This is a genomic window from Acidithiobacillus sp. HP-11 (assembly GCF_015100075.1).
Taxonomy (GTDB): domain Bacteria; phylum Pseudomonadota; class Gammaproteobacteria; order Acidithiobacillales; family Acidithiobacillaceae; genus Acidithiobacillus; species Acidithiobacillus thiooxidans.
The window spans coordinates 1-57,671 of sequence record NZ_JACKYY010000009.1; the positions used below are offsets into that span (position 1 = coordinate 1).

Here is a 57,671-nt window from a genome sequence, read left to right on the forward strand (position 1 = left end):
CGTGGGCTCGGAGATGTGTATAAGAGACAGGGTTATACCCTGGCGGAAATCAGCCGCTTCGGGCTGCACCATCTGCAAGGCCCGCGTACCGACCCCCGGACCCTGACTGAAATTGACGAGGCCCTCTGTGGTCAGGGGTTTTTTAACGGCCGCCTGCTCAATTACCGCCGCGATGGCCAGACCTTCTGGAACCATTTAAGCATTATCCCTATTTACCAGCGTACCGGCGCCATCAGCCATTATGTGGGCATTCAGCGCGATGTGACCGCCGAATGGCTGGCCCGCGAACAGCTGGAGTACGAAGCCTGCCATGACCGCCTGACGGGTTTGGGTAACCGGCGCGCGCTCATGGACCAGGTGGCCGTTACCTTACCCCGCGTCCAGCGCGGCCACGACGCCCTGGCCATCTGCATGATCGACCTGGATCATTTCAAACCCATCAATGATCTTTACGGCCACGAGGCGGGGGACCATGTGTTGCGCGTAGTGGGCCGCCGCCTGCATGCCGCCCTGCGCCGCAGCGACTATGTGGCGCGTCTGGGTGGGGATGAATTTGTGCTGCTGATTGAAGGCTTCAACAACTTCGAGGAACTGGAAATGATTCTGGTCAAAATCGAGGTCGTCATCAATGAACCGATTCACCTCAAATCCGGCGTGGTGGTGGGGGTGCGTCTGAGTATGGGCGTGTGCCTGTCCAACAGTGTTTACGCCGACGATTTCGAGACTCTGCTGCGCTATGCCGACCAGGCCCTGTATCGCGCCAAGGCCAACAAACGCCAGCGCACCCGTTACTGGGAGCTGTGCGTGATGGAAGAGAATGCCGACGAAACCACCCGTAAACCTTCCAGTGCGGACCCCGTATCGGTAAACAGGAGCGATGCAGATGAAAGTTGAGAAACGTGATGCGCAGGATACCCAGCTGCAGACCCGAATTGTCATTGTCGATGACCAGTCCACCGGTCGCAAGATTCTCGAAAAAATCATGCAGGAACTCTCCCCGCATCTGCGGGTGGACAGTTTTGCCAGCCCCCTGGAGGCGCTGGCCACCCTTGAGAACCAGCCACCCGATTTGATTCTGGTGGATTATAAAATGCCCGATATGGATGGTCTGGAGTTTACCCGTCAGGTCCGGCGCCTGCCGGGCTGCAGTGACGTGCCGCTAGTGATTGTTACCGTCATCCAGGATATCCAAATTCGTTATCAGGCCCTGGAAGCCGGGGCCACGGATTTTTTAACCCGACCGCTGGATGCGGTGGAGTGTCAGGCCCGCTGCCGTAATCTGCTGCATTTGCGGTCCCAGCAAAAACTGCTCAGGGATCGGTCGCAATGGCTGGAAAACCAGGTGGCGGCGGCCACCGCAGAAGTCCACCAGCGCGAACAGGAAACCCTCATGCTCCTGGCCCGTGCCGGCGAATACCGGGATAACGAAACCGGATGTCATGTTACCCGCATGGCCCGCTACGCCCGCTGCATTGCCGAGGCGTTGCAGCTACCAGTGAGTGAGTGTGAGGCGATTGAGTTGGCCGCGCCGCTCCATGACATCGGCAAAATCGGCATTCCCGACGCGATTTTGTTGAAACCGGGCAAGCTGTCTGCGGCCGAATTCGACATCATGAAAACCCATGCGCAAATTGGTCAGGACATTCTGGCCGCCAGCCGTTCGCCTTATACCCAACTGGGCGCCGTCATTGCCGGGGGCCATCATGAAAAGTTTGATGGCAGCGGTTATCCCCGGCAATTGCAGGGTGAGGAGATTCCCCTGGTAGCGCGCATTGTCGCCATTGCCGATGTATTTGATGCCCTGGCTTCTGAGCGCCCCTACAAACGGGCGTGGACTACCGAAGAAATACAGACGTATTTCCGGGAGCAGTCGGGTCAACATTTTGATCCCCAATGCGTGCAGGCCTTTTTTCAGCAATATGCGGAAATTCAAAAAATTCAGAGGCTTTTATGCGCCGCCCATCCTTAGGATTAAACCCCGGCAATGAACTGGAGCAGGCCAGCGTTCGCTTGCTGATGGGCCTAGCTTTATATGCTTATGTGTACACCTATCCCTACACCAGCTGGTTCAATCAACAGGATAGCCTGCAGAGTCTGAATCAGACCGCTTTGGTATTTTTTTCGGCGATCTTGCTGTTGCTGGCCAGCATCTGGGTCTGGCCGCAAAAATCACCTTTGCGTCGCGTGATCGGAATGTGCATGGATGTCGGTATGGCCACCTATCTGATCCAGGCCAGTGCGGGTATTGCCGGATTACCACTGCTGGGTATTTATCCCTGGGTTATCATTGGTAACGGCTTTCGCTTTGGGACCCGCTATGCGGTGGCCGCCACTTTCATCAGTATGATTGGTATTTTTTCGGTTTTAGACCCCCGCAATCTGTGGATCGGCGACAGTCACGCCCTGGTGGCGACCCTGATTATTTTCGGGGTCCTGTTTTTATACATGAGCAAACTCATTTCGCGTCTGAATGGCGCTATTGAAGAAGCACGCAAGGCCAGTCTCATCAAATCCCAGTTTCTGGCCAAAATGAGTCATGAATTACGCACGCCGCTGAATGGCGTCATGGGCATGAGTGAACTCCTTCGGGAAACGTCCCTATCGGCCGAACAAACCGAAATCACGGGGCTGATTCAAAACTCTTCCCGGACCCTGCTGGAACTCATCGAAAATATTCTGGATATTTCCAAAATAGAAGCCGGAAAGCTGCAGTTACATCCCATAGATTTCAGCCTGCGCAGCTTGCTGGACCAGTCCTGTTCGTCCCTGTTGGTACTGGCCCAGAAAAAAGGCCTGTATCTGGTCTGGGATTCCCCGGAGTCCACCCCGGATCTATTGCGCGGAGACACCCGACGCATACGGCAGGTTCTGTATAACCTGATCGGCAATGCCATCAAATTTACGGAACAGGGTGGCATAGAAATCAAGGTGCGCAGTCTGCCCATGACGCATCGTGAAATTCGCCTGCGTTTTGAAGTGATCGACACGGGTTGTGGACTGAGCGAATTGGCCCAGGAACACCTCTTTGAAGCCTTTACCCAGGTACATAACGCCACACAAAACAATGCGGAAGGAACGGGGCTGGGGACCACCATTGCCAAGGAACTGGTGGAAAAAATGGGGGGGCAGATAGGGGTCGAAAGTGTCCCCGACAAAGGCAGCCGGTTCTGGTTTGAATTGCCCTTACAACCGGCTGAAAAACCTGAAACGCTTCAGGAAACCGTGGTGAATCGGGCGAAACAGACGCCGGTTTTGATTCTGGCCAATCCAGCGCTGGGACAAGCCCTTGGGAATGCCTTGAAAACCTGGAATATTCCCAGTACACAAACAGACAGCTCCCATCGTGCCCTGGAATTGCTGCGTAGTGCCGGAAACCGGGGCAAAAGCTTCGGGCAGGTCTTTGTGGATCAACAAATGATGGATATGGCCGTCGATCATTTCGCGCGCCTCGCCCGTGACGAGCAACTGATAGGTCATACACCTTGGGTGCTGGTCAGCGATGCCTCCTTGCGTTTTGACCGCTATTTTCAGGATATGGGCTTCAGTGCGGTCTTAACGACGCCCATCGACAAAAAAATGCTGTTCAACCTGGTGCATACCGTGCAGAACCCCCGGGAAAACATGGGCAACAATATTGTTTCTCTGCATGATCATTATCAGCAAAGCCAGGGTAAAAAAGGCCTGTCCATACTGGTTGCCGAAGACAATATCATTAACCAGAAAGTGGTGCAGGGAATTTTGCGGCAGGCGGGACACCATGTGCGCGTTTCCAGCGATAGCGAAGAAACCCTGGATATTCTGGCGGAAAGCAGCTTTCCTCTGGACTTGTTGATTCTCGACCGCAACATGCCCGGCAAGGGCGGACTGGATGTCCTGAAAGCCTATCAGATGATGGAAACCGCGCATCCGGTTCCGGTCATCATGCTCACCGCCGATGCCACGCCCGAATCCATGCAGGCTTGTCTGGAAGCCGGGGCCAGTGCTTACCTCACCAAGCCGGTGGATGCCCGTATGCTTTTGGACCAGATTGCCCGATTGTGCCAACCCCGGGCGGCTTCCGCAAAAGCGCCGGCGGGGACCACGGCTTCAGCGGCCGCTACGCGTTCCGGGGCCTTGATTGATGAGTCCGCATTGCAGGGGATTGTGGATTTGGGTGGGCCGGAATTTCTGGCGGAGATCCTGCGCGATTTTGCCCAGGATGGTGAACAGTTACTGCGGGTCATACAGACAGCCCTGCAGCAGGAAGACTACCCCGGCTATCAGGATGCCATTCATGCCCTGAAAGGCAGCAGCGTGCAAATGGGCGCCCACGCCCTGCTGGAAAACTGCTTACAGGCGGAGGCATTGAAACCCCATGCAATGAGCGGTGCTGAAATCCTGAATATTTCCGCAGCACTCCAGCAAAATTTCCATAAAACCTGCCGGGCACTCACCGCCTATCTCGACGGCCAGCGCCAGACACGATGACCCTGCACTCGCCTGATTCAGACTGTTTCGGCATGCCGGGCCGACTGTCTGGCGATCAGCCTGTCCATCATCCGCAAATCCTTCACTGTGCAAGGACCATTCACAGCACGAACATTAGGTGTAAGGATGGCATGTCAATCAATACGTTGGTTTTGACGTTCATCTATTCAGCTACATAAAAGCTCTGGGCGGGTGGGAGGCCGACTATCTGCTAACGGGTAAGCTACCGCGTCGGTCTATTGAATGGATAATCAAGCAAAATCATATCACCAACAATCGCTACCGCTACTACTCGTTTCGACGCCCAGATTGTTATCTGAAAGTGTCCCACAAGAACTACTGGCTTGTGAACCTATTGGAGTCGCGGAAATGGTGAATCCTGCAGCCGGAGTAGTAGTAGGCGTTAAGGTGAAAGTATAATAGTCCGTATTCGGCACGCTGGCATAACCCAAGTTTGTCCAAGTGGTATAAGCATTATTAGTCGAATAATACTTTTGTTCCGCTGCGGCGACCGTCAAAATGGTCGATTTGGCATCTTCCATGCGGGTGGTTTGCAAATAACTGGTATATATGGGAATCCCGACTGCCGCCAGAATACCGATAATGGCAATAACTACCATCAGTTCAATTAGGGTAAAGCCCCAATCAGGTTGAAACACCATTCGGGGTGGAACTCTATTCCAGGTGAGCCACCATTTTGGCTGATAATCCCGTTTATTGCAGCGCTGGTTAGAAATGACCACCGCAGGATCGATATATGTGTTGGATCGTGATTCCATAGGCTTCAGTCCTTTATCGTAGCTCTATCCAGTTGATCTGGCTGCCCATGCCACCGACGGGAAATACCTCGGTAGCCACCGGAGTACCACTTACAGTTTGCTGTACCATAACAGACTGTCCATTGGCGCTGACCACTGTGGGCGAACCCGTCGCATTTAATTGCAGTCCTGAAACAGGAATACCCCCTAAGGTAATCGCCGCGCTATTGGTGCCTGAGCTGCGGAAAAATCCGTTGGCAATTGCGCCACCTGTCAAAGGGTTAAACGCATAAGTGAAGCCAGTTTGCAGGTCATTCGTACAGGTTTGCGCATTATTGTACGGTGGTATGGTCGTATCAAAAACTGCGGCACCTTCCACAAGGGAAGGGTTATAAGTGACTTGCTGATAAAGCGTGGTGCCGCTGCTGGTAACAGATGGCAAATCGAGCATGGAACCGTATTGTGCGTTGTTGCCGGTACAGGAGCCACTGCCCGCCCAGCAAACACTGTTTGAGGAGACATTGACCGCCTGGTTGTCGTTACTGGCTATTCCTGTATTGGTGATAATGTTGGTCTGTAAATCTCCAGGGGTTAATGGAAGGGCTGTACCACTCGGCCATGCATTATACTGTGTGGCTCCAGACAACCCATTCCAGGTGGACATGCCGCCATCCCAGATATCATAAATAGCCTGTGGCGTGGTGGCGTAAGTAGCTGGCGAAGTATTGGTCAGTGGAATAGTATTCCCCGTCCCGAACTGCAACATCACTTGTGGAGAACCATTTGGTGCGATGTTCGTGTCTACCAGAATTCTGGTGGTAATGGGTTGACCGGTTGCTGTGGTGAACAGTGGCGTCGGTACGTTTTTGCCAAAAGTGGAAACCCCCCAGCTCGCTGACGAGCTGCCGGTCACGTTGAAACGCCAGACATTGCCGTCCGTATCCCCTGCGTATAGGTAATCCACGAAATGATCCCCATTGAGATCGGCGGAAGAGACATAGTCAATACCGTCAGGAGTTGTTGAATTCCCCGTTCCTGTTCCCAGGAAAATGGTTTTATAAATAGAAAACCCACTGGCAGAAGGTTTTACCAAAAAGATAAAAATCCCCGCTTCGCCATCATCGCTATTCGTTCCATTGCCGCTGATGATGGCGAAATCACCATTGTTCATAAGACGGATAATAGGTTTGCCAGAGAGATCACCCATCGTAGCAGCATAGCTATTTGTCCCTGTGTTGACGTTCACTCCATCCCATCCAGGAGGCGTGGGCGTTGTTGCGTTAGACGGCACTAGGCCTTGGTTGGCGAAGGTGTAGTCTGCCAGCACGTCGGCAGGTTCTGCATTAGAAAGACTGGGATTCGTCACGTTGAGCATATACAGACCGCGCCCCCCTGTACCCATCCCTCCTACTAAAAGGGTCTGCCAATTCCCGCCATAAAAAACATCTCCCGAAGCCGGGGTTGCATTCACATAAAAGTTATGGCCGTAATCGGGATACGCATAATCGTTGGCCGTGTTGAGTTCGCTGTTAAAGCTCTGCAAAACCGCATAGGGCACGTAAGCAAGTACTTCCTGGCCGGTATTATTCGTAGAGACAAAGCCGCTGCTGCTGTAGGAACCTGCTGCAAACCCGTGCAGCATACCGTCATTGGCACCCACATAAACGACGTTAAGGCGGTCTGATTCGGTATTTGCGAAAGCGGGATACGTGTTTATCGTTCCTATTGCTGTATTTAACGTTGATGCGGCGCTGGGATTGATGGCATTACTAAAGGTTGCCGGCAGACCTTCATCTGGCCCGCCGATCCAGGTAGGACTGGAGTTGATAATGTCGCCTAGTATCTCTGTACGAATACGAAACTGTGGACTTGAATCAGCGGGATTATAGCTTGTAGCCTCATAATTTGTATTGGTATCACCTTTCAAATAGCGAAGCAGGTGTTGTCCGTTACCTGAAGTTGCGTAAGCGCCATTGAGCCAGCCTCGTTCATAAGAATTCAGGGCACTCCAGTTGAAAGAAATTCCGCTGCTGCCATTCCAGGTTAATGCAGGTAAGGTTTCATCGTATTTATAATATTGTGCTAGTGTGCTTGACGTAGGTTGTGTGTAACCTGTAGGGTCTTGTGTGGTACCAACATTGTACGTCGATGCGCAAACGCCACCAGTCAATACACAAGCGGCATCCCAATTCACTTCGGGATTGACCGTCACTACACCTGAGCTGGAGTTCACATTAATTTGTTGTGCTGTCAACCGTCCCCACCAGTTATCTGGGCTATAGTAAGCGAGAAATACCTGTGAACTGGTCTGTAGTTCTCCAGTTTCTTGTACGTTGACGCTAGCCGATGAGCTGGACTGATTGGCCGGTGCAGCCTGAAAACAAGTGATCTCATGAAAATCGTTATCACCACCGGTCGATGCTCCAAAACCAAAAAGAAATGAAGAAGGCATGGGTCCATTTGAACTGCTTATTGACTGGTTATTAAGTACTTGTTGATATGCCCCATTATTGTAACTATAAGAAAATGAAAGAAGCCCTGCAGGAGTTATGGTTATTTTATAACTGATGGGAGTGGCTGTACTTGCACTCGTGGCATTGGTATTAGCGATGGGTTGATTAGAAGGTAAAGTAACTTCACTGTTAGGGATATATTTGTAGTCTGGTAGGTATTTATTGGTATTGTTTTGGCAAACTAGTTCAGATGAATAGTTATAGCATCGTCCAAAATAATTTTGTGTGCACACATATTGATAGCTACAACCAGTTTGTATATTTCCACCACTTTGACAGGTTCCCATTACATCATAATTGGATACAGAAGTTCCTCCTAATGCATTAGCTATTGATGCCTCGTTTACGTTTCCATAACCGCGCATGGCAATGCTGTTAGGTATAAAACCAGGCCCAGAGTTCGTGTTGTCATTCGGATTAACGAAATTTCCAAATTCATCAATACCTAGACCTAAATATCCATTGGCGATGCCGTTAGGCTGTGATTCATTGCTTGAATTTTGAGAGCAGCTATAACCTAGGCTTCCTCCAATCGCACCAATGCTAAAATTTTTATTTTGAACTGCACTGGCATCATCACCATTCAGTAGATAAAAACCGATACCATCTGCTCCGGTTCCACCAAAAGTAAAGGTATTAAATGTGACAGTAACACCCGCATTACTGGGGAAAGGGTTTGGATCAATAATGGCGCCCTCTTGTTTATTTATATTTGGTGTTAATATAAGAGCACCTGAACCAGTTGGAGCCGTTATTGCACTCTGATAGGTGTTGGGTTGATTGGAACCAGTTAAGTTTCCGATCGTTGTACTGCATGAAGGAATAGTTCCAGATCCACTTCCTGCAGTTAAGCAGGCATCACCGAGAGCCAGCCAAGGTAAATTAGCAGATTGCCCTGTAAAATTATCAGTAACAGTAATTGCTTGCGCCGTCGGTGCCAAATACCATAACGAACCGGCTAAAGCTAATGTGATGAGCAGTTTCTGCTGCTTATTGCAACCTTTGATGTTGTTCATATTCACGGTCCCATGACATCGGTGGATGGGCTATTATAAACTCGGTAATACGCTTGCACGATAGCAACAGCGTTGGCGTTGCCTCCATAACCGGCAGCGGTAATTTTGTAGAGGCTGCCAGTTACGGTCCCGCCACTGTCTGATACCAGTCCGACATACTGAATGTAAAAGCGGGGTAGTTGGTAGACCGTATTGGACCCACCACTGGTGCTTACGGTCATCCCCGGTGGCTGAAAAATCGTGCCAATAGCGGCACCGTTAGTGGTTGGTACGGTCAGGTCATTGGGATCAAGGGTTCCCAGCGTTGGACTGTTAATGTTGCAGACCACGGGAGTGGTAGGAGTCGTACCTGGAGTGCATGCAATTCCTGCAGATGGATTTTGTGTCACCCAACCTTCTGCGTAGTTCAGGGCGCTGTTGGCGGCTTGCAGAGCGCGGGTTTTTTCAGAAAGATTGCCGGCAATGAGTTCCTGAATGGCATTGCTACCCAGCAAGGAGAGGGCAATAATGGCCAACAAAAGCATGACCACTAAGCTGACGACCAGAATATAACCCGACTCTTTCTGTCCGCAGGCAGGTGTCAGGAGCAATCCGTCGTTAGGCGTTACGGTCTCGGATAACCTGCCAATTATTTGATCTTGCTGGATTTCAGTTGACACCGCCTGCTCCCATAAAATCTACCAGAAATGTAAAGGGAATGGTTTGCGGTTGACCGTTGTTCTCGGTAGCGACATAGAGTGGATTGTTGAAGTTAAGTGTAATTTGCGCCGTCAACACATTAGACCAGTTGCTCACCTGACTCGCTGTTTCATAGGCCGTTACCGAATCCGATCCATTTGTATCTACCCCATACAGTACAGACATGCTTTGAACCTGTATGCCGCCGTTACTCCCATTGCCAACCAGAATTTGCGGGGTACCACCATTTACTGCACAATCTAGGCTCTGTGTGTTGGGGTCCACAAAATAGCTGTTATTGTAGTAAATGGGTGTCGTACTATTGTTGTTCGTTTGGCCGAGACAATTCATGGTGGTTGGTTCGTTAGTGTTGGCGTTCTCGGCGGACTGAAAACGAATGTTCAAAACATCGCCCATTCCGGATGAATTTGATGAAGATACGCCATCAATATATTGCCCTGGAGCGAATGTTCCGTAAGGCGACGCATATGTGGAAGCAACCAGTGCGGTATTGGCCTGTAACGTAGACAAGGGCGTTGGCCCGACTGTGCTCAGGGTAGGACTAACCACAAAATATCCCCCTGAATGCGCGACCTGCTGAATATTGTTGACGGCTCGCCGTTCTGCTTCCTGTAGGGCAGACATGCCGCGTTGAGAAATGGCACCGTAAAGTGTTCCATGCAGAACAGTAAACAATGCAATGGCGAGCAACATGCCCAACACCAGTGAAATGAGCACTTCGACAATGCCTAATCCGGCTTCATCCGCTGACATCAACGAATAGCCTGGCGGACAGGAGAATGGAGCTTTTGCCGAGCGCGGAAATATATGCACTTTGAGCTTGCCTAATCGGATCATGGCTGCACCACCAGTACGTAGCTTTGTGTCGAGACTGTGGCAGCGGTACTTGCCTGATGGTCATTCGCCATCTGGTTGACCTGCCACTGTATACCGATGCTGCAGGTAGTCGCAGCGGGGCTGGTTCCGGTCTGCGCTTGGGTGCTGCAATCCACCGTGCCCGTGCCGTTGGGCAGGGATTGGGCAATGGTATAGCCCCAGTTGCTCAAGTCCTCGGTGGCGATAGCAGAGGCCGTGCAGGCGGTCGTGCCATCACAATCTGGAGAACTGCTTGTGGGCGCAGTCTGGCTACTGCTGGCTCCCGCACCATTGACCCAATACGCCTGATTGGCCTGAATGGCTGTGGCCATGCTGGTCGCCTCCAGTGCCGCCAGACTCTGCAAGCGCGAGCTGGTATCATTATTCATGGACAGGGCCATGATACCGGCAACGCCCAACATGCCCACGGCAATGATGACCAGTGAAATCATCACCTCAATCAGGCTAAATCCCTGATCGCCGTATCTGCCTGTGGTCAGCATGCCGATGATGCGGTGTCCTGTTTTCATCAACTGCACCCACTTTGACCGTTGGCGAGAATATTCATGTGGCCCGTACCATTAATCGCCAGACAAAGACGATCATCGGCATTGTTGTCGGGCGTGTTGAAGACGAACATGCCGGACAGGGTGTTGGCGGTGGTGCTAGTGGCCGGTAAGCCGTTGCGGTTAAAGCATAACGACGTAGGTGCATTTGAACTGGGAGAAAACTCCACCGTATTTTGGGAGGAGAAAGCACCTTGGACTTTAAAGGGCGCGCCACTGGTGTCTGAGCAACTACTGTTGGTTGGGGCCATGACCACCCAGCCAGTATTCCATTGATTCGTACCGCTACAACTGGGGTTTGCGCTGGTTGGATCACCCGACGGACAAATGACCACATTACTACCCGTCGTCGCAGCCTCGCTGCGCGCCAGAGCAATATCGCCTTTTAAGGTATGCACTTCCGCCAACAAGGTATTGGATCGCGTGAAATTCTGATATTCCGGTATGCCAATTGCGAGAACAATGGCGACCATGGCAATGACGACCATGAGCTCAATCAATGTCAGTCCGACTTGGAGTTGACCCTCACCCCCCATGCGTCACCACCGCGCCCATCTTGAAGATCGGCATGTACATGGCGACCACCAGGGTGCCGACAATCACACCCAACACCACCATGATCATAGGCTCCATGAGGGTGGAGAGGCGATTGACGGATTCTTCTACGTCGTTTTCGTAAAAATCCGCCACCTTGCCGGACATGACTTCGATGGCGCCGGTTTCTTCGCCAATGGACAGCATTTGCGTGGCCATGATGGGAAAGACTCCATCGGTTTTGAGGCGAGTGCTGATGCGACCACCGGCGGCGACGTCATCGCGGGACCGTAATACGCTGTTTTCAATAATTACATTGCCGGAAACTTTCGAGAGGGTTTCCAGCGCTTCCAGAATGGGCACGCCCGCCGCCTGCATGGTGGACAGGGTGCGCATAAAGCGGGCGACGGCCCCTTTCAACAAAATGTCACCCAGTACTGGAATTTTCAGGGAAATCCGGTCAATGACGGTTTTGAAGGGCAGGCTGCGCTTGTAGGCAAAAATGAATAACCACACGGCGGCAATGGGCAGGAGTACGACTATATACCAGTGACTTTTCATCCAGTTGGAAATGTTGATGACAATCTGGGTGAGCAGGGGCAGGGTGGCTCCAAAGCTGCTGAACAGTTGCGAAAACACCGGAATGACGAAAATCATCAAAATCACCACCACCACCAGCATCACGGTAATGATGGCTGCTGGATAAAACATGGCGGACTTGACCTTTTTGTTGAGGGCCAGGGTTTTTTCGCGGTATTCGGCCAGACGCAGCAGGATGGTGTCGAGAATACCGCCTTGTTCACCGGCGGCAATCAAGGACACAAACAGTCGATCAAAATACTTGGGGAAATGCGCCATGGACTGAGAAAGTGATTCACCTTCCTTGAGATGCTTAAGGATACCCTTAAGGAGTTTTTTCATGGCTGCACCCTGGGTGGCGCTAATCAGCAGTTCAAAAGCCTGTACCAGCGGAACTCCGGCGTTGATCATGGTGGAAAGCTGACGGACCATGACGACCAGTTGAGCTTCCTTGACGCCTTTTTCACCAAACAACGGTTGGGGTACTTTGCGCACTGTAACCGGCACCAGTCCCTGTCTGCGGAGAGCTACCCGCACCACATTGGCACTGGCGGCATTCATTTCGCCTTTTTTCTTGTCTTTGGCACCGGGCAGGGTGGCTTCCCAGACAAAGTCGTAGGTTTTCGCCTCTTTCACCGCCACCTTTTTTCCTAGTGCTGTTGCCATCTGTTCACCTTGTCCATCCCCGTCTTCCTTCCCAATTAGCACATACCCATTATTTTGCAAGGAGTGGGATACCATGAATTTCATGGTTCCTTGAAAATACGAAAGGGCTGTAGTTCAATTTTGTCCGACTGGGTTTTGCTTGGTAGCTCAGCATACAGGTGGGGAAAGAGCGTAAGGCCGTATTGGATGGGATGGACAGATAGCCACAGCACGTGCTGAGTAGTATATGAACTACCCAAGCACACGCACTACGGTAAACAATAAGTGTAATTTATGGATGACCTGGATGACCACCCTATTTTAGTTGTTGCAGGCGAAGCCCATTGGCGGCCTTTTCGTTACGCTGGGCCGATATCTGGATCCAAATCAAGAGGATCGCCCCATTCATGCCGGACTTCTCCCCTTCTTTTGTCTGGAATGCTGATTCCTTTAAAAACTTCCTGAAAAGGCTTCAGGTCTGCCGGTAAGGATGGCATGCTATCCAGTGATTCCATAATCTTGCCCGCTTCTCGCGCGGTCATTGTGGCAACGACCATTTTATCTTCAATATTAACCTGCATGAGATTCTCCTTGATAAAATGACTTCGGTTGACGGAATTCATTATCCATGGAAAGCACTGCTTCTGCAGAAAGATAGGCAAAATCAAGCGTGGAGCGATTAAAATCCCCTGCTTTTTTAAGCAGGGCATCAGACACTTTGTCAGCCTCGGCTTTGCTCATCCTCAGTCGAAAAGTGCCATCAGACTGTTTTTCAAGATCCATCAAAACCTCCTTATATATTTTGAGCAAAAAATTAAAATACCACATGTGTAGACCATAAAAAATGAGTAATGTTCCGTTTTTAATGCAGCGTTTCCACACTTTCTGTCAGAATGCCAATATTCAGTTCCCGACAGGTCAGTTGTATGCCATGGACAATGGCCTGACGACGTTAGTGGCGATCAATATCAATAATCAGCCCTCTGTCGAGTTTGATATAATCGGGCAGGTAGTTCGCCAGCAAATTGAATCCCGCATAACCCGCACCAAAATCATCATCGGAAATTTTGCTTCATGTGGACATTTCAGCGATAGATATTTTTTTTGATCGGTAAAATAATATTATGGAAGTATCAGTTGTTCTCCTCTATTCAGAAACAACAAATCCATATAGGATCATAGAAATGAAAAAATAATCAATGACACCAGAAACGATAACCATTCTTCGCAGGAGAAATTGTATGAAACCTTGGTTGATTGTAACTGGTGCTTCGGGTTCACTTGCTGAAACTTTTATTCGTTTAGCATTAAAGAGTGACTGGCGGATACTGGCAGTCACTCGTCAAAAAGATTTACCTGCTATTTTTGAGTCATCAGAAATAACGATTATTCAGGCCGATGTATCGACTATGACGGGTACAGGTTCGGTGATTAATTTTTTCAAGGAGCGTGATGAAGTTCCTGAAGGACTAGCACATCTGGCTGGTTCTTTTCTGTTAGCCGGGTTATTACAAACATCTGAGGAACAATACCGGGCTTGTCTTGCAGCCAATCTCGACTCTGCCTTTTTTATGTTAAAGGCATTTGTGACACTTCGGAAAAAACGTGATAACGGTGGGAGCGCAGTTTTCGTATCATCAGTGGTATCAGAGAGTGGAGTCGCTTTTCATGAAGCGGTTGCTGCTGCCAAAGGTGGCCTTGAATCGCTCGTCAGGGCTTCTGCCGCCACACATGCCCGCGACGGAATTCGCATTAACGCAGTTCGCTCAGGCCTAATGGATACAAAAGCTGCGGCGCATTTATTGCGCAATGAACAAAGCCGTAAAATGGCTCAAAAACAGTATCCTCTTGGTGAGCTGATCCAGCCAGATCAAGTTGCAAAGGCTATTCTATTTTTGCTTGAAGAAGCACAAATTACGGGGCAGATTTTATCTGTTGATGGTGGGTTTAATGCCATACGCCCATTGGTTACCATTTGAAATGTTCCTATTTTGAAATCAATCCCATGATGACGTCAGTCACCGCTGTTGGCGGTGACGACCGACTTGCGTTTTGATGGCTCTGCTTTTCTGTATGTGTTTAGCCTTCGGTTGGCACCAAAAAAAGACACCGAGCAACTTTTTTTCTAAGTGTCTGTTTTTACTTGGTGGGTTATGAGGGGATCGAACCAACGACCTGCTGACCAGCGCCTCTCCCCACGTATAGTGGATCCCTTTAGTCAAGACAAAAGAGTGAATGTTTAAGCTACTCTGGCTTCTTCCATTGCAGCGGAATGGATCTACCCCAAATTATCCCTGAGTAATGGTGATGATCTTGTATTTTTCACGGCACCCTATAAGATATATCATAATTAGATATATCTAAAAGGCGGTTCCCATGAAACTATCCAATGACCAAGAGGGAAAATGTTCCGGGCCTTGCCACAGATCAGGGCAAGGCCGACGGAGATCTCGTATGCTTGATCCGGGCATGCTGCGTTACGTCGTCCTGCAGCATATTGCCCAGCATTCACGTCACGGATACGAATTGATCAAGCTGTTAGAGCAACAATCCGGGGGGATCTACAGTCCGAGTCCCGGGATGATTTATCCGATGCTCGCAATGCTCGAAGATCTTGGCCATGTTTCTGTAATTCTTGAGGGAAACAAGAAACTTTACGTCATCACTGAACAAGGGCAAGCGTTTCTTGAACAGAATCGCGCGATGGTTGTGGCCATCGAAGAACGGATCGCGACCCGATGCAGTGAAGACGCGCAACAGATACGCGAACATCTCCATTTATTGCGCGATGCAGTTATTCAACGAATACAAGCCTCTCCTTTGGTCCCGGAGCAGTTCCAAAGGATCAAGAAGATTCTTGAAGAGGCACTTACAGAGATTCAGACCCTCTGAATTAGGTCTGAAATGATGTTTAAAGGGGTAACATAATGAATATAAATAAAAAGTCTTGTTCACAGTTCGGCGATCAGCGTTCTGGTGAAAGCCGGATGAGGTCAAGCGGTTGTGGAAATGGCAGTCGTGGAAATGGTGGCCGTGGAAATAGCCGCCGAATGGATCAACACGGGTTTAATGCGAGCACAAACACATCTACTGAGTCTGAATTCATGGAAAATGAACATGCGGAGCAGCGCGCAGCGCACCTTGCGCAAATTCGTGCCGACATCGCTGCGTCACCGCGTGGCCTATTGACGAGCGAAGAACGCTCCGACTTGCTGTTGATGCGAGAGGAGGAAAAAATTGCGCGAGACGTTTATATTCGCTTATACGAGCGCTGGGGTATCCGTCCTTTCCAAAATATTACCGGTTCGGAACAAGTGCACATGGACGCGATGCTGGCTTTGCTTGAGCATTATGGGGAATCTGATCCGGCTCGGGGGTTGGCAGTTGGACAATTCTATCGTGCCGATTTGCAAGCATTGTATGATGATCTGATTAATCAGGGACTACGGAGCGAGGCAGACGCCGTTCGCGTTGGGTTATTGATTGAAGAACTCGATATAGCCGACCTACAAAAAGTGGCCCGACGCACCAATAAACCGGAAATCCTTGCGGTCTATGCAGAATTAGAGCGGGGCTCACGCAATCACTTACGGGCCTTTTATCGGTGGAAACAAAAGCTTGCTATCGACTATGTTCCGCAGCATCTGTCTTCTGCTGAATTCGAACGTACAGGTCTGTCTGCACACGAAATGTGCCATTGAAAAACAGGAGCAGTTGGTCGGTGATGGTCATCGCAGGGTGAACATCACCGATACGATGAGTCCATAAGACTTGGCAGGTGCCGGCATCAACATAATGTAATCCATAACTTATTGTTTATTGCATTTATGATTGGCATTACATTACTCATGTCACTTGAACTCTGTCATCTTCGTTAATTCATCGCACGGCCAAACGCAAAAGTTTGACCAGAATGACTGCGCGAAATTCACACTACCGCGCCAAAAGTACGGGTATTCGGGCGCGTTGACATATCCAGTCGGCAACACTCCCAATGAGGAAATGGTTCAAACCACGACGGCCATGGCTACCCACCACGAGAAGATCAGCCTCCCAGGCGGCACTCTCGCCAAGGACTAACTCACCGATGTGATTTCCGCCTTCATCGGTCTGTAGCCGTTTGGTATGGGTTACTACGCCGACCTTTTGAGCCCGTTTTTCTATTAGGTTGAGTATGTTTTGACCTGAACTGACTAGAAACTCGATGGATTCTGGTGTGGCGAAATACATTGCATAGAGGTCTACCACATGAACAATCAACAACTCGGCCTTTTGCTCCTGCGCTAGCCCAATAGCGATTGTTGTTGCTTTTTCAGAAGCATCACTACCGTCTGTTGCCAGCAAGATTTTTTTAAACATCGGTTCACCCTCCTTATCTGTCGATTTTAACGCATTAATTTTGTGTAGTTGACGATCATGCTTTGTTTTTCATGAGTAACACAATCAATATGACCGCTATGAAACTCCAGAAAAGGAACGTGAATGCATCCAGTATCCCCCGCATTGCTGCATGTTGCGCCAGAGTTTGTCCCAGTACCTGCCAAGCCAGCGTTCCCTGATGTAATCCGGCATCACGCAAATAGCGGGGCAGTGCCGCGCTGAATGGATTGATATGTCCACCCATCTGATTCCAGGCCTCCTGGGCTTCTTCCGTCATAATGGTGGAAATGATAGCAATACCCACAGAGCCTCCCAGATTACGCATCAGATTGAATATCCCCGATCCTTCGGGTGTCTGTTCTTTGCTCAGGGTTGCAAAAGCCAGTGTGAATAGAGGAATGGATACCAGGCCCAGGCCGAGACCACGGATAACCCCAGGCCAGATTATCCAGAAAGGGCTCACCTGCAGGTTGTAGGAGAGACTCAACCAGGTGCCCGTGGCCCCCAGACCGACGCCCGCCAGAATCATCCAGCGCGGGTTGGCCCCATGATTAAGCAGTCTGCCTGCCATCCACATGGAAACCCAGGAGCCTATCCCTTGCGGGGCCATGACCAACCCTGCGGTTTGCGCTTCATAGCCCATATAATCTTGCAGGTAGATGGGCAATATCACCATGGTTCCATAAAGCGCCAAACCGAATAAACCGATTCCTGCACTGCCCAGAGTCAGGGAGCGATCTTTAAGGAGACGCAAATTCACCAGTGGATGGGAAACATTGAGCGAGCGCAGTACAAACAACAAAATCCCCATGCCCGCCAGTAACATCAAAATGATGATGAAACGAGAACTGAGCCAGCCATCCTGATCTCCGAGGCTGAGCATCATCTGCAAGGCCCCCAGACCGATAGCCATCCACATGAAACCCAGCCAATCAATCGGCCGGGGATGCTCGCTTTTGCCGAAACTGGGAATGTATAGCAACAGCATGGTGAACGCGATGAGGCCAATGGGAATATTGACGTAAAAACACCAGCGCCAGGAAAGGTCCTGGGTGAGATAGCCACCGAGCACGGGGCCAACAATCGGACCGAGCATGGTCCCCATGCCCAAAGTTGCCATGGCTACTCCTCGTTTTTCCCGAGGATAGGCTTCTACCAAAATCGCCTGTCCGACCGGTACGAGCGATGCCCCCAGAGCCCCTTGCATGAAGCGCCAAAAGACAATTTCCGTGAGACTGTGGGATTGTCCGCTCATGATCGAGCAGACCAGGAAGCCGGCCACGCTCCACAGTATGAGCTGCCGTTGTCCGAAACGTTCGACCAGCAATCCGGTCAGCGGGGTCACGATAACCATGGCCAACATGTAGGTAGTGAGTGCCCAGGTAATCTGATTGCTGTTGGCGTGAAGCGATCCCTCCATATGCGGCAATGCCACGTTGACAATCGTGATGTCCAGGACATTCATGATAATGCAAGCCATTACGGCGATGGTAATGGCAAGAAGATGTGGGCTCCCCGTTTCGTTGGAGTAACGGCTTTCCGACTTTGGTGTATCCATGCCATTCATAGCTTATTTACGCATCTCGGCAATGCCCCTGCGGTCTCAGCCATAATATGTCGATTAAGCAGTCGTTGCGCTAAGCGTGACGCATTGGATTGTAGAGGCTGGCCAAAAAGTCCTGAATGACTGTCCTTACTTCAGGCCCGGAATCGGGATCATTCAACAGTTGGTGTGCATGCAGGCTGCCGGGCCAGCTACGCGTAGAAATAGGAAAAGGGGGGTGACTCGCGATTTCTCGGGCAGGGGCCGCATAAGCCTCATTTTCACTGAAAAGCAACAGGCCATGAGCCGCCTTGTTGGCCAGAAGTGGCAAATATTCCTCCCCTCCCGCAGGGGATAGCCATATGACGGCATCCACGGGTTTCTCCGTTTCTGCAAGCGCGGCGATAACGGCGATCCCGCCCATGGAAGCGCCCAAAAGAACGATTGGATTGGCGCGTTCTCTGCGTGCATAGGTTATGCTGGCCAAGATATCCTGATCATAACTGGCATTATCTCCCCGTTCCGACAGACCATATCCTCTGAAATTCGGGGCCAGCACGGTCCATCCCCACTGTTGCATATCCACAGCCAAGGGTTTCCAGGCATTTTTATCGTAGGCTTTACCATGGGCCATCACACACCAGGGATTCTGCGCAGGATAAATATCTGCCTCCAGTTTTACGCTATCGGTCGTGCAGAAAGAAATGGTTTGTGAAGAAAGAGAGGATGGCATGGGATAATCTCCTTATAGAGAGTTAAATATCGATCTACAACCCATTAAGCTGGCACAATTTGCCTTCGATAGCGATACCAACCCAACGGGATAAGAATCATGAGAATTAAAGCACCTATCATGGCGGGAGCATAAATGTTCTCTGCCATATGTCCCGGAGGGATCAGGCCGATAAACAGACAGGCGAGTGAAGTCATAAAGCCAATTCCGGCAACCAGCCAGAGCCCCCAGTTGCGGCCACCCGGAACGCGATAGGGTCGCGGCACATCTGGATGCGTGTAACGCAATCGGATAGCAGCCGTAAAAAGTAACAGATACATGAAGCAATAGAGTACAACGGCCAGAGAGGTCAGCAGCAGAAATGCTGTATTGACCAGGATGAGCAGGTATCTCGACATTTTAAGTGTGTGGCCCGACATGACGTGGTCGCATGGCCGCACCAATTTCGACCAGGGTATCTCTCGACAACAATTGTAGGGCTACGGGAAAGATTTCATTGTTTTCGAGGATAATGTGGGCGCGATTCATAGTGATGAAAGCGGTTGGATAAAGATGAACTTCTTTTCCGGCCACTATCGCTTCCAGATCTTGAGAAAGTTTTGACCATGCTTTTTCTAGATCACGATGCTGTAGGCTCAGATTATGTAAGGGAGCGCGTAGGTTTTCTGGAAAATTGTGGTGAGCAGTGAGTAGAGGGAAAAGATTTTGTTCTTCATCGTCATGATGAAGGCGTTCAGCCTGACAGAAATATTTGAGGACACGCCCAGCAGCCTGCCTGGCTTCCTCATCTGGTCCGTGACTGACCAGATGTGCAGGCAACTGTTCCAGTGTTTCGCATTGGCTCAAAATTTTGTTATGACAGGCCAGCAGTAGACCAATAGGATCATCAAAGTCAGGAGCAGTAACAAAAAGTGACATGATAAAGGTACTCCTTTGCGTCGGGAAAGAAGGAAAACGTCTGTGTTTCTCCCTGCGTCACGATTCTTAATCGTGCTAGCGGCAGGGGGGTGGTGATTACGTAGGTTTTGGGAACATTGCAACCAGGCCTTACATTTTGACTTCGGCCCAACCTTCATTATGACGTTTCATCAGCTCTGCCATGCCTCCAGCCACTACACTCACTCCGGGAGCCAACTGACGCGCCGTAATATGCAGTCGACGCATGGATGTTTGACAAGCTACGAAGCGGACTCCACGCATCTGTAAAATGTTAATTTCCATGGCATCTGGAGCATTCTTCAAGAGCATTTGCAGGCCAGGCCCCCAGGCCAACACTTCCAACCGGGCAGGTGGAATGCCGACCTTGTGGACGATGTGAGCGACTGCACCAAGAGTCATCGACCATGCCGATGGTTTTGCTGAGTCGACTTCAAAGAGCATTCGGTAAGGTCCATGGCCCCAAGCAGGCGCATCGGCAGCCCACGCCACCCCATAACTGAGCAATAGTGAATAACAAAGCAGAATGGTTATAAGCCATTTCGTAGGCTTTTCTTTTGCGGCTTTGATTGTCGTTGCAGATCTGCTTCTACGTGTGAACGCTTGATTCAATACCTCAAAAGTACAAACTCTGTGCAGGCTGTTTAGTAAGTAATTATTCCATATCATCTTAAGGCTCCATTGTTAATGGGCAGTTTCGGTAAAAGATTAATCAAATACATCAATAGTAAGCGTTGTTTTGGCTCTTCTTAGGAGAAAAGCCATTGTCACATCAGAATACATACTGCAACATCAAACGATCATCAATAAAGGTTCCCTGATAGTTCGCATAGGGATTGCTATGATCGATAGCCAGACGGTTACGCAGAGATAATCCCTTCCAGAATCCTCCCGGGGTATAGGTCACATCCAGATAGTTGGCGTCTACGTTCGGCAGGTAGGGATGCGTACAATACATGCTGTAGGAATACTTGATCCGCAATTGCCGTAGGGGATGGATCAAAAAGCCAAACTTCCAGGCATGTCCCGCCGCAGAAGATGAGACCAGCCCATAATCCATGATGCTGGTGTACAGTGGATCGGCACTGTACTGCTGGGTATAGGGGGAAACAAATCCGCCGTTATACAAAGTCCGGCCACCCATGGAAAACGGGCTGCGACCGGGGATCTCGTCATAGGCCGCAAAAACCTGGCCCAAAGGCGTTTGCAGACCTACCATGCCACCAAATACGGTCGCGTTGACGGGACCCGCGTATTGCGCTCCGTCCGCCCATTCCCGCGCATACTGAAAGTCGGCGAAGGGCTTCAAGCCATAGGGCAAGCCGGACACTCCATAATGGACAGTACCGTAAAACAGATTCGCCAAATCGTAAAACTTGTAGAACCAGGCGCTGGATTTCAAGCCCTGCCAATGCGCTTTCACCCCGAAAGCCAGTGTGCCATCCATATGATCCGGCATATCGGGATAAATGGGATTTTGATTCAGCAGGGTCTCTTGATAATAATTCCCCTGTATCCGGTTTTTAAAGCGAAACTCGCGAATCCCGATCAGTTGCAGGTTGTGAATGGGGTTGGCCTGCACGGTGACCGCCTGGAAGGTGCTTGGAATCATGAAAGCATCCGACGGATTCATCCAGGGGGTATGTAGCAATAGGTCTCCGGCTTTCACTTTCAACCAGCGATCCTGATACTGCAAATAGGCTTGTCCCAGCACATTCAGACTGTCTTTTTCCCCCATCAAGAGCGCATCCAGATGGGTATAACCGGGAGCATTCAGATCATTGGCACCCAGACTATTGGCCGTATAAAAAGCCACACCGGCGCTCAAGCCATAGAGCGGCGCCGTTTGCACTTTCAACATGCCGCCCAGTGAATAGGCATACTTATTGGGTAATGGGCTGCCGCCATAAAGCTGATTGAAGTAGTAGGAACGGATATTCCCGGTGACCTTGCCGGCTTCCAGAAACTGTTGAATCGTCTGGTAATGCTCCGCATGGGGCATAGTATCGGCCTGGGCCACTGGAGGTCCCATGAGCAAAGCGCCTACAGCAGCAGCGATCATTGGATATTTCATGATTGATATCTCCTTTTATTACGACAAAGTTCTGAATGATTTTTTCAGATCCTTCTAATCCCTCATTTCACTGAGGTCGTTTTCCGTCAGAAGCGGCGTACTTTGGATAGCACAGGCTTCCGGCAATCCTGTTTCGGCGGAAAGGCAGGGCGCACGAAACAGGCGCCCACTCCACATGCCCTTAAAGCTGCGTTGGGTCACAATGACCCAGAAAAAGGCCAAAGCAATGGTGAACAGCGCTCCCAAGGGTAAAAACACGCTCCAGTTGGTCTCCCTGGCGAGCAGGTAGGTGGCTGCGTTAAAGACGCCCAGGGGAAAGGTAAAACCCCACCAGCCCATATTGAAAGGCAGACCTTCGCCCAGATAACGCAGGGTAAAAAATACCGCCATCAGCATCCACCACAGCCCGAATCCCCAGAGAATCAGGGCGACAAAGAGGCCTGCCATGAAACCAAAATCACCCATTCCCGCAAGGGTCGTTCCCGCAAAGACTTTCTGATCGGCCAAACCCAGAGTAATCATCGCCATGGCACCGGTTCCCAAGGGTCCCAAAGGCAGCCAGGCGGACACCGCCATGTCCTGATGGGGGAGCTTGTGCAGGGTCAGGCGTAAAAGCAGGATAGCTAGAATCCCCATGGCCAGCAGCACCGAAACGGCCCAGAGCAGATAACTCACATAAATGACGGTGCTTCCCAACGCGGGGGACAAATGCTGCGCCAATAACCCGCCACTGGCCGCTGCGACTTCCGGGGGAACAATGGGCAACAGCCAGGCAGCCGTCATTTTTTCAACGCTGTGTTCCTGGGCGGTAAACATGAAGTACGGCACCAGGAGCACCGAAAACAGCGCCAAAGCCACATCCACCCACCACATGACATTGGTGATTTGCAGGGACAACGCCGTGACCGGCCAGATAATCAGCATGCCATTGACGATGGTGGCGAAACCCATGGGGATGGCACCAATGAAAAGGGACTGCACCGGATGATGAAAGAGGCGGCGAAAGCTGGCGGGATAAAACGCCGCCCGCCCAAGAAACAGCAGGGCAAACAGTGCGAAAAATAATACGTTAATGGTCCATAAACCCTGTGCAAAGATTTTCTGACCCCAGTCGCCATAAGGAAACTCGGCGATCATGAGCGCCAAAATGCCCGTACCCATATTGGCGGCGAACCAGTTGGGTGTGAAATGACGGATGATTTCCCTGGGATCATTTCCTGGAACTTCAGCAAGGATTTTCATGACGATTTTTCCGATGCAATGAATTTGTAGCTAGCTTGCACCTGGACAGGATATTCATCTAATGCTAATTTTTCATAGTTATAATAATCACAGGTAATTTCTAAAATACTGGAGCCCTTTTATGCTGCATCAGCGTATTGATCCTGTTTTGTTGCTGGTCTGGGCCCAGGCGGCGCGCCATGGCAATCTCCATGCGGCGGCAGAAAGTCTGTTCATGACCCAGCCCGCAGTCTCTCACCGTCTCAAAAACCTCCAGGAAATTGTCGGAGAACCGCTCTATCAGCGAAATCGCCACGGTATCACCCCTACGGCCATGGGGATGGCGCTGTTACGCATTGCCGAACAAATCGAAAATGCCCTGGAAGACGCCCGCCATCTCTGTCAGGACACCGAAAAAATGCTGCGTGGCTCGCTATCCATTCTCGCCAGCCACAGCAATGCGGAAACCCTGCTACCTCAAGCCATTGCCCGGTTCCAGCAACAATATCCAGGGGTGTCTCTGCGCCTCATAGCCACCAACAGCCGCGCCGCCAGGGCCATGCGCGATCAGGCTGATCTGGTTTTTGTAGAAGATGATCTGGCCTCGCCTGCACAGAGCGAGTGGGTTCAGGAAACCCTCCGGGAAACCACTATTGTCCTGCTGGCACCGGAAAACCCGCACTGGCTGCAGATGGCGCAAAAACCATTACCTTTGCAGGAATTGGGGTCCACCGCACTGGTATGGAGAGAAGAAGGGTCAGGCATTCGCGAGCATGCTCTGCAAGCCCTCAAAGATGCCGGAATTTATCCGGAAATCCGTTATGAGTTGAGTGGTCTCGCGGCTATTCGTGATGCTGTACGTTGCGGTTTGGGGGTAAGTTTTGTTTCAGCACTGAATGACAGTGGTGGGCAGCGTCCGGGGCTGATCACCCTGAATACGGAACCGCAAATTCGTCATCGCCTCTCGGTGCTATATCGCAAGGAAGCCAGCCACAGCAGCAGAGCTTTTCTGGAGTTGCTGCGCCAGCCTTCTGTTTAACTAGCGACTTATTTGACTTTTCCACAGTGGGCACTGAGGTAAGTGCCCTGCATTTGCATATCAGTCACTGTTTCGTAATGAGCCTCGCTATGCACAATAGCAGTAATGACCCAGTGCGAATTCAGATGACGGGCGCTGGTCTGAAACCAACCTACCTGGGTCATGGAGGCCCCCGGTGCCTGACAGTGAAAAGTCCATTGGGTTTTGCCATCGGGCAAAACTTTATGACTGCCGGTACAGCGATCACTTCCCGCAGGCAGAAAAACGGATTCCGGTTTTTGATGGGCTTTCACACAAATTTGCATACTGCGTTCCATGGGCGTACTGACTGGCGGCGAAGAGACTTTCGTTGTACCAGAAACATGCATCATCCAGAGCCCCGGCTGCATGGGCGCATCGGCAGCCAAGGCAGAAACGGAACTGGCTCCAGCCAGTAATAAAATGGCGATTCCTAAACGGCGCATAAGGCTTCCCTTGATAATATCTGCAGACTCAAAAAATTTTCTGGACGGCCAGAAATGTAACACAAATATGCGTGGCTACGATATTAAAAACACCTCTGCGTAACAGCCTTTACCTAATGAGAAATGACCTTTAAGGTGCGCTGGTCAGGATGGTCGGGATGCTGCACCAGCCAGTGGTGACTGACTTCAAAAGCTCCCCAGAAACACAGGGCGATAATTATCAGGGCCAACCACTGCTTCATTCTCCGTCTCCTAGAAAATATGCATCAATGCGTGAATAAAACTCCGGGTTTCCGCACTGATCTTGGGTTTGGGCTTGGGTGGCAGGTAACCGGACAAAAAATATCCCATGGGATACTGATGCCCTGGATCGCCCTGAGGCGCAAGGTCACCCGTTTTGGGGTTATAACGTGCCGTCACAACATCCGGTGGTTGGAAGAAACCCACATCCGGATACTGCGTCAGCGCCGTATGCATATAGCGAATCCAGATAGGCAAGGCTTCGCGAGCCCCCGCCGCCCAGGTCCCCATGGACTGATTATTGTCATAGCCCACCCAAACGGATGTCGTAATATCGGGATTAAAGCCATTGAACCAGGCATTATCCTCATGATTGGTGGTACCGGTTTTCCCGGCGAGATCATGACGGTGCAAGATCTGCGCGGCGACCCCTGTACCGACCCGGATAACCCGCTCCATCATTCGCGTCATCAGAAAAGCCACCCCCGGCGGAATGACCGTCTGTTTGGGTGGCGGACGATACCCCAGGGGACAATCCATCAGTGAAACCGTGGTGCCGTGCGCAGTGACAATTTTCCGAATCAAATAGGGATGCGGCAGAAAACCGCCGCTGGAAAACACGGCATAGCCGCGCGCGATTTGCAGGGGGGTAAAGTCTCCGGACCCCAATACCATGGATGGGGAAGCGGGTATCTGTTTTGCCGGAATACCAAAACGCTCCACATAGCGCTTGGCGTAAGGAATGCCGACATGCATCAACAGGCGAACACTCGGCACATTATGAGAGTCCGCCAGATCTTCCCAAACAGGAAAGGGAATATTCGAAAAAGTCCGACTGTAGTTGGTCGGCGCATAAACCTGTCCGTTACCGAGATGAATCACCAGCGGCGTGTCGGCAATGAGGGAAACCGGGGTAAGATAATGTTTGCGCCCGCTGGCCAGATAGGTCGGCGCGTCCATGGCCGAAGAATACACAAAAGGTTTGAACCCCGATCCCGGCTGCCGGAAGGCGTATAGAGCCCGGTCAAAATGGCTGAGTTCATAGCTAAAGCCCCCCGATAAAGCCAGGATGGCCCCTGAGCGGCTGGCAAGCGACACCAGGGCACCCTGCACATGGGGAATCTGCGCCAACTGCCAACCACTGTGAGGAATATTGTGCCAAACCTTGGTGCCCCAGACCGGATTGCCTGTTCCTGAAGTGGCGGCGACCACATAACGCCGCAGCCAGATCAAATCACCGGGTTGCAGCACCTGATTGACGGCGGTGGGGGGATTACCCTTGGGAGCAGACCGTGCCCAGGCGACGTCGCGCAAGCTCAGATGTACCAGATGACGGCCTTCGAAGGAAACCGTCGCCATTTCCGGCGTAGATTTGACTACGACTCCCCAGTGCAAATTGGCCGGATTATGGTTGGGTAACTGGCTGGGCCGCTGTCCCTGTAGCGCGGCTTCCATGGCTGCCGTCGATAACTGGGCAATTGGACCATGCCAGGCCTTGGGGTCCATGCTGTCCAGACCCATCCCGTAGTTTTCCAGACCCACGGCAATATCCCGATCAGCAGCACGCTGGTCAGTGGGGTTGATGCTGGTGTAAACCCGCAGACCGGTGCGGTAAGTAAAATCAGCCCCAAAATGTTTTTCCAGCCAGTTACGAATCCAGTCGGTGGCATAGGGAGCTATGTTGCTGGCCGGAGCGTGATAACGGGCTTTGATGGGTTCTGCCAGAGCCGCTTCTTCCTGCGCCTTGGTGATATATCCGTAATGCGCCATATGCCGCAATACATAATCGCGACGGGTTTTTGCCGAAGCGGGTGAGGCAATCGGATTGAAATCCGAGGGTGCCGCCGGCAGGCCCGCCAGGGTCGCCATCTCGCCAACAGTCAGCTGATTGACGGTTTTGCCGTAGTAAGTTTTCGCCGCTGCCTGTACCCCGTAGGCCCCCTCGCCCAGATAAATCTTGTTGAGGTACAAATCCAGAATTTGCGGACGATGCAGACGCGCGCCCAGTTTATAAGCCAGCAGAATTTCCGCGACCTTACGGGTAATGGTTTTTTTGGGGGTCAAATAAAAATTGCGGGCCACCTGTTCGGTGATGGTGCTGGCCCCCTGCACGGGAGCCATATGCACCAGATCCACAAATGCCGCGCGGATAATGCCCGGAAAGCTGACCGGATAATAAATCGGATTATGACTATAGAATTTTGAATTTTCGGCAGAAATAAAAGCATCTTGCAGCGTCTTGGGAATTTGCTTCAGAGGCAGGGCATAGCGCAGTTGCGGCCCGACCACCTGCAGCAGGTGGTCATTGTCCGCATAAATACGCAGCGGCTCCTGAGGGTGCCAGTTTTCGAGTTGCACGACGGGTGGTAATTCCTGCCATATCCGCCAGGTCCAAACCCCGATCCCCACCACAATATTCAGGGCAACCAGCAGGAGCACGACAAGCGTCCAGAACACCCAGCGGCGCCGGGAAGAAATTCCACGCGCAGCCAAAATCAGCCCCAGATCCGAAGGGCTATAAAGCAGGTGCTCTTGTTACCAGTCATAACCATGACTCGCCCTCGTGAATCAGGCGGGTAAACCAGCCCGCCGGCTTCACCGCACTTCGGGTTTGAACAGGAACCGTTTTCAGGACATGACCGTGCCAGGAAATTTGCAGGGTACCAATTTCAGCCCCCGCTGCGAGGGGGGTCTTCAGGTTGGGAGTCGGTACGAAGCGGGTTTGCAACCGGGTTTTCTGCTGCTTGGGTTCGGAAACCACGACCGGTCCTGCCGTCACCCCCTGCACTGTTGCCGGGCTCCAGTCGCCGTTATGGATTTGGGCAACGGTTGCCCCCGCCTTGTAGAGAGACACATTCTGCCAACCGTTCCAGCCATAGTGGAGCAAGGCGCTGGCATCACTGCCCGCAGCACTGCGCGAAGGCGCACCCAAAACCACGGCCACCAATGTACGACCATTCCGAGTTGCGCTGACCGCCAGATTCCAGCTGTTTTTACCCGCCAAACCCACTCCCAGGCCATTCACACCATTCTGCCCGGCCAAGGGATTATAGTTGTACTGGGTGATGTGGTTATAGGTATAGGAAACCTTACCGGCAACCTGCATCACTTGCGGATAACTTTGAATCAAACGCGCTGACAAGCGGGCAAGATCCAGCGCGGTGCTGGTTTGTCCCGGCTGTGGAAGACCATCTGGATTGGTGAAATGGGTGTGCTGCAATCCCATGGCCGCTGCATCATGGTTCATCAAATCCACAAAACCACCAACGCTGCCGGCCACCGTCTCGGCAATGGCAATGGCGGCATCATTGCCGCCGTCAATCAGGAGTCCATGGGTGAGCTGCGTCATGGTCACTGGCATTCCCGGTTGAATAAACATGCGGGAACCCTGGGCATGCCAGGCGTCATTGGACACGTGCACATTTTCGCCGGGCTGGACCAAACCCTGCTTTTCCGCCTGATACATCAGGTAGGCGGTCATCAGCTTGACCAGGCCCGAAGGATTAACCGGCTTTTCATCATTTTCAGCCATCAGAATCTGATCACTGTTGATGTCCAGCAAAACGGCAGACTGAATCCCCGTCAATTGGGGCGCCGGCATGGGTGGTGGTGGCGGCAAAGTAGGCATGGGAGGTAGAGGCGGAACAGCCGCACAGGCGACGCTCCCCCAGGAAAATACGGCCGTAATGGCCAGAACAATGGGCAGTTTCATGTTGTTGGGCGGCTCTTCAATCCGGCTAATAATCCCTCATTGGAAAACCATAGCTGGGTAAAAGTTCCCGCCCCGTTGCATGGGACCTGGTCATTCCCGAAAAATCTAGTGGCCACGTCGCCGCAAATAGCGTTCCAGCAGGGTCGATGTGGACCCATCATGGGGATGTTGGGTTTTACCCTGCATATCAGAAACAATGCGCTGAGCCAGCACCTTACCCAATTCCACACCCCACTGATCAAAAGAGTCAATGCCCCAGATGATCCCCTGAGTGAATACGCTGTGTTCATACAAAGCAACCAGTGTACCCAGACTATGCGGACTCAGGGCATCCACGAGAAGCACGCTACTCGGACGGTTTCCGGCAAACGTGCGGAAGGGAACTTGCGCTTCGGAAACACCCTCAGCACGCAATTCCTCCGCCGTTTTGCCAAAAGCCAAAGCCTCTGCCTGGGCAATCAGATTCGCCATCAACAATTCATGCGGTTCTGCTGAAGCACTGAGGGGATGACAAAAACCAATGAAATCGCAGGGAATCAATCGCGTACCCTGATGAATCAGCTGATAAAAAGAATGTTGTCCATCGGTTCCCGGCTCGCCCCAGATAATGGGACCACTATCTACGGACAGCAGTTGCCCGGCTTCATCGACACTTTTACCATTACTTTCCATTTGTAGCTGCTGTAAATAGGCCGGAAAACGCGCCAGATCATAAGCATAGGGTAAAATAGCCTGGGTTTGCGCTCCCCAGAAATTGTTGTACCAGATGGACATAAGGCCCAGTAACACCGGCAGATTCTGTTCCAGCGGCGCATTCCGGAAATGCATATCCATGGCATGAAAACCGGCGAGCATTTCCTGAAAATGCTGCACCCCCACGCCGAGCATGGTGGACAAGCCAATAGCCGAATCCATGGAATAGCGGCCCCCCACCCAGTCCCAGAAGCCGAACATATGTTCAGTATCCATACCAAAGGCCTTGACGGCTTCCGCATTGGTGGAAACCGCCACAAAATGCCGGGAAACTGCGTCTTCGCCCAAAGCAGAGGTAATCCAGTGCCGGGCGGCATGGGCATTGGTCATGGTTTCCAGCGTGGTAAACGTCTTGGATGAAATAATGAACAGAGTTTCTGCAGGATCCAGATGCGCCGTCACATCGCTGAGCGTCGCGCCATCCACGTTAGCCACAAAATGCAGATGAACATCGGGATGCCGGTAGGCACGCAGGGCTTTCCAGGCCATTTCCGGACCCAGGTAAGAACCGCCAATACCAATATTCACAATCTGCCGAATCGGCTGACCGGTAGCTCCCCGCCAGGACTGTTCATGAATGGCCCGGGTAAAACGGGCCATATGCTCCAGCACCTGATGCACTTCAGGGACAACGTCCACCCCCCCGGTGCGCATGACCGTACCCCTGGGTGCCCGCAAAGCAGCATGAAATGCGGCCCTACCCTCGGTATGGTTAATTTTTTCCCCGGCAAACATGGCGTCTCGGCGCGCTTCCAGATCACGACTGCGGGCAAGATCAAAAAGCAGATTCAAGGTTTCCCGACGCAGCAAATGTTTGGAGTAATCCAGATAAATCCCGCAGGCTTCTGCCGAAAAATGCCCGGCGCGATGAGGGTCTTCCCGAAAAAGTTGACGCAGGGTGACATCTTCCCAGCTCTTGCGGTGTGCCTGTAAATGTTGCCATGCGGGTGAAGCGGTCAGAGGGGCTGCAGACATGAGGCGACTCCTTGGTCAAAGCAAACAGGATAAACCGATCGAATATATCCGCTTAAAGATTAGGTCATGCCAGTAATTTCCCGCAATAATAATTTAAGCAGGTATTTTTATACCGGGTTATTTTATAGCACTCGGTTCATTTAAACCACCCAGTTATGGTTGTTATGCACACAATGGTCATCCGCTATATTACAAGACGCTGATAAAGCTGGTGTTCATAGATACCTGAAGCATGGCACGTCATTTGCTGATGATGAACCAGTAGTCAGCAATAGCATAAAAAGCTAAGGGAGTATCATCATGATTATCGAAAATTCATTACCGGTGCTTTTGAGCCGTCTGGATTTTGCCTGGATCACCTCCATGCACATTCTCTGGACGCCGATGACCATCGGCATGTCCTGGCTGCTCTTTTTCATGGAGCTTGCCTGGCTGAAAAGCGGTGACGAGCGTTGGTACAAGCTTAATCGTTTTTTTGAAAAAATCTTCATCATCAATTTTGGCGCAGGGGTCGCTACCGGCGTCACCATGGAAATGGCCTTTGGTATTCTTTATGGCCCGTTCTCTCAGGCCGTCGGACCCTTCTTCGGCAATATCCTTGGCTTCGAAACCATCACTGCCTTCATGTATGAAGCTGGCTTCATCGGCCTGATGGTGTTTGGCTGGGGTAAAATCAGCAAGGGCATGCATTTGTTTGCCACTTTCAACGTCGGCATTTCTTCCAGCTTGTCTGCTATGTGGATTCTGGTAGCCAACTCATGGATGCAGACACCGGATGGCGTTGTACTGAAAGATGGATTGTTCCAGGTGACCAACTGGTGGCACGCCATTATCAATGACAACTTCGTCTGGGGTTTTCCTCACATGTGGGTGGCCACTGTAGAGTTGGCGTTGTTTGTATTCGCATCGGTGAGTGCATGGTTCGTCCTCAAGAATCGTAATGCGGACCTCTTCATTAAACTTTTGAAACCTACTTTATTGGCCCTGTTGATTGTGGCTCCTCTGCAGATTTACATCGGGGACAGTGCCGGTAAAGACGTAGCGGATACCCAACCTACTTCCCTGGCGGCTATGGAGGGACATTTTCACACTTACCTGCCCGATGGCAAGCCAAATACCTCATGGAATCTTATTGCAATTCCTGATGTAGAAGCGGGTAAAAATCTGTTCTCCATTCAGATTCCACACGTTCTCAGCTTGCTGGAAACTCATACTTGGAATGGTGTTGTTAAGGGCATGGACCAATATCCGGTAAATGAGCGCCCTGATGTTTGGGTACCCTTCTATGCCTTCCGGGTGATGGTAGCCATTGGTTTCGCTTTATTCTTCGTCGCTATTTGGGGTAACTGGTTGCGCATGCGGGGCAAAATGAATGCCTCGGAATTACGTAAACATCCGTGGTTCTTGCGTGCAGTGGTTTTCTCTGGATTCCTGCCTTTCCTCGCTATTTGGGGTGGTTGGTGGGTTCGGGAAATCGGTCGCCAGCCCTGGGTGGTATTCGGCATGATGCGGACTTACGAAGGGGTCAGCAACATGGGTGTTACTCAGGAAATCGTCTGGTTTGTCGGTTATATCATTTTTGAGCTGGTGGTCTGGTCCGGCGCTTGGTACTTCTTCACACGCGTCATCCAGAAGGGTGTCAATGACATTCCACACTCAGATACCTTGTTTCAGCATCACAGTGAAGATCATGATGCTGCGCAAGCGGGGGGCGGGCATGTTGCACCGACTTTCGCCCACAAGCCCATGATGCACTCGGATCGTTAACAGACCCGGATCAGAGGGAGGAATCTATTCCTCCCTCCTCAATTAATTAAGTCACCGGAGTAATGAGTATGGAACTTAGTTCAGATATTGTTCGTATCGTATCTGCCCTCTCCACCTGGTGGTGGATGATACTTGGGCTGATGTTTTTGCTGTATATCGCTTTGGACGGGGCTGATCTCGGCGCCGGTATTTTTGCCTTGTTCTCCAAGGACGAAGAAGAACGTGGCGCCATCATGGCATCCATGGCGGGCTTCTGGGATGGCAACGAGACCTGGCTGGTAGTCGCTGGCGGTGTATTGTTTGGTGCTTTCCCTCTGGTTTACGGGTCCGCCTTCAACTTCTTGATGATTCCCCTGATGTTGGCACTGTGGGGTATCATCTCCCGCGCTGTGGCTTTTGAATTTCACATTCATGCCCGCAGTAGCAAACGTTTGTGGGGCTGGGCTTTCGCCATCGGCAGCCTGCTCGCGCCATTTTTCGCTGGTGTCTCGCTAGGTGCCGTATTACAGGGTTTCCCCATGAAATCCGGCATTGCCATGAGTGGCATCGCTGATCGGGGTTTCACAACCCCCGTGATGCACTATGCGGGTGGGGCCATGAACTTCCTGACCCCATTTTCCATCTGGACGGGTTTTGGTGCGGTAATTGCCGCCGGTCTGGCGGGAGGATTGTTTCTCTGTGCCCGCTTTTTACCGGGCGACGTGATTCATGAACGCGCCAAGTCCTGGACCAACCTGTTCTCCTATCTGGCGTTAATAGCGATTGTTATCACTCTGGTTTGGTCTTATGCCATTTTCCCTTGGGCCGCTGCCAAGTGGACCGGTCCCAATTGGTGGATCTGGGCCATCTGGTTTGTCATCGTCCTGTTCTTCGCTTTCAAATCCATGACCAACCACTCCATGCAACATGATTTTATTGCCCTGCTTTGGGGCGAAGGGGTGGTAGTTCTACTCTGGGCGGCCATGTGGGCAACCATGTTTCCCTATATTGTCCCGGGTACATGGACTGTACAGGCGGCCTCCAACCCCGCCAATTCTATGGCGGTGTTTACATTGTTCATGACCGGTTTTGTGCCGGTCATGATCATGTACAACTGGTATCAAATCTGGGTCTTCCGGGGTCGCTTCACTAAAAAAAGCGTCTACGGCGCCCACTGATAGTGGCTTGCTGAAAAACCGGTCGCTGCTTCGGCGCGGCCGGTTTTTTTGTAACCAAGCGCAACTTTTTCCGCTCTACAACAGTCATAAAAACTGCAGTTAAACGAAAAAATTTTAATTCAACAAGGTCAACCTCATGAAAGCACGCTCCTTGAAAACAGTCCCCATAAAATCAACGCAATTACTCGGACTCGCCGCCGAACTTCATCCCTCCACGCATTCCGTAAAAAATCCTGATCTGGATGATTTACTGAATGCTCTGGAGGAGCGCCACCAGTTCATCAACAGTCAATGGCAGGAAATCATGCAGCGCCTGCCTGAAGAAAGGCCCGATGCCATGATGGATCAGATGCTGCTGATGGATCATGAACTCACGCGCTACCAGCGCTATTTTGTCATGCTCAAGGAAACCCTGCGTCATTGCGCGCCCGATCTGTTGGACGCCTCCTGAAAATCATTGGTTGTTCACTTTGGTTTACCCCGATGCTGAGGGTATAATCGGGGATTGTCCCTTCCGGAACTTCTTTCCTTGATTGCAAACACTTTGACCGGGCACTGTCCCGGCAGAAAATCGAGATGACTGCAGCGCAGCAGAATCTTCAGCGCGGCTTCAGGATCAAGGCCATCGCTCTTTTCTTCCTGGCGTTCCTCTTTTTTGCCTGGGGTACTGGCAACACCAGCCTCTGGGATATTGATGAACCCATTTACGCGCAAAGTCTGAAAGATCAGATTGCCGCCGACAACCTCGTCGTCCCGACTTATAATGACCGCTTGATGCCGGACAAGCCTGCCCTGAATTACTGGTTGATGTGGTCGGGAGTCCGTTTACTGGGTATGAATTCCTGGGGATTACGGATTGGCTCAGCCCTGGTCAGGGCGTTATTGGTTCTGTATTTGATTATCGCCCTGCGCCGCCTCTACGGGGAGTCCATCGCCCTGCTCAGTGGGTTACTGACTGCCACCGCACTGCACAGTACCATTATTTTTCGCAGTGCCACCCCCGATCCACTGCTGATATTATTGGTCACCATTGCGTTATTGAGTTATCTGCGTGGATATATTTATCCAGAAATTCGTACCCGCGAATTCCATTGGGCCTATGCCGCCATGGCCCTGGCCACCCTGGATAAAGGACCCGTCGGGTTTCTATTGCCGGGACTCATTATTGTCTTGTTTCTGTTATTGCGTCAGCAGTTACCCCTACTATGGAAAGAGGGGCGACTGACAACCGGCATTCCACTTTTTTTGATAATCATGCTGCCCTGGTATCTGGCGGTAGGTATTGAAACCCACTGGAATTGGGATCGCCTTTTTATTTTTGAGCAGAATATCGGGCGCTTTGATGACAGTATGCAAGGCCACCGGGGTCCCTGGTTTTATTATCTCATCAGTACTTTTCTGGGCATGCTGCCCTGGTCCATATTTTTACCGCAAGTGCTGCATGATCTTTGGCTGAAGCGACGCCACTTTTTGCAAAACCAGGCCATACCACTGTTTCTACTGATATGGGCAGGCACCTGGATCGCCTTTTTTACCCTCTCTGCGACCAAACTTCCCAATTATGTCTGGGAGGCCTATCCACCTTTATTTATCCTTCTTGCCTTCTGGTTTGAAAAAATCCGCGCCCAGTCCCGGTTACCGCAAACCCGGGGGTTGGCTCTATCCTTCGGAACATTGTTTCTGGTAGGGCTCGCGCTGAGCATTTTTGCTGCCTGGGTTTTACCCCTGCGCGAACCGCATCTTCCTGGAATGGTTGAAGTCGGGTTTCCCTACATGCTTGCAGCAGTTTTCGCCATGCTCCTGATTTGGAAAAAGCATTGGTCAGCCGCATGGGCTAGTCTGGGAGTGGGCAGTATTGTCCTCAGTGGTCTTCTGGTATTTGTCATTCTTCCACCGATCAATGCGCTCAAACCCTCCAGAGCAATGGGACAGGAAATTGCTGCCATTCAGGGCAAGCATCCTTATCATCTGGGCTCCTGGGACTGGTTTCAGCCGAGCTTCCTGTTTTATGCCGGGCGCGGAGACATGCCCATTCGTCATCTGTCGTCATTAACAGAACTACGGACTGTTCTGGGTGAAAACCCGCTTTATCTGGTTTGTCCCTCTCGCGATGTTTCTGCCGTAACGGCCGCTATTCCAAAGGGTTATCAAGCACAAAACCTCACAACCGCTTATGAAATATATAGTCACGAAAATATCAGCCTGTTACAAATCAAACACCTCCCGCACGCCAAGGGCACCCGGCCTGATCCCCTGCTGCCTGATCCTGTAAAAACAGAATAAAGCGTATGCCGGAATCATCCCCTTCTGCACACAAGACCGATAAGCACAGGCTCTGGCTGCTCCGCAGCATTTTTCTCAGTGCCCTGGCCATCTATGGCGGAACCTGGTTGGGTTATTATTTGTTCAGCCGTGGTCTGGATCCCGTTTCCGGGACCATTGCCAAGGCTTTGATCAACTGGGATGCCAAATGGTATGTGGACATTGCCACGCACGGGTACAGCTACATACCGCATGCCGATTTTGGTCAAAACATCATCTTTTTCCCCTTATATCCGGCTCTCTGCAAAGGCCTCAGTTTCATCCTGCCTTTCCCTATTCCCGCCATTGGCATAGGGCTGGCCATCTTTTTTGGACTACTCTCGGTGCTGTTATTTCAGCGCCTTGCCAAGGACTGGCTGGAACCCGATAGCGCCGCTTTTGCCACGCTGAGTTACGCACTGTATCCTGCTGCCGCTTTTTTTATCAGCGCCTATCCGACATCCTTGATGAATTGTCTGGCCATCGCCACACTGATTGCGCTTCGTCAACAACGTCCATTTCAGGCCGCTTTCTGGGCGGGAATCGGCACGGCTTCCGGACCTTTGATGGTTTTTTTCGCTTTCGGAATATGGCTGGTTTTACTGGGGCGCGTTTGGGCGGACAGGCAAAACCTTGTGCTCATCTCCCTATTCAAGGGGTTAAGCCTGGGAATAATCGCCTGCAGCGGGCTGGGTGTATTCATGGCCTACCAATGGTATTTATTCCAGACCCCTTTTGCTTTTGTAGTGGCCCATGGTCCCTATATTGGCCATTTATCGCCTCTGGACAAACTGAGAAATATTGTCGAACTATTTCCCTTGTGGGGAGGAGACTATACGCCGCTAGTCCATGCATTACTGCTGGAACCGACAGTGCTGAACCCTGCCCGCAGTGTATACTTTTTCATGAATGCTCTGATCTTGCTGGGTAATTTTTTTGCTCTGGGGATTTTATGGTGGAAACGTCAATGGGCCTTACTCGTCATCAGCATTCCTCTGGTTTTTGCTTACTTATGGTTTCAGGGAGCGGCACAGGGACCGGTTTCCACTTACCGCCTGCTTTATGTCAATCTGCCCTTGTTTCTGGCGGCTGGCTGGATATATCAAAGCTCCGTCCGTAAAACCTGGGTGCTTCCGTTTCTGGGCGCGGAAATGGCTGCCCTTGTCTTGCAGGCAGCCTTTTTCATTTCCGGGCACTGGGCATTCTAAATCCGGTTTTATCCGTTGTTGCAAGGTATCATGGTTGCGTTTTTTCCGGGGATACCGTCACAAATTCAAAAGGTTTGCCGACCGGCTTGAAATCCGCTGTGACATCTCCGGAATAAACCTGGCCTTGGCCCATGGGCAACTGCAAAATGGGAGCGCCCTTTTTGAGATCAGCCTGATGCAGATTAACCCAGAAGGTATCCATGCTGCTGACGGAGTTATAGTAATATTTGAGGCCCGTCTGATCCGCGACCACCCGCCAGCGCGTTGAGGAAATATTGGGTTGTCCGGGCGTTGAAATACCCATGGGCACAGATACATTCTGCAAAACACTCATCACTTCAGCCGCGCCCACGGACTGGTTCGCCGTTTTGGGAATGGCATGAATGTAAAATGCTGCCCGTGCAAAACGATCAGCGGCACGATTGGTTCCCGGCAGGAAAGTGGTTCCGCCAATCTGGTTCCAGTACTTTTCAATAGCCAATTGCTGGGAATATTCGGGATCATTGGTCATGACCTGGTATTCACGGCCTTCATGAATCACCAGCTTACCGTCGATATACTCAAAAATGGCACTGTTCCCATTGGCATCGGAAATAGACAGGTGCAAGGTTGTATAACGATCTGTGCCGGGAATCTTGTCAGATACCACACACAGAGGATGTGCCTTGATGGAGGCCACAGCTTCCTTGACCGAAGAAAAATTATCCAGGAAATACTGGGCCCAGGCGGCAATACTCAAACGGGGTTCCTTGCCGCAATCATCAGGATACTTGCTGCCCGCCAACCAGAGCATATTGGCAACCAGACCCTTCTGGTTCATGCCATCGCTGACTGCGGCATTCAATGAAGTCACCACCACGCTGCCATAACGCGATACCCAATGCACAGAATTGCGTCCTGCACCGCCTTCATGTTCAAGACCCTTTGGAAAAATCCACAAGCGCGAATGCATGGGATCTTTCCAATCCATGGTCCGTCCGGTGATAACCAGACCATCCTTGCCGTGATAAACCACCCGGGTGCAGGCATCTGCAGAACCCGCCGCAAATACCGCCGCGACCACACCCAACAGGACCCATTGTCTCTTTAGCTTCATCATTTCCACCTTTTTATAACTGAATGTGTCATTTAATCTGTTCTCAACAACCTGAAGAACCCAGGATTTTACCGTGATAATAGCAGGTTCAGTTCTTAATGCTCATCTGGAGTCAGGATTTGTTTGAAATATCCGGGAGCGTTATCCTAAGCCCGCGCCTTGCCCCATGAAACTGCAGCTTTCACCAGCAGGCATGGAAATGGCAATTCATCTTGCATAAGGACCAGAACAGCATGATTTCTCCAAAGCACATTCTCTTGTCTACCCTTGTACTTTCCTGTGTGGCAGCTGGTGTTTCGGCTCAGGCTTCAGCGCTTTCCGGTTTATCCGGTGTTTCCGGTTTTCACAACACCGCCAGCATGTATACCCAATTTATCGCCGAACATCTCCAAAAGGCAGAAGTTCCGGGTGCTATCGTCGGCATCTGGCAATCAGGGCGACCTGCCTATCTGCAAGCTTTCGGGACAGCAAATTCAGCCGAAAAAACTGCTATGAGCGTACGCATGAATATGCCTATTGGTCAACTCAGCACTGCCTTCACAGTGAGAGCGGTTCTGGATCTTGCCAAGGCCGATAAAATTCAACTCAGCGCGCCCGTTTCCCGATACGTAAGTGGTGTCCCTGATGGCGAGCACATGACTGTCGCAGACCTTGCCCAAATGCGCAGCGGCCTGGTGGATTTCAGCAAACAGGCCGCCTATCTGGACGCCATTCAGAAAAATCCGGAAGCCCGCCTGCTGCCCGATCAGCTCCTGCATTACAGCTTCACCCATCCACTGTTGTTCAAGCCGGGTAGTCGTTTTGACTATTCCAGCACCAACACGATTTTATTGGGTCTGATTATTGAGAAGGTCACCGGCAAGCCCTTGTCCCGGGTCATCACCGAACAAGTCCTGCAGCCTAACCGCTTAAACAGCACGACTTTTTCCACCAGCTTCGCAGATCCTTTTCTGCAGGTTCGTGGATATGCCCGCAATAGTACTACCCAAAACCTGCAACCCGTCGCCTGGAATCCTTCGCAGTTCTGGGCAGCCGGGGCAATGACCGCAACCGCCTCTGATCTGCGCGACTGGGCAAGAATCAATGCGAACCTGACTGAATATAATCACATACTGGCAGCGTATCCGCAGTCCCCGGCATCTGGCCAAACAACGACTTCCGTAGAGTATCGCTGGGGATCGTTTGTCAATCATGGTTGGGTTGGCAATGCCAGTTATCAGGCCGGATTCGAATCCATAGCCATCTACGCTCCCAAAACTAAAGATACCATTGTTATCCTGTTGAACTCCGAGGCGCTGGATAAGGGCGTCCCGCTTGCCGCCAGTCTCGCACAGCGCCTGAGCCGCTTCATCAGTCCTCATGCCATTTATCAGTCCGACGGACAGCCCTGAATGATGGCGTCTTGCATAAATCTAAAAACGGCAGTTGCCGTGGGTGCTTTGCAGCGACTTTTGTTTCGAGCCGTTGTTGTTCTTGGCGAAATCCAGCGCCCGTCAGGAAAGCTGTCTGAGCCCGTAGGGCGAGTTCTTTCCTGATAGCAGGATGAGCCATAGAACAACAGGCGAGGAACAACGGAGCAAAAAACACCCACGGCAACTGCCGTTTTTAGAATAAAACGCGCTTGACCCGTTTTCTGTCTCTGCATATCATCAACATAAATTATGGCGATGGATTCCGCCCAATAACCGCCTTTATAGGCTAATGACTCCTACAGATCCCGACTGCAAGGTTGGGTAACTGGTCGTTAGTTAAACTTATAAGGGGAATCTATGCTTGGCGATATCGTCCTGCAGTGTGGGCAAGTGCTCACCGTGATGTTTCTGGCACCACTGCTGCACGGCTTCATCACCACCGTGGAGGAGCGTGTTCAGCGCGGTCAAGGGCCTTCCATTTTCCAGCCCTATCGCGATCTCTGGAAACTGTTCAACAAGTCGTTGCTGGTACCCGAATCTGCCACCTGGGTTTTCTTCTGGGCACCCGTAGTTGCGTTCACCGCCATGCTCATCGTGCCGATGCTCATTCCGGTGCTGACCAACTTTCCCCTGCCGCTTTCGGACATGGGCGACATACTGGGTGGCGGGCTGATTCTGACCCTGGGCAGCTTTTTTATCCTGCTGGCCGGCCTGGATACCGGCCAACCCTTCGGTGGTTTAGGTTCCAGCCGCGCCGTCATGCTCGGCATTCTCGCCGAACCGACGCTGATCCTGGTATTTGTAGGCATCACTTTTCTGGACCATTCCATGCTGCCTTTTGTCGCCAATCATCTATTGGCCAAAAATCCGGTAGCCTACTGGAGTCCCGCCCATATTTTCCTGATTCTGGCTTTTTTCATTCTACTTACCGTAGAAACTGACCGCTTGCCCATTCATTCCACGATCCCCTATGAAATCTACATGATTGATGAGGCGCGCATCCTGGAATATTCCGGCCCCCTGCTGGCTCTGCTGAAATGGGCAAGCTGGATGAAACAGTTCATTTTTTACACGATTTTTCTCAATGTATTTCTGTTTCCCTGGGGTTTGTCCACCACTGGCAGCTTTCCGTCAGTCCTCCTGGCCCTGCTGATCATCCTGGCCAAATACGGCGTGATCGGCCTGCTTATGGTGGGCGTCGATACCATGCAGTCCCGTCTGCGCTTTTATCGCTATCAGGAGCCCCTGGCGCTGTCTTTTCTTTTTGCCGTATTGGCCATTGTTGCCGACCAACTATAGGAGCGACCCATGCTGATATTTCATCTCGGTCCGCTGGCCACCTCATTATTCAGCCTGCTGGCGATCCTCGCGCTGGTTTTATCTTTTGTCATGCTCGCTTCACACTGGCTGAAAAATCATGTTTATGCTTTTGCGGCGGAATCCTGGACCATTGCGGCCATTTCTGCATCCATTGGCTACTATGGACATTATCCCGAGCTGTATATTATTGCGGCATTGACGGCCTTGTTTCGGGGCACCTTTTTACCCTATCTGGTCCTCCGACTGGTCAAACGACTGGATATTCAGCGCGAATTCACCCCCCTGCTGAAGCCTTCTTCCAGCATGATTCTCGGTGCCGCACTGGTGATTTTTTCCTATGAGGTATCCCGGCAACTCGGTGTTGCCCTGCATCTGACTGACAATATTGCCGTGCTGGCCCTGACCTGCATGTTCAGCCTGAAACTCATCGGCTTTTTGATGATGATTTTGCGTTCGGAGGCTATCAGCCACATTCTTGGCCTGCTGGTCATCGAAAACGGAATATTTCTGGGCTCACAGATTCTGGTTCCGGGTATGCCCGCCCTGCTTGAGCTGGTGATCATCTTTGATTTGCTGACAATCGTCATGGCCTTCGGCATGCTGGTCCGATTCCTCCAGACCCATGCCGGTACAACCAGCAGTCGTGGCCTGCAAAAGCTGGTGGGTTAAGCCATGGTGAATTTTGATGCACTGATTGCCGCACTCTGGATCATCCCCGCCGTCGCCATCATTCTGATGCTCGCCCTGCGTCGGCCGCATCTGGCCGAATATCTCAACCTGCTGACTTCCATAGCAGTTTTCGGCCTGACTCTAGCAATTCTCGTGGCCGTTCCCGATAAGGCTCTGGTCACCGGAGAGCAATACATTTTATTGACCCCTCTGGGGGCCTGGGTGCTGTTTTGCGTGGGCCTGGTTTATCTGCTGGCGTCCATTTACGCCATTGGCTACATGCGCCTGCTACCCGAAGAAAAACCCCGACTGCACAAATACTATGCCCTGCAGGCGGGTTTTGCCTTGACCATGCTCATTGCGCCGTTGATGAACAATCCCGGCATTTTCTGGATTGCCATTGATTTCACGACCATTGTCAGCGCTTTTCTGGTGGGTTTCGAGAAAGAAGCCGAATGCATCGAAGCGGCCTGGAAGTATCTGATCGTCGTTTCTGCGGGGCTGGCCCTGGCCCTGTTGGGTATTATCCTTTTTTACTGGGGTGGCACCTTCGTGCTTGGCCCGACTTATGCGCTGACCTGGGCCAATCTCCGTGAAGTCGCCCCCAAGGTTCCCGAAACCCTTTTGTTTTTGGCTTTTCTCCTGACTCTAGTGGGTTTTGGCACCAAGGTGGGTCTCGCCCCCATGCATACCTGGCTACCTGATGCCCATAGCGAAGGCCCGGCCCCGGTGTCCGCCATGCTTTCCGGTGCTTTGCTCAACATTGCCCTGCTGGGGATTTATCGGTTTTTATCCATTGTCGACAGTGGCGGTTACAGCCTCATGGGGCACACTGCACTACTGGTACTGGGCGTAATATCCCTTTTTGTGGCAGGCCTGTTTATCGTTCGTCAGGATGGCGCCAAGCGCATGCTGGCCTATTCCTCCCTGGAACATATGGGGGTACTGGCCATTGGTTTCGGCTTTGGTGGCCCCATTGCCTTTGCCGGGGCCATGTATCACATGATCAACCACTCCATGAATAAATCCCTGATGTTTTTCGGGGCGGGCAACATGATGCGTGCTTACGGCACCAAGTCCATGAGTAAAATGCGTCAGGTACTGCGCTACTATCCGGTGACGGGCGCCCTCTGGTTACTGGGTGCTGTGGCTATTACCGGAGCCCCGCCCTTCGGCTTGTTTTTATCGGAGCTGACCATTTTGCGGGGTGGCATTCTCAGCCCCAACCCTTGGGCAGTCTGGGTGATGGCCATTCTGCTCATTCTCATATTTATTGCCTTCATGAATCATTTTCGGCGCATGATCTGGGGCCCGGAACCGGAACCCGATGAAGTGCCCACGCTCAAGTTATCCCTGTGGAATAGCCTACCCATGTGGCTGGCCCTGATTCCTGTGCTGGTACTGGGACTTTGGTGGCCCAGTGGCTTGTGGGGATTTTTCCAACAGGCCTTTATGGTGCAGCCATGAATATGCAAAGTCCCATGAATAATTGCAGCATTCGCTCTGTCACTGCGGGGCAGCTTGCAGCAGTAGCTCAGGAATGCCTGGATCAGCAGATGCGTTTCCTCATGGCCTGGCATGACTGGGAAGGGCAGCAATGCGTCGTGCGTTATTTGTTGAGCCAGAAGGACAATCCCGAATTTGTCCTGCTGGAATTACGCGGCACGGATACCATTCCTTCGCTCGCGGCGCTTGTTCCGCTCCTGGGCTGGTATGAGCGGGAAATGCAGGACCTGGGCGGTCTGCATTTTACCGGGCACCCCGAACCCTTCCCCCTGATTATTCACGAAGGTTTCAGCATCTCCCAGCCGCCACTCGGCATAAACGGCCGTTCAGGTCACCTGAGCGGCCTTTACCAGCCCCCCACCATGCCCGAAGTGCAGGGGGATCAGGTGCAGGATTTGTACTGGGGGCCGGTGCGTGCTGATGTGGTGGAAACCGCTGAATTTCACTATTCCTATATTGGTGAGGCCATTCTTCACTACCATCCGCGCTTGTTTTTCAAGCACCGGGGCATGGAAGCCCGTTTTGCCGGCCAGGACGCGCAGCGCAGTGTTTACCTGGCCGAGCGGGTTTCCGGAGTGGGCAGTGCCTGCCATGCTCTTGCCTATTGTCAGGCCGTAGAAAATGCCTGGGGCATTGAAGTCCCGCCCCGGGCGCAACTGCTGCGGGTGATAATCGTGGAACTGGAGCGTCTCTATAACCATTTCCACTATTTTGGCCAGCTTTCCAAAACCACGACCCTCAAAGTCGGCGCCGCCACCGGCTTCCTGATGGAAGAAAAAGTCAAACAACTGGCCGGAGAATTAACGGGTTCCCGCTATTTACGTAGCCTGCTGCGGGTAGGTGGGCTCCGCCGGGACTTGCAGGCCGAGCATTTGGCCCATGCTCTGGAGCCCATCATTGATGAAGGCGAGGCTTATCTGAATCGGTTGCAGCAAACGGCGACCCACCTGGATCGTCTGATGGGCACCGGCGTACTTTCGCAAAGTGCCGCTTTTGATCAGGGGGCTACCGGTCCCGTCGCCCGCGCTTCCGGGCTCGATCGTGATTTGCGCCGGGACCATCCTTATGCGGCTTACCACAAATTACGTTTCAACGTACCAGTGCGCCAGAAAGGTGATGCCATGGCCCGCAGTGATGTTCGTGGGGAAGCTCTGCGGGAAGCCATTGCCCTGCTGGTACAGGCTTCGGGTCGTCTCAAAGCCGGTCCTGTGCATGCGGAATTCGACGTGCCAGGCGGAGCACAGCAGGGCCTGGGCTGGGCCGAAACCCCGCGAGGCACGCTGATTTACGCCGTCCGCATTGAGGATGGACGCCTGCAACGAGTCAAGATCAAATCACCCTCGTTTTCCAACTGGCGGGTGTTTCCACTGACGGTACACGGTACCAACATGATGGATTACGCCATTAACGAAGCGAGCTTCGGCCTCACCATTGCCGGTTGCGACCGCTAGGAGAAAATTATGCCATTATGGACCTGGACAGGACTTAAAGCCGGTAAAGCCGCTACCCGCTGGCCCCAAAGTGGACCCGATGGTCAGGAAGGGGTATTGGGAATGCCGCGCCTGGATATCGCGGCCTGCCGCAGCGGTTGTGATCTTTGTGTGGAGAGCTGCCCCACTCAGGCTATTCATCAGGTGGATGGCGAACCGGTGATCGATTACGGGCGTTGTATTGTCTGCCAGCGTTGCGTGGAGGAATGCCCGGAGGGGGCCATGCAAAGTTCCTACGACTGGGCTTTTGGCGTGCGTCAGCGCAGTGATCTCATCTGGTCAGCGGCACTGGAAAGTGCTGAGGCCGCAGACCTTCGCAAACGCATTGCGGCCAGCCAGCGCCGCAGTCTGCACATTCGCCATGTGGACGCCGGTTCCTGTAATGCCTGCGAGTCCGAAATCAGTGCGCTGGACAATCCCTTTTATAATTTGCACCGACTGGGCATTTTCTTTACGCCCTCACCGCGTTTTGCCGACCTGCTGATGGTCACGGGACCCGTAACCGCACCCATGCACGACGTACTGCTGGCCACCTGGGAAGCCATGCCCGAACCACGTAGTGTCATGGCTACCGGCACCTGTGCCGTCTCAGGCGCGCCCATGGATGAGGGTTATGCCGGTGGATCCGGACTGGAAGGCATTCTCCCGGTGGACATCTGGCTGCCGGGCTGTCCACCCAATCCGGCAGCACTCATTCATGCCCTGCTGCTTCTGGTAGAACGCATGCCGCAAAAAGTAACAGGAGGCCAATATGCTCAATAGTTTCCTGCTGGGCGCACTGCTTTTTGTTCTCGCCATTATTCTCGGTCTGCTGCGTCTGAGTTCCGGCGCACGGATTGCCCTCATTTTCGGCACCGTGGCGATACTGGTGGGCAGCGTCCTCAGTCTGCTAGCAGGATCTGGCCCTGACACTGGACAGCTTTGGTCCCTGGGCAGCATTCCCGTGACCTGGCACCTGCAGGCGGCTGCCGCCTGGCTGGTCTTCTGGGGCGGGCTCGCCGCGTTGGCCGCCTTCCTTTCCCCCAGCCGCGCCAAAAATCCCGGCATCTGGATGTCCGGGGCAGGGCTGGCTTTACTGGGAAGTCTCGGCGTTGCCGGTTTACAGGAAGGGATCGCCTTTCTGATTGCCTGGGAATTTTTGAGTTTTGGCGGTGCCGTCATGCTGCTTGCCGATGGGCTGCAGAATCGTGAAAAAAGCGGTCAATCCAATTTGTATATGCTGGCTCTGCTCGAGATTGGCGCCGTCGCTTTGTTGCTGTGCCTGCTCTTACTGGGAGCCGAGAATACTGAATTTACTGCCTGGGCGGGGTCCTGGGCAACTTATGGATCAGCGGCCTTTGGCATTGCCATTCTGTTCATCATTGGCTTCGGTGCCAAGCTGGGTATTTTGCCCTTTTACGAGTGGTATCCCGGTGCCTACAGTAGTGGCAGTGGCGCATCGGGGGCATTATTATCCGGCATCATCCTCAATGTGGCCTATTTTGCCCTGGGCCGGGCCATGCTTGACTGGTTACCCCGGAGTAGCGCTACCGGCACCGGTATTTTACTGGTTGCATTGGGCACCATCACCGCTATTCTGGCCATTTTATATGCCTTTCAGCAGGAAGACTGGCGCCGTCTGCTGGCTTTTTCCACGGCTGAAAACGCCGGATTAGCGGTCGTCGCGCTGGGTGCCGCCTCCCTGTTCCGGGCTGACGGTCTGAATATGCTCAGTACCCTGGCCTGGACCGTAGGTCTCATTCATCTGGGCGGTCACAGCCTGGCCAAAGGCAGCATGATGCTGAGTGCCGACCGGGTCGCCAGTGTGCGCGGCGATTACAACATAGCCCAGAGCCGGGTGCTGGCACTCGCGCCCTGGACCCTTGGCATCGGCGCACTGCTGGGCGCAATGAGTCTGGCTGCGATGCCGCCTACTGCCGGGTTTGCGGGCGAATGGTATTTATTTCAGACGGTCTTTCAGGATTTTCATCTGACCAGCTCTGCCGCCAGAGTCACCCTGGCTTTGGGTGGAGCGGGATTGGCACTGACCGCCGCCATCGCCCTGGCCACCATGATCAAGGTCTTCGGTCTGGGTTTACTGGGTCGCGAGGAAAATCAACACAGCATTACCGGACGCTGGCCCATTCTCGCTTTAGGCCTGCTGGTTCTGGGGTATGCTGCAGCACTGCCCTGGACCCTCGGCTTTCTCGCCGACGATAACTGGCCCGCTGTTCCCGCCGCCCTGGCCAGCATGGTGAAAGGACCAATCCTGATCCCTCTGCGTTTTCATTTTGCGTTTATTTCACCTCCGCTGCTGCTGCTGATGGGACTGCTACTATCCCTGATTCCATTAGCCATGCTGGGCTGGAGTCATCTTCGTCAGGGGCGCAAACGGGTGCCGGTCTGGGGTCACGGATTACGCCAGATACCGGCCAATAATGCGGTCACGGCTTTGGCTTTTTCCAATGCTTTGCGTGAATTCTATAGCTTTGTCTACCGCCCCAGCACCAATACCCGGAAAAGCCACAGTGAAAGAAGTTATTTCGTTCGTGAACTGCATTTTGATTACAGTCAGGCCCCGGTATTCGGTCCCTGGTTATTCCGTCCTGTAGTGCGCTTTGTGCAAATCATGAGTGATCGCCTAGGACTAGCCTTGCAAAATGGTTCGCTGAATGCCTATCTGGCCTATATCGGAGTACTGCTCATCATTATTTTTGCGAGTGTTTTTTATATTTAATTCAGTCAAGGAGTAAAAATGTTTGCCACTTTCGGCTTCATCGCCATATTTGCCGTTTTGGGTGCCTGGGCACGATACGGACAGAGTCTGCTGGTCCAAACGGTATTCGGGCGGGGTTTTCCCTGGGCAACCCTGAGTATCAACGTCATGGGCTGTTTCATCATGGGTTTTCTTTTTTTTGAAACTCTCGAACGTATTTCTCTCAGTCCGGAATTACGTACAGGCATGCTTACCGGGGGCCTTGGCGCTTACACCACCTTCTCGACCTTCTCCCTGGAGACTCTCGTTCTTTTTGAAAACGGCGAAGCACTGAAAGGTTTGCTCTATATGTTTTCTTCACTGTTCCTGTGTGTGGCAGCGGCATTTGCCGGTGCCTGGGTATCCCGCAGTATTTAAGAGAGGTGAAAATCATGACCAGCGTTTCCGTAGTCCGTATTTACATCAAAGAAGGCGATAAACACGATGGCCACAATTTGATGGAGGAGATATTTCGTATGCTCCACGATCAGTACAAAGTGCATGGGGTCACCGCCTTCCGGGGTATTGCCGGCTTTGGCAGCAAGGGCGTGGTTCACGCCGATGATGTATTGCGCCTGAACGTGCATCTACCCCTGGTACTGGAGTTCTTCGACGAACCGGAGACCGTCGATGCGGTCATGCCCCACCTGCTCGAACTGGTACCCGGCAATCATATTCTGCGCTGGGAAGCTGACTGCGGCTGCGCATGAATCATCATTACTGCCCGCTCTGCTTCGCTGAAATTCCGATCGGAGTAGAGAATTGTCCGGCTTGTGGGCGCAACATTGAGGCCTGGGAACGGCAAACCCCTTATTATGATCGTTTGATCTGGGCACTCAAAAATCCCCATTCGGAAGTAAGAATGGGAGCCATACTCAGTCTCGCCAATCAGAACCATGCGGAAGCGGCAGGCCCTCTTGCTGAATGCGCAATGTCTTATCCCGTAGATGTTATCCAGGGGCTGGCCGTCATCCGCGCCATAAAAAATGTCCCGGATAGCCCGGAAAAAGTTTCCGCGCTGCAGGGATTAAGCCATCACGCAGCACATGCCGTCAGGGTCGCCGCAGAAGAAGCGTTGAATACATCAACATCATTGCGCCTTGCATAACAATAACACAGCAGTCAGCACCAAGGGTTTGGATTCATCTCCAAAATCAGAACAGAGGAATTTGTTCTACAATCAAGAAATGGTTGAGGGTTGTGTATACAGCCACATTGATCGTCATCATTCATCTCCAGATACGGGAGGAAAATTCACGTGAAAGACTTACGAAGTAACTTTCTGGACCATGTCAAAAAAGGCCTCAATGGCAAGGCGCTGCCCTTACGGGTCATTTTTTGGGATGGTCACGAATATGCTTTCGATGAACCCACACTGGTCACCATGCAGCTCAAATCAGCGAGCGTCATTACCCAGCTCCTCACCGGCAGCGCTCTGGATGTACTGGGCGAAGGCTATGTGGAAGGCACTATCGGCATTGAAGGACGCTACCAGGACATTCTTGCTGTTGCCGAAGGTCTCAGCGACGCATTTCCGGCCAAAAAACCCAAAACCGGCATTCTCCACAAGGCCTTACACAGCAAAGCCAAGGACAGGGAAGCCATTCACTATCATTACGATGTTTCCAACGACTTCTACAAGCTTTGGCTGGATCGCAACATGGTGTACTCCTGTGGCTATTTCAAAACCGGCAAAGAAGATATTGATGTTGCCCAGGAGCAGAAACTGGATCACATCTGCCGCAAACTCCATCTGCAGCCAGGTGAAAAACTCCTGGATATTGGCTGTGGCTGGGGCGGCCTGCTGACCTGGGCCGCCAAACACTATGGCATTCAGGGGGTGGGCGTTACCCTCAGTGAAGAACAGTTTGCCTTTGCCAAAGAGCGCATTGAAAGGGAAGGCCTCGCCGATCGGGTAGAAATTCGCCTGCAGGACTACCGCGATATTCCCGAACGCGATTATTTTGACAAGGTGTCATCCGTGGGCATGTTCGAGCACGTGGGTCGGGCCAAGTTACCCGAGTATTTTGAGGTCATCAACCGGGTACTCAAGGAAGGCGGTTGGGTCATGAATCATGGCATTACCGCCAGCCAGCAGGACGATGAGGCGGGGCATCATTCCGGCAGCGATTTCATGGATAAATACGTGTTTCCCGATGGTGAAATTCCTCACCTCTGGCGCGTCGTCCGGGATATGGCCGGACAGAATCTTGAGGTGATTGATGTCGAAAACCTGCGTCCACACTATGCCCAGACTTTGATTCATTGGGTGGACCGCCTGGAAGCCCATAAGGACGAAGCTATGGCCATGGTCGGAGACAAGCGCTATCGGATCTGGGCCATTTATATGGCAGGTTGCGCTTATGCCTTCTGGCGCAACTGGTCGGCATTGCATCAGGTGCTGGCTATCAAGCAGACCGGGGAGGAACTCACTCCGCGCCCCTGGGAACGGCGCTATCAATATGAAAATGATCAATACCGTCTGGCTGAACCGGATTGGGGGGATTTGTAAGCCCGAAATATTCCCTGACAGAATAATCATGCTTAACATGCCCTGACTAACTACAGGCAGTCAGGGAGGAAGCATGGGCAGAAACCGTTTGGAAGCCTTCAGTGATGGTGTCATTGCCATCATCATCACCATCATGGTCATCGAAATGAAGGTCCCTCACGGGGAAAATATGGCAGCACTGTTACCCGTGCTGCCCGTATTTCTCAGCTACATAATGAGCTTTATTTACGTCGGTATTTACTGGAACAACCATCACAACATGCTGCAAGCCAGTGGGAAAATCACCGGCAGCATTCTCTGGGCCAATTTGCATCTGCTGTTCTGGTTATCACTTTTTCCCTTCGTCACCAGTTGGATGGGTGAAAACCATTTCGCCACAGCACCTACAGAATTATACGGCGTGGTCCTTTTCATGGCTGCCATTGCCTATTTCATCCTTCAGCAGCGCATTATCGCAGCCGGAGCACCGACCCTGCGGCGTGCCATTGGTCGGGACTGGAAAGGAAAGGTCTCGCCCATCTTCTATTTCATAGGCATTATTTCCGCTCAATGGTCACCCACAGGCGCCAAACTTATTTATCTGGGACTCGCTTTTTTATGGTTGATTCCAGATCGCCGCATCGAAAGCCTGCTTATCGATAGCAAAGAATGATCATCATTGTTCCATCTGCCCGAAACGGCCACTTCTGAAATCTGCAATGGCCTGTTGAATTTCCGCTTCCGTGTTCATGACAAACGGGCCATATCCGACAATAGGCTCATCAAGCGGTTCGCCACTGAGCAGTAAAAGTACCGCATCACTGTGGGCTTCGATGGAAAAATCCTGAGCCGCAGCATCCAGCACCAGCATCTGCGCGGCCCGTAGCACATTTTCACCGTTCACCGTCAATTCTCCTTGCAACAGCACCAGCGCCACATTCCATCCTTCGGGCAGCGTCCATTGACTGCGCCCCCCGGCCTGCAGACGAATATCCCAGACCTGTAGCGGCGAAAAAGTATGGGCCGGGCCTTTTTCTCCGGCATATTCACCCGCAATCACCCGTAATGATCCAGCCTGTTCCGGCAAACGCACTTGGGGAATATCTCCATCCATAATGGCCTGATAAGCAGGCGTCGTCATTTTGTTTCGCGCCGGAAGATTCACCCAGAGCTGCACCATCTCCAGTTCGCCCCCGGCTGCCGTGAATGCTGGCGAATGGAACTCCTCATGCAAAATTCCTGAGCCAGCAGTCATCCATTGCACATCGCCGGGGCCAATTATTCCACCACGACCGGTTGAATCCTTGTGGGCGACCTCGCCCTTATACACAATGGTGACCGTCTCAAAACCCCGATGGGGATGGGTACCTACGCCACGCGGCTGTTTACTGGGAGTAAAATGCATAGGCCCGGCATGATCCAGCAGCAGAAAAGGACTCAACATTTTGCCGTGTTGATGATAAGAAAGCAGCGAACTGACCGGAAAGCCATCTCCGACCCAATGGGAAGGCGGTGCATCATAAATACCCAATATTTTTTTCATGCTGATCTCCTCGAAAAGCGTCCATACTGGCTACGCTATTAATATAGATATTGACCCAAAACATGAGTAGTGGCTAAATTCGCTTATCAGAGTCTCATATATAGGACAATGCATCCATGGAAGACCTGAACGACCTCTATTATTACGTCCAGGCAGTAGAGCATGGGGGTTTCGCTCCGGCGGCACGTGCCATCAACCTGCCGAAATCCAAACTCAGCCGTCGCGTCGCCGGGCTGGAAGAGCGCCTGGGTGTGCGCCTGATCCAACGCTCTACGCGCCATTTCACCGTGACGGAAATCGGGCAAATCTACTATACCCACTGTAAGGCCATGCTGGTGGAAGCCGAAGGGGCTCAAGAGGCCATTGATTCCGTCAAGGCGGAACCCGCCGGCGTATTGCGGCTCACCTGTCCGGTAGCCCTGCTGCATTTGCAGGTCAGCACCATGCTCGCGGATTTCATGGCGCAGTATCCTCGGGTCACCTTACTGCTCGAAGCCAGCAACCGGCGGGTAGATTTACTGGGTGAAGGTGTGGATGTCGCCATCCGGGTCAGGCCACCGCCATTGCCTGATAGTGAACTCATCCAACGTATTCTGGCCGAGCGCAGTCAATGCCTGGTGGTCAGCCCCACCCTGGGGCTTCAGGCAAGACGCATCCAGCAACCCGACGATCTGGTAAAATTACCGAGCATGGGTCTGGGAAGCCTCCAGCAAAATCATCATTGGGAGTTGTTCGGACCACAAAATGCCGTCGTCATCCGGACGCATCAGCCCCGCTTCGTCACTACAGACATGATTGCCCTGCGGGATGCAGCCATAGCCGGGGTGGGAGTTGTCCAGCTGCCGCTACTGATGGTGCGCGAAGCTTTGACTACAGGCACTTTGATGCGCATATTGCCTGCGTGGGCCCCACATCCGGAGCTTATCCACGCCGTATTTCCTTCGCGACGGGGGCTGCTCCCTGCCGTACGCGCCCTGATAGATTTTCTCGCAGCGCGTTTTGCCGAACTGCAGGAAGACAGTCCACATTTTTAGTCGACGCCATTGCAATTGGAGCCAACTTTTGGCTCGGGATATGGTCAGATGGTTTATACTGTTCAGGAACAATCCACATGGAGGTGTTGTCATGCCCATGGTCAATATCATGAGTATCATTGGGGTCATCATTGCACTGGGCATCCTTGCCTTTCTGATCCTGGCACTGGTTTATCTGATTTCACCGCAAAAACTGGACGGCTTTCTGCGCGGAATCGGCGTTCATCGCGGCATCGGCGTATTCACCGCTAAAAATGTGTTTATGGTGTTGTCACGACTTGCCGGAGTCATGATTCTCCTCGGTGTGCTGACCATTGCCATGGTTTTGTTTCAGTCCTGGCCCAGAGGTTGGCTGATCCCGGCTGCGCAGGAACTGGTCATGGCCGTCATTCTGTTTGTTGTGAGCTACTGGGGGAGTCGAAGCAAAAGCACCGGCGGTAGACCGGGAACTTCCCGTTAAGCTAAAATTCAAGAGCTTGGGCAGGCTTGGAACCAGTCCGAGCTTATTTCGGTCAATATGCGGGTCAGTCTCATTTTTGCGGAGCAAAATCATGACGAAACAACGCCTGGCTTTCTGGACCACCCTGATCAGTGCCGCCTGCCTTTCCGGTTGCGCCACGGTCACCCCGGTCAGCGGTACTTTCCCAAACATCACCCCTGTCGCCGCACAAAGCGGCAATTTCAATGGTCATCAAGTTCGCTGGGGTGGCAAAATCATTGAAACCCGACCCGAAACGCAGCAAACCTGCTTTACCGTACTGGGTGAACCCCTGCGCAATGATGGCAGACCCCGGTCGGAAGAAGGTGAGGCGCATATTGGTCGCTTTGTGGCCTGCGCACCCGGTTTTTATGATCCCATGCTTTATCGTCCCGACCGTGAGGTCACTTTTATCGGAATGATTACCGGCACTGAGCACCATGATGTAGGTCAGTTCAGTTATACTTATCCCAAACTGGCAGCGAATACCGTGTATTTGTGGCCTATAGAACCGCCCCGTGCACAGGTGGAGCAACAGGTTTTTGTCGGCACCGGCTTTGGTTTCTTTCCTGGTTGGTACGGACCCGGTTGGGGATATTGGCCTCGGGGTCGCTGGTAAGCCTCTTCTTTGTAACATAAAGGAAAACAGGATGCTGAAAAGAGCTTTACTGATAGTGTTGTGCAGCAGCTCGCCGTTTATCTTTCAAAGTGCATGGGCGGCCAGCTCCGGCGACTGCAGCATTTCAGCGCCGGACCATAGCCAGAAACAATTTGATCGTCTGATGACAGCCCTGGTTCACAAGGATTTCAACCTTTGGACAGAAAATGCAGATACCCAGTTCACGACAGCAGCCTCAGCACAAAGCTTTAAGGAAATGGCGGCCCGGCTTGATGAAAAATTGGACCTGCAAAAACACTGGACGGCGAATTATGTGACCACCCTGAACGAAGAAAAATACCGGAGCGGAATATGGCGCCTGACCATGGCTAACGGCCAGCAGGTTCTGATTCAGATTACCTTTATTCACCATAAAGTTGCAGGATTTCATGTGCTGTGAGAGATTGCTCTTATTCAAGCTGGGGGGCGGGCGTCATCATGGCCTGCTCCCTGAAAACCCACTTTGCTGAGGATTTGTCATGAAAAAAACCTATGTTTCTGTTGCGCTCGGTTCCGCTTTTGCTTTGTCCATGGCGGCATTGCCGGCAACCGCCATTGCCGCTACCACGGGCACGGCAACTCTGCAGCCAGTTGCCATGATGGGCAGTAGCGCCAAAAATGAAGGAAATTGCTCGCAGATGATGGGCAAGGGTCAACAGGAAGGCAATTGCTCAAAATATATGAACAAGATGGCCCCCAAAACTGCAAATAACGCCAAGGCGAAGGAGGCAAATTGCGTCAGCAAATCTGCTATCAAGGCCCATGACGGAAAATGCGGCAAAAAAACAATGGAAAAAATGCACATGCCGATCACGCATTCCTGATTGTAGTGCCTCCGTCGTTTATGAAGCCCACGTCAGCCCACTCAGCGCTGCCTGAAGCCGCATAAATGACGGGAGCACATGCCGCCGCCAACCTGCCTGAAAATGCCATTGGCCTTGGCCTGCGCAGGGAGTTTCTGGACGACTTACTGGCCCATACCCAGAGTGATATCCATTTTTTTGAACTGGCTCCGGAAAACTGGATTGGCTTTGGTGGCCGCCCGGAACAGCAGCTCCGTCAGTTGACGGATATCTATCCTTTTATTTGTCATGGTCTTTCCCTATCCATCGGCGGGCCGGAACCGCTTGACATGAATCTCCTGGAAGCCGTGGGCGACTTCATGCAAGAGCACGGCATTCAGCACTACAGCGAGCATCTGGCTTTTTGCTCCGACCGGGGTCAACTTTACGATTTATTGCCCCTGCCGCTGACGGAAGAAATGCTGGAATATGTCGCGCAGCGGGTGATGCAGGTCCAGGATTTCCTGAAAATGCCCTTGATTATCGAAAACACGGCCTACTATGGTGATTATGCACACAGCACCATGAGCGAGCAGGACTTTCTTTTGGGGCTGCTGGCAAAATCTGGCTGCAAGCTGTTATTGGACCTCAACAACCTGTATGTGAACAGTTGCAATCATCACTACGATGCTTTGGAATTTATGCAGTTTTTGCCCGCAGAACGCATCGTTTATCAACACATCGCCGGACACCAGCAGCATGTGAACGGCTGGCTGATTGATACCCACGATGCTGCTGTGGACCCTGCCGTATGGAAACTGCTGCAACACAGTCGGGAGCAATTTGGCCCCAAGCCCACTCTGCTGGAATGGGATAACCAAATCCCACCCCTTGAGGATTTATTGCGCGAGGCCCGAAAAATTGCACCGCAAACAGCAGCTCATGCAGATTTCTGATACGCCCAATGAACAGGACCGGCTCAGGATACTGACTGCCCATCTGCGCAACCCGGTCCAGCAACCCTGTCCAGGATTTATGGATGCCCAGGCGGTAGATCTTTACCGGGAACTGCTGGTGGGTAATTTTGATGCCGCCCTGCGTGCCTGTTTTCCTCTGTGGATTCGCTGCCTGGGTGAAGCCCGATATCTGCTCTGGCGAGATGAGTTCATTGCTGAACATGCCTGTCGCAGTCCGTTTTTTCGCCAGATTCCCGATGAGTTTATGGCCTATCTGAGCCAAAATCCGCAACGTCTTCAGCAGGATCTGCCTTATGCTCTGGAACTGGCGCACCTGGAATGGCTGGAACTGGCTCTGGGTGTTGCCCAGACCGACACACTCCCCGAGCACAGCGGATCAGAAGCGCAGGATCCCTGGACCACCCCGCTACGGCTGAACGCGGTTCATGCGCTGGTTCAGTATGCCTATCCTGTACAGCAACTGATATTGCGGCCAACATTCTCCGCAGCCCCCGTTCTCGACCCGAATCCGGTTTCCCTGTACCTTTATCGGGATCGGGACGACGCTGTCCAGATGCTTGAGCCTGATGCCTTGAGCCTGCAAATACTGGTCAGTCTGGATGCAGACCCGCAATCTGGAAGCGCCATCTTCCAGCATTGGCAAGACCACGGGAAGATTGACGGGAATGCCCAAACAGTTGCCGAGCAAATGCAGGGGCTCCTGCGCCAGATGCTGGATCTGCAGATGATAGACTTTGTGAACAGCAATGACTGCCGGACCTTACATGACTGAAACATTGGCCGGCTCCCTGGAGCCCGGTTTTATTGTCCTCCAGGGCGACCGCCTGGAATGGCTTCGTGATGCCGTCCTCGAATGGCTGCGCAATCACCCGCTGCAGCCTCTCGAAGAAGAAATTTTTCTGGTCCAGAGTAACGGCATTGCCGAATGGCTGCAGTGGACCCTGGCAGAGCACGAAGGGATTTGTGCAGCCGTCAAGGTCATGCTGCCGGGACGTTTTCTCTGGGACAGTTACGCCAGGGTACTGGGCCGGGAGCAGGTCGCCAGTCGTTCTCCTCTTGATAAGCAGGCACTTACCTGGCGACTGATACGGCTGCTTCCGCAGCTGCTATCCACCCATGATTTTGCCCCCCTGCAGCATTATCTCAACGGCAACGGCAGCACTGCCATGGAACGCCGCTGGCAGATGGCCGCGCAAATTGCCGATCTTTTCGATCAATATCAGGTTTATCGCAGTGACTGGCTGCAGGACTGGGCGGAGGGCCGGGATACGTTGCGCAGCGCGCAGGGACAAACCGCCAGCATACCGGCAGATCAGCGTTGGCAGTCTCGACTCTGGCAGGCTGTCCAGCAGGATCTGCTGCTACAGAATCAAAGCGCCGTCATGGGCCGGGCCGAAGTGCACCAGGCTTTCATAAAGGTCATGACAAACGGAGTAACACCGCGTCCGGCCCTGCCCCGCCGGGTCATCCTGTTCGGGGCGGCCACCCTGCCCGAACAGAGCCTGAGCGCTCTGGCGGCACTGGGGAAAAGCATGCAGGTAATTCTCGCAGTACCCAATCCCTGCCGTTTTTATTGGGGAGACATCATTTTAGGGCGGGAACTGCTCCGCCGCGAACGCCGTCGCCAGCCCCTGCGCCAGGATCGGGACCTGAGCCAAATAGCTCCCGAAAACCTGCATAGTGAATGTAATGTGTTACTCGCCCAATGGGGTCGCCAGGGTCGGGATTTTCTGAACATGCTGGAGCAATGGGATGATACCCAGGCCAGACAAAGCGCGCTGGCCATCCCGCGTATTGACCTGTTTAGCGAAGACTGGGGCGAGACCCTGCTCAGACAACTGCAGGTACTGATCCGCGAGCAGGAAGTCATTACTCCGGAACACTGTCAGCCAGTCTGCGAAACCGACCGTTCCATTGTTTTTCACGTCGCCCACAGCGCCCTGCGCGAGTTGCAGGTTCTCCATGACCAGCTACTGGACCATCTCGCCACCGGTTCCATGCAGCCTCGGGATATCATTGTGATGGTCCCGGAAATCAGCCGCTTTGCGCCGCTGATTCGCGCCACTTTTGATCAGTACGACCGCGAAGATGCACGCTATATTCCCTACCATATTGTGGATTTGCAGGCGCGCGAAGAATCTCCCCTGCTGCAGGCACTGGACTGGTTGCTGCAATTACCGGAACAGCGCTGTCAGCAAAGTGAAATCCGTGATCTGCTGCATTGCCCGGCCTTCCGTCGACGCTTCGGCATGGAAACCGAGGACCTGCCCCTGCTCGAATCCTGGCTGGAAGAATCGGGATGGCGCTGGGGTTTATCGGCAGAACATCGCCACGCATTGGGTATGT

General features: G+C 52.3%; 57 protein-coding genes and 1 riboswitch (1 of these 58 running past the window's edge). Of the genes, 32 read left to right on the plus strand and 25 right to left on the minus strand.

Going from position 1 to position 57,671, the window contains the following annotated elements; all coding sequences use genetic code 11:
• The 3 genes from H7F08_RS04275 to H7F08_RS04285 form a co-directional block, all read left to right on the plus strand.
• Positions 1-894 (plus strand): GGDEF domain-containing protein (locus H7F08_RS04275; protein ID WP_193639957.1); only part of this gene is annotated, 894 nt, incomplete at its 5' end.
• Positions 884-1,969: an HD domain-containing phosphohydrolase gene (locus H7F08_RS04280; protein WP_193639958.1), complete on the plus strand. Its 1,086-nt coding sequence runs from the start codon at positions 884-886 to the stop codon at positions 1,967-1,969. The genes H7F08_RS04275 and H7F08_RS04280, both read left to right, overlap by 11 nt.
• On the plus strand, positions 1,951-4,467 hold the full coding sequence (locus H7F08_RS04285; protein ID WP_193639959.1) for an ATP-binding protein: 2,517 nt from the start codon (positions 1,951-1,953) through the stop codon (positions 4,465-4,467). Before H7F08_RS04280 ends, H7F08_RS04285 begins: the two co-directional genes overlap by 19 nt.
• Before the next feature lie 266 nt (positions 4,468-4,733).
• On the opposite strand, the gene H7F08_RS15720 is transcribed toward H7F08_RS04285, so the two are convergent.
• The 10 genes from H7F08_RS15720 to H7F08_RS15830 form a co-directional block, all read right to left on the minus strand.
• Positions 4,734-5,246 (minus strand): type IV pilin protein, encoded by a 513-nt coding sequence (locus tag H7F08_RS15720; protein WP_319803962.1) that lies wholly within the window; start codon positions 5,244-5,246, stop codon positions 4,734-4,736.
• Positions 5,247-5,259: 13 nt separating this feature from the next.
• Positions 5,260-8,754: a PilC/PilY family type IV pilus protein gene (locus H7F08_RS04295; RefSeq protein WP_193639960.1), complete on the minus strand. Its 3,495-nt coding sequence runs from the start codon at positions 8,752-8,754 to the stop codon at positions 5,260-5,262.
• Positions 8,755-8,756: 2 nt separating this feature from the next.
• Entirely contained in the window at positions 8,757-9,413 is a 657-nt protein-coding gene (locus H7F08_RS04300) for a PilX N-terminal domain-containing pilus assembly protein (protein WP_193639961.1), read from the minus strand.
• The gene (locus tag H7F08_RS04305; RefSeq protein WP_193639962.1) at positions 9,403-10,206 is read right to left on the minus strand and encodes a PilW family protein; all 804 of its coding nucleotides are present in this window, start codon (positions 10,204-10,206) and stop codon (positions 9,403-9,405) included. The genes H7F08_RS04300 and H7F08_RS04305 overlap by 11 nt, the downstream gene beginning before the upstream one ends.
• A gap of 80 nt (positions 10,207-10,286) precedes the next feature.
• Positions 10,287-10,838 (minus strand): type IV pilus modification protein PilV, encoded by a 552-nt coding sequence (gene pilV, locus H7F08_RS04310; RefSeq protein ID WP_193639963.1) that lies wholly within the window; start codon positions 10,836-10,838, stop codon positions 10,287-10,289.
• Positions 10,838-11,410, minus strand: coding sequence for a GspH/FimT family pseudopilin (locus tag H7F08_RS04315; RefSeq protein WP_193639985.1), 573 nt, complete (start codon positions 11,408-11,410; stop codon positions 10,838-10,840). Before H7F08_RS04315 ends, pilV begins: the two co-directional genes overlap by 1 nt.
• A complete protein-coding gene (locus H7F08_RS04320; protein WP_024894538.1) occupies positions 11,400-12,653 on the minus strand; it encodes a type II secretion system F family protein in 1,254 nt (417 codons plus the stop codon). The genes H7F08_RS04315 and H7F08_RS04320 overlap by 11 nt, the downstream gene beginning before the upstream one ends.
• Positions 12,654-12,991: 338 nt before the next feature.
• A complete protein-coding gene (locus H7F08_RS04325; protein WP_024894537.1) occupies positions 12,992-13,213 on the minus strand; it encodes a hypothetical protein in 222 nt (73 codons plus the stop codon).
• On the minus strand, positions 13,203-13,415 hold the full coding sequence (locus tag H7F08_RS04330; RefSeq protein WP_024894536.1) for a hypothetical protein: 213 nt from the start codon (positions 13,413-13,415) through the stop codon (positions 13,203-13,205). The genes H7F08_RS04325 and H7F08_RS04330 overlap by 11 nt, the downstream gene beginning before the upstream one ends.
• Before the next feature lie 169 nt (positions 13,416-13,584).
• A complete protein-coding gene (locus H7F08_RS15830) occupies positions 13,585-13,656 on the minus strand; it encodes a hypothetical protein (protein WP_368072878.1) in 72 nt (23 codons plus the stop codon).
• A gap of 217 nt (positions 13,657-13,873) precedes the next feature.
• Between H7F08_RS15830 and H7F08_RS04340 the strand changes: the two genes are divergently transcribed.
• The 3 genes from H7F08_RS04340 to H7F08_RS04350 all read left to right on the plus strand — a co-directional run bounded on the left by H7F08_RS04340 (position 13,874) and on the right by H7F08_RS04350 (position 16,333).
• Positions 13,874-14,611, plus strand: coding sequence for an SDR family oxidoreductase (locus H7F08_RS04340; RefSeq protein ID WP_024894535.1), 738 nt, complete (start codon positions 13,874-13,876; stop codon positions 14,609-14,611).
• A 475-nt stretch (positions 14,612-15,086) separates the two neighbouring features.
• Positions 15,087-15,524 (plus strand): PadR family transcriptional regulator, encoded by a 438-nt coding sequence (locus H7F08_RS04345; protein ID WP_207650568.1) that lies wholly within the window; start codon positions 15,087-15,089, stop codon positions 15,522-15,524.
• 35 nt (positions 15,525-15,559) lie between these two features.
• Positions 15,560-16,333 (plus strand): DUF2202 domain-containing protein, encoded by a 774-nt coding sequence (locus H7F08_RS04350; RefSeq protein ID WP_193639965.1) that lies wholly within the window; start codon positions 15,560-15,562, stop codon positions 16,331-16,333.
• Between the two features lie 232 nt (positions 16,334-16,565).
• Here the strand turns inward: H7F08_RS04350 and H7F08_RS04355 are convergent, their stop codons facing one another.
• The 8 genes from H7F08_RS04355 to H7F08_RS04390 all read right to left on the minus strand — a co-directional run bounded on the left by H7F08_RS04355 (position 16,566) and on the right by H7F08_RS04390 (position 23,540).
• A complete protein-coding gene (locus H7F08_RS04355; RefSeq protein ID WP_031573333.1) occupies positions 16,566-16,991 on the minus strand; it encodes a universal stress protein in 426 nt (141 codons plus the stop codon).
• A 55-nt stretch (positions 16,992-17,046) separates the two neighbouring features.
• Positions 17,047-18,570, minus strand: a complete 1,524-nt coding sequence (locus H7F08_RS04360) for a DHA2 family efflux MFS transporter permease subunit (RefSeq protein ID WP_193639966.1) — start codon at positions 18,568-18,570, stop codon at positions 17,047-17,049.
• A 79-nt stretch (positions 18,571-18,649) separates the two neighbouring features.
• Positions 18,650-19,288, minus strand: a complete 639-nt coding sequence (locus H7F08_RS04365) for an alpha/beta hydrolase (RefSeq protein WP_193639967.1) — start codon at positions 19,286-19,288, stop codon at positions 18,650-18,652.
• A gap of 44 nt (positions 19,289-19,332) precedes the next feature.
• Entirely contained in the window at positions 19,333-19,686 is a 354-nt protein-coding gene (locus tag H7F08_RS04370; RefSeq protein WP_227487806.1) for an amino acid permease, read from the minus strand.
• A gap of 1 nt (position 19,687) precedes the next feature.
• Positions 19,688-20,206 carry a hemerythrin domain-containing protein gene (locus H7F08_RS04375; RefSeq protein ID WP_193639969.1) on the minus strand — a complete coding sequence of 173 codons (519 nt, stop codon included), beginning with the start codon at positions 20,204-20,206 and terminating at the stop codon, positions 19,688-19,690.
• A gap of 129 nt (positions 20,207-20,335) precedes the next feature.
• A complete protein-coding gene (locus H7F08_RS04380) occupies positions 20,336-20,893 on the minus strand; it encodes a DsrE family protein (RefSeq protein WP_193639970.1) in 558 nt (185 codons plus the stop codon).
• A 103-nt stretch (positions 20,894-20,996) separates the two neighbouring features.
• Positions 20,997-22,298: an OprD family outer membrane porin gene (locus H7F08_RS04385; protein WP_193639971.1), complete on the minus strand. Its 1,302-nt coding sequence runs from the start codon at positions 22,296-22,298 to the stop codon at positions 20,997-20,999.
• Between the two features lie 54 nt (positions 22,299-22,352).
• Positions 22,353-23,540: a TDT family transporter gene (locus tag H7F08_RS04390; RefSeq protein WP_031575999.1), complete on the minus strand. Its 1,188-nt coding sequence runs from the start codon at positions 23,538-23,540 to the stop codon at positions 22,353-22,355.
• Between the two features lie 121 nt (positions 23,541-23,661).
• Here H7F08_RS04390 and H7F08_RS04395 point away from each other — a divergent pair, with 121 nt between their 5' ends.
• Positions 23,662-24,558, plus strand: coding sequence for a LysR family transcriptional regulator (locus tag H7F08_RS04395; RefSeq protein WP_024893094.1), 897 nt, complete (start codon positions 23,662-23,664; stop codon positions 24,556-24,558).
• Positions 24,559-24,566: 8 nt separating this feature from the next.
• Here the strand turns inward: H7F08_RS04395 and H7F08_RS04400 are convergent, their stop codons facing one another.
• The 5 genes from H7F08_RS04400 to pgi form a co-directional block, all read right to left on the minus strand.
• On the minus strand, positions 24,567-25,022 hold the full coding sequence (locus H7F08_RS04400) for a DUF3617 domain-containing protein (protein WP_010637556.1): 456 nt from the start codon (positions 25,020-25,022) through the stop codon (positions 24,567-24,569).
• A gap of 113 nt (positions 25,023-25,135) precedes the next feature.
• Positions 25,136-25,264, minus strand: coding sequence for a hypothetical protein (locus H7F08_RS15650; RefSeq protein WP_254892803.1), 129 nt, complete (start codon positions 25,262-25,264; stop codon positions 25,136-25,138).
• A 10-nt stretch (positions 25,265-25,274) separates the two neighbouring features.
• Positions 25,275-27,755 carry a penicillin-binding protein 1A gene (locus tag H7F08_RS04405; protein ID WP_031575997.1) on the minus strand — a complete coding sequence of 827 codons (2,481 nt, stop codon included), beginning with the start codon at positions 27,753-27,755 and terminating at the stop codon, positions 25,275-25,277.
• Between the two features lie 49 nt (positions 27,756-27,804).
• Positions 27,805-28,974, minus strand: coding sequence for a D-alanyl-D-alanine carboxypeptidase family protein (locus tag H7F08_RS04410; protein WP_065973977.1), 1,170 nt, complete (start codon positions 28,972-28,974; stop codon positions 27,805-27,807).
• Between the two features lie 105 nt (positions 28,975-29,079).
• Positions 29,080-30,702: a glucose-6-phosphate isomerase gene (gene pgi, locus H7F08_RS04415; RefSeq protein ID WP_193639972.1), complete on the minus strand. Its 1,623-nt coding sequence runs from the start codon at positions 30,700-30,702 to the stop codon at positions 29,080-29,082.
• 300 nt (positions 30,703-31,002) lie between these two features.
• Between pgi and H7F08_RS04420 the strand changes: the two genes are divergently transcribed.
• The 5 genes from H7F08_RS04420 (at position 31,003) to H7F08_RS04440 (ending at position 37,135) form a co-directional block, all read left to right on the plus strand.
• Complete coding sequence (locus tag H7F08_RS04420; protein ID WP_010637564.1) at positions 31,003-32,469, plus strand: cytochrome ubiquinol oxidase subunit I; 1,467 nt, start codon at positions 31,003-31,005, stop codon at positions 32,467-32,469.
• A 68-nt stretch (positions 32,470-32,537) separates the two neighbouring features.
• Positions 32,538-33,626, plus strand: a complete 1,089-nt coding sequence (gene cydB, locus H7F08_RS04425) for a cytochrome d ubiquinol oxidase subunit II (protein ID WP_193639973.1) — start codon at positions 32,538-32,540, stop codon at positions 33,624-33,626.
• Positions 33,627-33,762: 136 nt separating this feature from the next.
• Entirely contained in the window at positions 33,763-34,077 is a 315-nt protein-coding gene (locus H7F08_RS04430) for a hypothetical protein (protein ID WP_024893090.1), read from the plus strand.
• A 125-nt stretch (positions 34,078-34,202) separates the two neighbouring features.
• The gene (locus H7F08_RS04435) at positions 34,203-35,909 is read left to right on the plus strand and encodes an ArnT family glycosyltransferase (protein ID WP_193639974.1); all 1,707 of its coding nucleotides are present in this window, start codon (positions 34,203-34,205) and stop codon (positions 35,907-35,909) included.
• 5 nt (positions 35,910-35,914) lie between these two features.
• Positions 35,915-37,135, plus strand: a complete 1,221-nt coding sequence (locus H7F08_RS04440) for a mannosyltransferase family protein (protein ID WP_081577635.1) — start codon at positions 35,915-35,917, stop codon at positions 37,133-37,135.
• 28 nt (positions 37,136-37,163) lie between these two features.
• Here H7F08_RS04440 and H7F08_RS04445 read toward each other — a convergent pair whose 3' ends face one another.
• A complete protein-coding gene (locus H7F08_RS04445; protein WP_226831536.1) occupies positions 37,164-38,234 on the minus strand; it encodes a linear amide C-N hydrolase in 1,071 nt (356 codons plus the stop codon).
• A gap of 230 nt (positions 38,235-38,464) precedes the next feature.
• Between H7F08_RS04445 and H7F08_RS04450 the strand changes: the two genes are divergently transcribed.
• The 12 genes from H7F08_RS04450 (at position 38,465) to H7F08_RS04505 (ending at position 50,526) form a co-directional block, all read left to right on the plus strand.
• A complete protein-coding gene (locus H7F08_RS04450; RefSeq protein ID WP_193639975.1) occupies positions 38,465-39,622 on the plus strand; it encodes a serine hydrolase domain-containing protein in 1,158 nt (385 codons plus the stop codon).
• Positions 39,623-39,885: 263 nt separating this feature from the next.
• Positions 39,886-39,949: riboswitch (Fluoride riboswitch) on the plus strand.
• Positions 39,950-40,000: 51 nt separating this feature from the next.
• Complete coding sequence (locus tag H7F08_RS04455) at positions 40,001-40,942, plus strand: respiratory chain complex I subunit 1 family protein (protein WP_193639976.1); 942 nt, start codon at positions 40,001-40,003, stop codon at positions 40,940-40,942.
• A gap of 9 nt (positions 40,943-40,951) precedes the next feature.
• A complete protein-coding gene (locus H7F08_RS04460) occupies positions 40,952-41,632 on the plus strand; it encodes a hydrogenase (protein ID WP_024893084.1) in 681 nt (226 codons plus the stop codon).
• Between the two features lie 3 nt (positions 41,633-41,635).
• Positions 41,636-43,099, plus strand: a complete 1,464-nt coding sequence (locus H7F08_RS04465; RefSeq protein WP_010639333.1) for a proton-conducting transporter membrane subunit — start codon at positions 41,636-41,638, stop codon at positions 43,097-43,099.
• Positions 43,096-44,589: a nickel-dependent hydrogenase large subunit gene (locus tag H7F08_RS04470; RefSeq protein ID WP_193639977.1), complete on the plus strand. Its 1,494-nt coding sequence runs from the start codon at positions 43,096-43,098 to the stop codon at positions 44,587-44,589. The genes H7F08_RS04465 and H7F08_RS04470 overlap by 4 nt, the downstream gene beginning before the upstream one ends.
• 9 nt (positions 44,590-44,598) lie before the next feature.
• Positions 44,599-45,390 (plus strand): 4Fe-4S binding protein, encoded by a 792-nt coding sequence (locus H7F08_RS04475; protein ID WP_010639337.1) that lies wholly within the window; start codon positions 44,599-44,601, stop codon positions 45,388-45,390.
• Positions 45,380-47,344: a proton-conducting transporter membrane subunit gene (locus tag H7F08_RS04480; RefSeq protein ID WP_031571592.1), complete on the plus strand. Its 1,965-nt coding sequence runs from the start codon at positions 45,380-45,382 to the stop codon at positions 47,342-47,344. Before H7F08_RS04475 ends, H7F08_RS04480 begins: the two co-directional genes overlap by 11 nt.
• A gap of 18 nt (positions 47,345-47,362) precedes the next feature.
• On the plus strand, positions 47,363-47,740 hold the full coding sequence (gene crcB / locus H7F08_RS04485) for a fluoride efflux transporter CrcB (protein ID WP_031571590.1): 378 nt from the start codon (positions 47,363-47,365) through the stop codon (positions 47,738-47,740).
• Positions 47,741-47,754: 14 nt separating this feature from the next.
• Positions 47,755-48,072 carry a DUF190 domain-containing protein gene (locus H7F08_RS04490; protein ID WP_031571589.1) on the plus strand — a complete coding sequence of 106 codons (318 nt, stop codon included), beginning with the start codon at positions 47,755-47,757 and terminating at the stop codon, positions 48,070-48,072.
• A complete protein-coding gene (locus H7F08_RS04495; protein ID WP_035210265.1) occupies positions 48,069-48,470 on the plus strand; it encodes a HEAT repeat domain-containing protein in 402 nt (133 codons plus the stop codon). The genes H7F08_RS04490 and H7F08_RS04495 overlap by 4 nt, the downstream gene beginning before the upstream one ends.
• A gap of 150 nt (positions 48,471-48,620) precedes the next feature.
• Positions 48,621-49,874, plus strand: coding sequence for a class I SAM-dependent methyltransferase (locus H7F08_RS04500; RefSeq protein ID WP_193639978.1), 1,254 nt, complete (start codon positions 48,621-48,623; stop codon positions 49,872-49,874).
• Positions 49,875-49,947: 73 nt separating this feature from the next.
• Positions 49,948-50,526: a TMEM175 family protein gene (locus tag H7F08_RS04505; RefSeq protein ID WP_031571584.1), complete on the plus strand. Its 579-nt coding sequence runs from the start codon at positions 49,948-49,950 to the stop codon at positions 50,524-50,526.
• A gap of 3 nt (positions 50,527-50,529) precedes the next feature.
• Here the strand turns inward: H7F08_RS04505 and H7F08_RS04510 are convergent, their stop codons facing one another.
• On the minus strand, positions 50,530-51,396 hold the full coding sequence (locus H7F08_RS04510) for a pirin family protein (RefSeq protein WP_031571582.1): 867 nt from the start codon (positions 51,394-51,396) through the stop codon (positions 50,530-50,532).
• A gap of 116 nt (positions 51,397-51,512) precedes the next feature.
• Between H7F08_RS04510 and H7F08_RS04515 the strand changes: the two genes are divergently transcribed.
• From H7F08_RS04515 to recC, 8 genes are all read left to right on the plus strand, one after another.
• Positions 51,513-52,430, plus strand: a complete 918-nt coding sequence (locus H7F08_RS04515) for a LysR family transcriptional regulator (protein ID WP_024893071.1) — start codon at positions 51,513-51,515, stop codon at positions 52,428-52,430.
• Positions 52,431-52,521: 91 nt separating this feature from the next.
• A complete protein-coding gene (locus tag H7F08_RS04520) occupies positions 52,522-52,890 on the plus strand; it encodes a hypothetical protein (protein ID WP_031571580.1) in 369 nt (122 codons plus the stop codon).
• Between the two features lie 91 nt (positions 52,891-52,981).
• Positions 52,982-53,527 carry a Slp family lipoprotein gene (locus H7F08_RS04525; RefSeq protein WP_024893069.1) on the plus strand — a complete coding sequence of 182 codons (546 nt, stop codon included), beginning with the start codon at positions 52,982-52,984 and terminating at the stop codon, positions 53,525-53,527.
• Positions 53,528-53,558: 31 nt separating this feature from the next.
• Positions 53,559-53,966, plus strand: coding sequence for a hypothetical protein (locus tag H7F08_RS04530; protein WP_031571578.1), 408 nt, complete (start codon positions 53,559-53,561; stop codon positions 53,964-53,966).
• A gap of 79 nt (positions 53,967-54,045) precedes the next feature.
• A complete protein-coding gene (locus H7F08_RS04535; RefSeq protein ID WP_024893067.1) occupies positions 54,046-54,390 on the plus strand; it encodes a hypothetical protein in 345 nt (114 codons plus the stop codon).
• 65 nt (positions 54,391-54,455) lie between these two features.
• Positions 54,456-55,304 carry a DUF692 domain-containing protein gene (locus H7F08_RS04540; protein WP_035210262.1) on the plus strand — a complete coding sequence of 283 codons (849 nt, stop codon included), beginning with the start codon at positions 54,456-54,458 and terminating at the stop codon, positions 55,302-55,304.
• A complete protein-coding gene (locus H7F08_RS04545; RefSeq protein WP_031571574.1) occupies positions 55,291-56,097 on the plus strand; it encodes a DUF2063 domain-containing protein in 807 nt (268 codons plus the stop codon). Before H7F08_RS04540 ends, H7F08_RS04545 begins: the two co-directional genes overlap by 14 nt.
• A protein-coding gene (gene recC / locus H7F08_RS04550) for an exodeoxyribonuclease V subunit gamma (RefSeq protein WP_031571572.1) crosses the window boundary here: on the plus strand, positions 56,090-57,671 show its beginning. It continues 1,856 nt past the right edge of the window; only the first 1,582 of its 3,438 coding nucleotides appear in the window; the start codon lies at positions 56,090-56,092; its stop codon lies beyond the right edge, outside the window. The genes H7F08_RS04545 and recC overlap by 8 nt, the downstream gene beginning before the upstream one ends.

Bases quoted from the DNA above. Each gene is read 5' to 3' on its own strand.
- H7F08_RS04280 (WP_193639958.1), top strand. From the start codon at position 884: ATGAAAGTTGAGAAACGTGATGCGCAGGATACCCAGCTGCAGACCCGA.
- H7F08_RS04285 (WP_193639959.1), top strand. From the start codon at position 1,951: ATGCGCCGCCCATCCTTAGGATTAAACCCCGGCAATGAACTGGAGCAG.
- H7F08_RS15720 (WP_319803962.1), bottom strand. From the start codon at position 5,246: ATGGAATCACGATCCAACACATATATCGATCCTGCGGTGGTCATTTCT.
- H7F08_RS04295 (WP_193639960.1), bottom strand. From the start codon at position 8,754: ATGAACAACATCAAAGGTTGCAATAAGCAGCAGAAACTGCTCATCACA.
- H7F08_RS04305 (WP_193639962.1), bottom strand. From the start codon at position 10,206: ATGTCAGCGGATGAAGCCGGATTAGGCATTGTCGAAGTGCTCATTTCA.
- pilV (WP_193639963.1), bottom strand. From the start codon at position 10,838: ATGAAAACAGGACACCGCATCATCGGCATGCTGACCACAGGCAGATAC.
- H7F08_RS04315 (WP_193639985.1), bottom strand. From the start codon at position 11,410: ATGGGGGGTGAGGGTCAACTCCAAGTCGGACTGACATTGATTGAGCTC.
- H7F08_RS04320 (WP_024894538.1), bottom strand. From the start codon at position 12,653: ATGGCAACAGCACTAGGAAAAAAGGTGGCGGTGAAAGAGGCGAAAACC.
- H7F08_RS04325 (WP_024894537.1), bottom strand. From the start codon at position 13,213: ATGCAGGTTAATATTGAAGATAAAATGGTCGTTGCCACAATGACCGCG.
- H7F08_RS04330 (WP_024894536.1), bottom strand. From the start codon at position 13,415: ATGGATCTTGAAAAACAGTCTGATGGCACTTTTCGACTGAGGATGAGC.
- H7F08_RS04340 (WP_024894535.1), top strand. From the start codon at position 13,874: ATGAAACCTTGGTTGATTGTAACTGGTGCTTCGGGTTCACTTGCTGAA.
- H7F08_RS04345 (WP_207650568.1), top strand. From the start codon at position 15,087: ATGCTTGATCCGGGCATGCTGCGTTACGTCGTCCTGCAGCATATTGCC.
- H7F08_RS04350 (WP_193639965.1), top strand. From the start codon at position 15,560: ATGAATATAAATAAAAAGTCTTGTTCACAGTTCGGCGATCAGCGTTCT.
- H7F08_RS04355 (WP_031573333.1), bottom strand. From the start codon at position 16,991: ATGTTTAAAAAAATCTTGCTGGCAACAGACGGTAGTGATGCTTCTGAA.
- H7F08_RS04360 (WP_193639966.1), bottom strand. From the start codon at position 18,570: ATGGATACACCAAAGTCGGAAAGCCGTTACTCCAACGAAACGGGGAGC.
- H7F08_RS04365 (WP_193639967.1), bottom strand. From the start codon at position 19,288: ATGCCATCCTCTCTTTCTTCACAAACCATTTCTTTCTGCACGACCGAT.
- H7F08_RS04370 (WP_227487806.1), bottom strand. From the start codon at position 19,686: ATGTCGAGATACCTGCTCATCCTGGTCAATACAGCATTTCTGCTGCTG.
- H7F08_RS04375 (WP_193639969.1), bottom strand. From the start codon at position 20,206: ATGTCACTTTTTGTTACTGCTCCTGACTTTGATGATCCTATTGGTCTA.
- H7F08_RS04380 (WP_193639970.1), bottom strand. From the start codon at position 20,893: ATGATATGGAATAATTACTTACTAAACAGCCTGCACAGAGTTTGTACT.
- H7F08_RS04385 (WP_193639971.1), bottom strand. From the start codon at position 22,298: ATGAAATATCCAATGATCGCTGCTGCTGTAGGCGCTTTGCTCATGGGA.
- H7F08_RS04390 (WP_031575999.1), bottom strand. From the start codon at position 23,540: ATGAAAATCCTTGCTGAAGTTCCAGGAAATGATCCCAGGGAAATCATC.
- H7F08_RS04395 (WP_024893094.1), top strand. From the start codon at position 23,662: ATGCTGCATCAGCGTATTGATCCTGTTTTGTTGCTGGTCTGGGCCCAG.
- H7F08_RS04400 (WP_010637556.1), bottom strand. From the start codon at position 25,022: ATGCGCCGTTTAGGAATCGCCATTTTATTACTGGCTGGAGCCAGTTCC.
- H7F08_RS15650 (WP_254892803.1), bottom strand. From the start codon at position 25,264: ATGAAGCAGTGGTTGGCCCTGATAATTATCGCCCTGTGTTTCTGGGGA.
- H7F08_RS04410 (WP_065973977.1), bottom strand. From the start codon at position 28,974: ATGAAACTGCCCATTGTTCTGGCCATTACGGCCGTATTTTCCTGGGGG.
- pgi (WP_193639972.1), bottom strand. From the start codon at position 30,702: ATGTCTGCAGCCCCTCTGACCGCTTCACCCGCATGGCAACATTTACAG.
- H7F08_RS04420 (WP_010637564.1), top strand. From the start codon at position 31,003: ATGATTATCGAAAATTCATTACCGGTGCTTTTGAGCCGTCTGGATTTT.
- cydB (WP_193639973.1), top strand. From the start codon at position 32,538: ATGGAACTTAGTTCAGATATTGTTCGTATCGTATCTGCCCTCTCCACC.
- H7F08_RS04430 (WP_024893090.1), top strand. From the start codon at position 33,763: ATGAAAGCACGCTCCTTGAAAACAGTCCCCATAAAATCAACGCAATTA.
- H7F08_RS04435 (WP_193639974.1), top strand. From the start codon at position 34,203: ATGACTGCAGCGCAGCAGAATCTTCAGCGCGGCTTCAGGATCAAGGCC.
- H7F08_RS04440 (WP_081577635.1), top strand. From the start codon at position 35,915: ATGCCGGAATCATCCCCTTCTGCACACAAGACCGATAAGCACAGGCTC.
- H7F08_RS04445 (WP_226831536.1), bottom strand. From the start codon at position 38,234: ATGATGAAGCTAAAGAGACAATGGGTCCTGTTGGGTGTGGTCGCGGCG.
- H7F08_RS04450 (WP_193639975.1), top strand. From the start codon at position 38,465: ATGATTTCTCCAAAGCACATTCTCTTGTCTACCCTTGTACTTTCCTGT.
- H7F08_RS04455 (WP_193639976.1), top strand. From the start codon at position 40,001: ATGCTTGGCGATATCGTCCTGCAGTGTGGGCAAGTGCTCACCGTGATG.
- H7F08_RS04460 (WP_024893084.1), top strand. From the start codon at position 40,952: ATGCTGATATTTCATCTCGGTCCGCTGGCCACCTCATTATTCAGCCTG.
- H7F08_RS04465 (WP_010639333.1), top strand. From the start codon at position 41,636: ATGGTGAATTTTGATGCACTGATTGCCGCACTCTGGATCATCCCCGCC.
- H7F08_RS04470 (WP_193639977.1), top strand. From the start codon at position 43,096: ATGAATATGCAAAGTCCCATGAATAATTGCAGCATTCGCTCTGTCACT.
- H7F08_RS04475 (WP_010639337.1), top strand. From the start codon at position 44,599: ATGCCATTATGGACCTGGACAGGACTTAAAGCCGGTAAAGCCGCTACC.
- H7F08_RS04480 (WP_031571592.1), top strand. From the start codon at position 45,380: ATGCTCAATAGTTTCCTGCTGGGCGCACTGCTTTTTGTTCTCGCCATT.
- crcB (WP_031571590.1), top strand. From the start codon at position 47,363: ATGTTTGCCACTTTCGGCTTCATCGCCATATTTGCCGTTTTGGGTGCC.
- H7F08_RS04490 (WP_031571589.1), top strand. From the start codon at position 47,755: ATGACCAGCGTTTCCGTAGTCCGTATTTACATCAAAGAAGGCGATAAA.
- H7F08_RS04495 (WP_035210265.1), top strand. From the start codon at position 48,069: ATGAATCATCATTACTGCCCGCTCTGCTTCGCTGAAATTCCGATCGGA.
- H7F08_RS04505 (WP_031571584.1), top strand. From the start codon at position 49,948: ATGGGCAGAAACCGTTTGGAAGCCTTCAGTGATGGTGTCATTGCCATC.
- H7F08_RS04510 (WP_031571582.1), bottom strand. From the start codon at position 51,396: ATGAAAAAAATATTGGGTATTTATGATGCACCGCCTTCCCATTGGGTC.
- H7F08_RS04515 (WP_024893071.1), top strand. From the start codon at position 51,513: ATGGAAGACCTGAACGACCTCTATTATTACGTCCAGGCAGTAGAGCAT.
- H7F08_RS04520 (WP_031571580.1), top strand. From the start codon at position 52,522: ATGCCCATGGTCAATATCATGAGTATCATTGGGGTCATCATTGCACTG.
- H7F08_RS04525 (WP_024893069.1), top strand. From the start codon at position 52,982: ATGACGAAACAACGCCTGGCTTTCTGGACCACCCTGATCAGTGCCGCC.
- H7F08_RS04530 (WP_031571578.1), top strand. From the start codon at position 53,559: ATGCTGAAAAGAGCTTTACTGATAGTGTTGTGCAGCAGCTCGCCGTTT.
- H7F08_RS04535 (WP_024893067.1), top strand. From the start codon at position 54,046: ATGAAAAAAACCTATGTTTCTGTTGCGCTCGGTTCCGCTTTTGCTTTG.
- H7F08_RS04540 (WP_035210262.1), top strand. From the start codon at position 54,456: ATGACGGGAGCACATGCCGCCGCCAACCTGCCTGAAAATGCCATTGGC.
- H7F08_RS04545 (WP_031571574.1), top strand. From the start codon at position 55,291: ATGCAGATTTCTGATACGCCCAATGAACAGGACCGGCTCAGGATACTG.